General features: G+C 46.6%; 37 protein-coding genes and 1 pseudogene (1 of these 38 running past the window's edge). 21 read left to right on the top strand and 17 right to left on the bottom strand.

Annotated elements, in window-relative coordinates:
• On the bottom strand, positions 1–1357 hold the 5' portion of the coding sequence (locus tag K941_RS0105660; protein WP_029102849.1) for a phosphoenolpyruvate carboxykinase (GTP). It extends 482 nt beyond the left edge of the window; 1357 of the gene's 1839 nt are visible here — the first part of the coding sequence; its start codon is at positions 1355–1357; the stop codon falls past the left edge of the window.
• A 179-nt stretch (positions 1358–1536) separates the two neighbouring features.
• Positions 1537–2991, bottom strand: a complete 1455-nt coding sequence (locus K941_RS0105655; protein WP_051225908.1) for an SLC13 family permease — start codon at positions 2989–2991, stop codon at positions 1537–1539.
• A gap of 414 nt (positions 2992–3405) precedes the next feature.
• Here K941_RS0105655 and xseB point away from each other — a divergent pair, with 414 nt between their 5' ends.
• Positions 3406–3633 (top strand): exodeoxyribonuclease VII small subunit, encoded by a 228-nt coding sequence (gene xseB, locus K941_RS0105650; RefSeq protein ID WP_036387624.1) that lies wholly within the window; start codon positions 3406–3408, stop codon positions 3631–3633.
• Positions 3634–3649: 16 nt separating this feature from the next.
• On the top strand, positions 3650–4327 hold the full coding sequence (locus tag K941_RS14865; protein ID WP_051225907.1) for a TerD family protein: 678 nt from the start codon (positions 3650–3652) through the stop codon (positions 4325–4327).
• A gap of 403 nt (positions 4328–4730) precedes the next feature.
• Here the strand turns inward: K941_RS14865 and K941_RS0105640 are convergent, their stop codons facing one another.
• From K941_RS0105640 to K941_RS0105615, 6 genes are all read right to left on the bottom strand, one after another.
• The gene (locus K941_RS0105640; RefSeq protein WP_029102846.1) at positions 4731–5378 is read right to left on the bottom strand and encodes an ATP-binding cassette domain-containing protein; all 648 of its coding nucleotides are present in this window, start codon (positions 5376–5378) and stop codon (positions 4731–4733) included.
• Between the two features lie 2 nt (positions 5379–5380).
• Complete coding sequence (gene modB, locus K941_RS0105635) at positions 5381–6067, bottom strand: molybdate ABC transporter permease subunit (RefSeq protein WP_029102845.1); 687 nt, start codon at positions 6065–6067, stop codon at positions 5381–5383.
• Positions 6068–6156: 89 nt separating this feature from the next.
• Positions 6157–6906, bottom strand: a complete 750-nt coding sequence (gene modA, locus K941_RS0105630; protein WP_084137686.1) for a molybdate ABC transporter substrate-binding protein — start codon at positions 6904–6906, stop codon at positions 6157–6159.
• A gap of 118 nt (positions 6907–7024) precedes the next feature.
• A complete protein-coding gene (locus K941_RS0105625; protein WP_036387623.1) occupies positions 7025–7825 on the bottom strand; it encodes an RNA methyltransferase in 801 nt (266 codons plus the stop codon).
• A gap of 22 nt (positions 7826–7847) precedes the next feature.
• Positions 7848–11642, bottom strand: coding sequence for a DNA polymerase III subunit alpha (gene dnaE, locus K941_RS0105620; RefSeq protein ID WP_029102842.1), 3795 nt, complete (start codon positions 11640–11642; stop codon positions 7848–7850).
• 287 nt (positions 11643–11929) lie between these two features.
• On the bottom strand, positions 11930–12094 hold the full coding sequence (locus K941_RS0105615) for a hypothetical protein (RefSeq protein WP_156892302.1): 165 nt from the start codon (positions 12092–12094) through the stop codon (positions 11930–11932).
• Positions 12095–12325: 231 nt separating this feature from the next.
• Between K941_RS0105615 and K941_RS0105610 the strand changes: the two genes are divergently transcribed.
• The 3 genes from K941_RS0105610 (at position 12326) to recD (ending at position 22710) form a co-directional block, all read left to right on the top strand.
• The gene (locus K941_RS0105610) at positions 12326–16600 is read left to right on the top strand and encodes an exodeoxyribonuclease V subunit gamma (protein ID WP_029102840.1); all 4275 of its coding nucleotides are present in this window, start codon (positions 12326–12328) and stop codon (positions 16598–16600) included.
• Positions 16597–20478 (top strand): UvrD-helicase domain-containing protein, encoded by a 3882-nt coding sequence (locus K941_RS14860; RefSeq protein ID WP_051225906.1) that lies wholly within the window; start codon positions 16597–16599, stop codon positions 20476–20478. Before K941_RS0105610 ends, K941_RS14860 begins: the two co-directional genes overlap by 4 nt.
• A 117-nt stretch (positions 20479–20595) precedes the next feature.
• Positions 20596–22710 (top strand): exodeoxyribonuclease V subunit alpha, encoded by a 2115-nt coding sequence (gene recD, locus K941_RS0105600; RefSeq protein WP_029102839.1) that lies wholly within the window; start codon positions 20596–20598, stop codon positions 22708–22710.
• A 134-nt stretch (positions 22711–22844) separates the two neighbouring features.
• Here recD and K941_RS0105595 read toward each other — a convergent pair whose 3' ends face one another.
• Complete coding sequence (locus tag K941_RS0105595) at positions 22845–23210, bottom strand: hypothetical protein (protein WP_029102838.1); 366 nt, start codon at positions 23208–23210, stop codon at positions 22845–22847.
• 419 nt (positions 23211–23629) lie between these two features.
• Here K941_RS0105595 and argJ point away from each other — a divergent pair, with 419 nt between their 5' ends.
• The 4 genes and pseudogenes from argJ to K941_RS0105570 all read left to right on the top strand — a co-directional run bounded on the left by argJ (position 23630) and on the right by K941_RS0105570 (position 28079).
• Positions 23630–24844 carry a bifunctional glutamate N-acetyltransferase/amino-acid acetyltransferase ArgJ gene (gene argJ / locus K941_RS0105590; protein ID WP_029102837.1) on the top strand — a complete coding sequence of 405 codons (1215 nt, stop codon included), beginning with the start codon at positions 23630–23632 and terminating at the stop codon, positions 24842–24844.
• A gap of 343 nt (positions 24845–25187) precedes the next feature.
• A complete protein-coding gene (locus tag K941_RS0105580; RefSeq protein WP_029102835.1) occupies positions 25188–25379 on the top strand; it encodes an NF038104 family lipoprotein in 192 nt (63 codons plus the stop codon).
• Positions 25380–25817: 438 nt separating this feature from the next.
• Positions 25818–27431: pseudogene (gene mqo / locus K941_RS14855) on the top strand (malate dehydrogenase (quinone)); the annotation flags it as partial.
• Between the two features lie 360 nt (positions 27432–27791).
• Positions 27792–28079: a hypothetical protein gene (locus K941_RS0105570; protein ID WP_029102834.1), complete on the top strand. Its 288-nt coding sequence runs from the start codon at positions 27792–27794 to the stop codon at positions 28077–28079.
• A 3-nt stretch (positions 28080–28082) separates the two neighbouring features.
• Here K941_RS0105570 and K941_RS0105565 read toward each other — a convergent pair whose 3' ends face one another.
• From K941_RS0105565 to K941_RS0105540, 5 genes are all read right to left on the bottom strand, one after another.
• Positions 28083–29534 (bottom strand): ABC transporter ATP-binding protein, encoded by a 1452-nt coding sequence (locus K941_RS0105565; RefSeq protein ID WP_029102833.1) that lies wholly within the window; start codon positions 29532–29534, stop codon positions 28083–28085.
• Positions 29535–29536: 2 nt separating this feature from the next.
• The gene (locus K941_RS0105560; RefSeq protein ID WP_036387619.1) at positions 29537–30337 is read right to left on the bottom strand and encodes an ABC transporter permease; all 801 of its coding nucleotides are present in this window, start codon (positions 30335–30337) and stop codon (positions 29537–29539) included.
• 45 nt (positions 30338–30382) lie between these two features.
• Positions 30383–31318: an ABC transporter permease gene (locus K941_RS0105555; protein ID WP_029102831.1), complete on the bottom strand. Its 936-nt coding sequence runs from the start codon at positions 31316–31318 to the stop codon at positions 30383–30385.
• Between the two features lie 102 nt (positions 31319–31420).
• Positions 31421–32983: an ABC transporter substrate-binding protein gene (locus tag K941_RS14850; RefSeq protein ID WP_051225905.1), complete on the bottom strand. Its 1563-nt coding sequence runs from the start codon at positions 32981–32983 to the stop codon at positions 31421–31423.
• A gap of 536 nt (positions 32984–33519) precedes the next feature.
• The gene (locus tag K941_RS0105540; RefSeq protein WP_029102830.1) at positions 33520–34803 is read right to left on the bottom strand and encodes an acetyl-CoA C-acetyltransferase; all 1284 of its coding nucleotides are present in this window, start codon (positions 34801–34803) and stop codon (positions 33520–33522) included.
• 334 nt (positions 34804–35137) lie between these two features.
• Between K941_RS0105540 and K941_RS0105535 the strand changes: the two genes are divergently transcribed.
• The 7 genes from K941_RS0105535 (at position 35138) to bfr (K941_RS0105505) (ending at position 42270) form a co-directional block, all read left to right on the top strand.
• On the top strand, positions 35138–36496 hold the full coding sequence (locus tag K941_RS0105535) for a 3-oxoacyl-ACP reductase (protein ID WP_029102829.1): 1359 nt from the start codon (positions 35138–35140) through the stop codon (positions 36494–36496).
• A gap of 121 nt (positions 36497–36617) precedes the next feature.
• Positions 36618–37493 carry a MaoC/PaaZ C-terminal domain-containing protein gene (locus K941_RS0105530; RefSeq protein ID WP_029102828.1) on the top strand — a complete coding sequence of 292 codons (876 nt, stop codon included), beginning with the start codon at positions 36618–36620 and terminating at the stop codon, positions 37491–37493.
• Between the two features lie 504 nt (positions 37494–37997).
• Entirely contained in the window at positions 37998–39245 is a 1248-nt protein-coding gene (locus K941_RS0105525) for an EstA family serine hydrolase (RefSeq protein ID WP_029102827.1), read from the top strand.
• A gap of 116 nt (positions 39246–39361) precedes the next feature.
• A complete protein-coding gene (locus tag K941_RS0105520; RefSeq protein ID WP_029102826.1) occupies positions 39362–40294 on the top strand; it encodes a branched-chain amino acid transaminase in 933 nt (310 codons plus the stop codon).
• 310 nt (positions 40295–40604) lie between these two features.
• A complete protein-coding gene (locus K941_RS0105515) occupies positions 40605–40799 on the top strand; it encodes a (2Fe-2S)-binding protein (RefSeq protein WP_029102825.1) in 195 nt (64 codons plus the stop codon).
• 417 nt (positions 40800–41216) lie between these two features.
• A complete protein-coding gene (gene bfr, locus K941_RS0105510) occupies positions 41217–41711 on the top strand; it encodes a bacterioferritin (protein WP_029102824.1) in 495 nt (164 codons plus the stop codon).
• An 85-nt stretch (positions 41712–41796) separates the two neighbouring features.
• Positions 41797–42270 carry a bacterioferritin gene (gene bfr, locus K941_RS0105505; RefSeq protein WP_029102823.1) on the top strand — a complete coding sequence of 158 codons (474 nt, stop codon included), beginning with the start codon at positions 41797–41799 and terminating at the stop codon, positions 42268–42270.
• 126 nt (positions 42271–42396) lie between these two features.
• Here the strand turns inward: bfr (K941_RS0105505) and K941_RS0105500 are convergent, their stop codons facing one another.
• Together K941_RS0105500 and betT are read right to left on the bottom strand one after the other, a co-directional pair.
• Positions 42397–43152: a MipA/OmpV family protein gene (locus tag K941_RS0105500; RefSeq protein WP_029102822.1), complete on the bottom strand. Its 756-nt coding sequence runs from the start codon at positions 43150–43152 to the stop codon at positions 42397–42399.
• A gap of 217 nt (positions 43153–43369) precedes the next feature.
• Positions 43370–45397 (bottom strand): choline BCCT transporter BetT, encoded by a 2028-nt coding sequence (gene betT, locus K941_RS0105490; RefSeq protein WP_029102821.1) that lies wholly within the window; start codon positions 45395–45397, stop codon positions 43370–43372.
• Positions 45398–45717: 320 nt separating this feature from the next.
• Here betT and betB point away from each other — a divergent pair, with 320 nt between their 5' ends.
• The 3 genes from betB (at position 45718) to K941_RS0105475 (ending at position 54149) form a co-directional block, all read left to right on the top strand.
• Positions 45718–47235 carry a betaine-aldehyde dehydrogenase gene (betB, locus tag K941_RS0105485; RefSeq protein WP_036387616.1) on the top strand — a complete coding sequence of 506 codons (1518 nt, stop codon included), beginning with the start codon at positions 45718–45720 and terminating at the stop codon, positions 47233–47235.
• 42 nt (positions 47236–47277) lie between these two features.
• Entirely contained in the window at positions 47278–48990 is a 1713-nt protein-coding gene (gene betA / locus K941_RS0105480; protein ID WP_029102819.1) for a choline dehydrogenase, read from the top strand.
• A 350-nt stretch (positions 48991–49340) separates the two neighbouring features.
• A complete protein-coding gene (locus K941_RS0105475; protein WP_029102818.1) occupies positions 49341–54149 on the top strand; it encodes an NAD-glutamate dehydrogenase in 4809 nt (1602 codons plus the stop codon).
• Positions 54150–54292: 143 nt separating this feature from the next.
• Here K941_RS0105475 and K941_RS0105470 read toward each other — a convergent pair whose 3' ends face one another.
• Complete coding sequence (locus tag K941_RS0105470) at positions 54293–54997, bottom strand: GntR family transcriptional regulator (RefSeq protein ID WP_029102817.1); 705 nt, start codon at positions 54995–54997, stop codon at positions 54293–54295.
• A 195-nt stretch (positions 54998–55192) separates the two neighbouring features.
• Between K941_RS0105470 and hutU the strand changes: the two genes are divergently transcribed.
• Together hutU and K941_RS14845 are read left to right on the top strand one after the other, a co-directional pair.
• Positions 55193–56899: a urocanate hydratase gene (gene hutU / locus K941_RS0105465; protein WP_029102816.1), complete on the top strand. Its 1707-nt coding sequence runs from the start codon at positions 55193–55195 to the stop codon at positions 56897–56899.
• Positions 56900–56967: 68 nt separating this feature from the next.
• The gene (locus K941_RS14845; RefSeq protein WP_051225904.1) at positions 56968–57573 is read left to right on the top strand and encodes a hypothetical protein; all 606 of its coding nucleotides are present in this window, start codon (positions 56968–56970) and stop codon (positions 57571–57573) included.
• Positions 57574–57671: the final 98 nt, after the last annotated feature.

Raw genomic sequence — 57671 nt, 5'->3', positions numbered from 1 at the left:
GCTGACCGACCGCAGCAGCGGTGGTTTCGCTGCCCATGGTGGCAGCTTTGTACACGCCATCAATCCAATCGGGGGATTCGGAGATAAGTGGCACGGTGTCGGCACGGCGACCGCCAAAGATAAAGGCAGAGATTGGCACGCCTTCGGGATTTTCCCAGTTGGGGTCAATTGATGGACATTGGCTTGCCGATACGGTAAAGCGGGCATTGGGGTGTGAAGCTTTCTCAGTGCCGTCATGCTTTTTGCCTTTCCAGTTGATGAGATTGTCAGGCACTTCTTTGGTTTTGCCTTCCCACCATACTTCGCCGTCTTCGGTCATGGCAACGTTGGTGTAGATGACATCACGAGACAAGGACGCCATGCAGTTGGAGTTGGTTTTGGTGTTGGTGCCAGGGGCAACGCCAAAGAAACCTGCTTCGGGGTTGATGGCGTACAGTTTGCCGTCTTTTGATGGTTTAATCCAAGCAATGTCATCGCCCACGGTTTCTACTTTCCAGCCTTCATAGCCTGCTGGTGGGATAAGCATGGCAAAGTTGGTTTTGCCACAGGCTGATGGGAAGGCGGCTGCCACATAGTGTTTTTTGCCTTCGGGGTTGGTTACGCCTAGGATAAGCATATGTTCGGCAAGCCAGCCTTGCTCACGACCCATGACGGAGGCAATGCGTAGGGCTAGGCATTTTTTGCCAAGTAGGGCGTTACCGCCATAGCCTGAACCAAATGACCAGATTTCACGGGTTTTTGGGTAGTGAACGATGTATTTGTCATCGTTGCAAGGCCATGCCACGTCTTTTTCGTCATCTGCCAAAGGCTTGCCAACAGAGTGTACACATGGCACAAATTCGCCGTCTGTACCTAGCACGTCATAGACGGCCTTGCCCATGCGAGCCATTTTACGCATACTTACGACCACATAAGGACTGTCGGTCAGCTCTACGCCAATGTGGGCGATATGGCTACCGAGTGGTCCCATGCTAAATGGCACAACGTACATGGTGCGACCTGCCATACAGCCGTCAAATTTGTCGTTCAAGATGGCACGCATCTCATTTGGGTCTTTCCAGTTGTTGGTTGCCCCTGCATCAATCTCTTTTTCACTACAAATAAACGTGCGGTCTTCGACACGAGCCACATCAGACGGGTCAGAAAAAGCCAAATAAGAATCAGGGTGTTTTTCTTGGTTTAGCTTGACCATGGTACCATTGTCAATCATCAGATTGATAAGGCGGTCGTATTCTTCTTGTGAGCCGTCGCACCACTCAATACGAGCAGGTTTGGTGAGTTTGGCGATGTCGGCAACCCAATCAATGATGGCTTGATGGCGGACAAAATCAGGGGTGTTTAGGGCGATTGCGGTCATGGGAATCTCGCTTAAAAATGGATCTGTGATAAAGCTATTTATCAGCAGAATTAAAAAATTGCGGTATTAAACCATATTTTGCCATAAATTGTAAGTTTTATTTTTTTTAAAAATGAATTTATTTTTAAAAAAAATGAACATGTCATCACGACATGTTCATTTTACGAGTTAATATGGGATTATCTTAGGAAGAAGAAGGCCCATATTGTGACGATGGCGATGGATACCAAGTTTAGAATAAATCCAACACTCATCATCTCTTTTTGCTTGATGTAGCCTGTCCCCATGACGATGGCATTGGGTGGGGTGGCAACAGGTAGCATAAAGGCACAAGAAGCACCGATACCGATGACCATGATTAAGGCTTCGGGGGGCAGTCCAAGCTGTACACCAATCGGAGCAAATAGTGGCACAAGCAGGGCAGCAGAGGCGGTGTTTGAGGTAAATTCGGTCAAGAAAATGATGAATGCTGTGATGACCAAGATAACCACAAATATCGGGGCAACCGACAAGGCACCAGCGATTTGTTCGCCAAGCAAGGCAGAGGCACCCGATTCTTTCATGATATTGGATAGGGCAATACCGCCACCAAAGAGCATGAGTACGCCCCAGTCGGTATTATCAGACACTTGTTTCCAGCTAACCAAGCCGCAGGCAAGCACCGCAACTGCCGCTGATAGAGCGATGACGGTGTCGGGGGATTTAAAGGCGAACATCTCGCCAAGCTGTTTGCCAAAAATCCATGAAATGGCAGTGACCACAAATATGATAACAGTCAAAATGCGTGATATTGTCCATGGAATGACTTCATCGGTCATGACCACGGTTTGTTTGAGATTGGGTTTTAAAAAGATGTACATTGCCCCGAGCAAGGCAGGGAGCATGACAAGCATCATGGGTACGCCAAATTTCATCCATTCAACAAAGCTTAAATCCAGTGCTTTGGCGGCAATCCCGTTGGGTGGGGAGCCGATCATTGTCCCTAGACCGCCGATGCTGGCACAGTAAGCAATCCCCAGCAGGACGAATAAAAAGGTAGAGCGGTCTTTTTCTTTGTCAATCTGCCCCAACAGTCCCAATGCCAAGGGCAACATCATGGCGGCGGTGGCGGTATTGCTAATCCACATGGATAACATGGCGGTGGCAAAGAAGATGTAAAACACTGCTAAGCCCAGCTTGCCCCCTGCCAGTTTGACCAAGCCAAAAGCGATTTTTCGGTCAAGTTTTTGTACGTGCAACGTGGCTGCAAGGGCAAAACCGCCAAAGAACACAAAGATGATGGGGTCGGCAAAACTTGCCAAAGCTTTTTTGGTGTCAAATTCAGGCACGCCAATCAACACCGCAAGAATCGGCACTAAGATGGCGGTGGCGGTGACGTGGATGGCTTCGGTCAGCCATAAAGTGCCGATAAAGACAAGTATCGCTAAGCCTTTATTGACGTCAGTGCCAAACGGCATGACGTGATATAATATGATGGAGACGATGGCGGCGACGGCAAAAATAATCATGCCTTTGATGGCGTCTTTGGTAATGACACCCGATGGTGTTTCTTGATTGTCGCCAGCTGTAAAATCAGTATCTAAGGTCAGCTCTGGAACGTGTTCATGGGAGCTTGGTTTGTTTGGGTCAGTCATGATTTTCCTTTTTCATAAATACAATATCATTATTTGAAAACTCAATCATTGAAAATATCAAGCAATGAATATCATGCATAAAAATACCAAAATCAACTCTGTGTGTCTATATAAAATGCTTTGATTCATTCAAGGCAAGCGACCAAGCTGACATTGGCAGTAGTGACCGATGATGTGACTCACACATACATGCAAATTCTATTGTATAATAACAGAATTGTAACTATTTGAAAATAGTTTGTTGATTTGTTTTTAAAAAGCAGTGTACCCAACTTGCCTACTTGACCTGCTTGACAAATGTATTTTGTAACAAAAATACTTACAATAAAGGCAGAGAGCTTGATAAAATCCACTTGCTTGATAAGAAATGATTGGGTAAAATGGGACTTTTATTTAAAATTAACTGAGAGTAATATGTCCCAGAAGAGCAGTGATACCGCATCTTTGACAACTTTTAAAGAAGCCTACGAAATTTTAAAGCATAATGCTGACTCATTAGAACAAAGTCAGGCGTTAGACATTGACAACCTAGTGAGCGTGGTAGAGCAATCCATTGATGCTTATAAAGTCTGTCAAGAACGCATTAATGCTGTAGAACTGGCATTAAAACATGCCTTTGATGAGACTGCCTTAAAAAACTAACCCATTGACCAAATTTATGACTGATTTTAACCAACACAAAGATATGGGCAATTTGTCCTTAAAAACCTTTTTTGAATCCAAGACTCTGACTGAGCTTGGTGTGTATGGACAGACTTTGACGGTGTCCGTCAATTATGAAGCCTGCCAATTTGACAAAACGGGCATATTTGCTTTTGTCAGAAAAATACCCTTATTAAAGGGGCTGACCCCGTTTCGCTCGCCCACGCTTGACATGGACATAGACCTGTCCTGTGTGGTGCTAGATGGCTCACATCAAGTGCTAGATAAGATTTGGTATGCTAAGGTGCGGGGACTTGATGAGAGTGTGCGTCACGTTGGGTCACTGGTGGGAGCAAATAATTTTGAAGAAACGCTCATGCCCCAAGAGTTGATTCACGTCAAACTAAGCGAGTTGCCCAAGATGGCACAAAAGCTTGTGTTTGTCATGTCAAGTTATCATAAACATCCGCTTTGTCATGCCAAAAAAGGCATTACAAAAATCAGTGATGACGACAGCATCATTCATGACTATGAGTTGTCAACAATCACCGCAGGCGAGCATGCCGTTGTGGCGTGGGTGATGGAGCGTAATGGTGATGATTTTAGGATATCTGCCCCACAAAAAGGTCTTGGCAACTCATTTGACCCTGCCAAGCTAAACGATGAGTTGGATAGATTGGCAGGTGGTTTTTAACGGACTTTTGCAAGAACCCAATCACAATCAAAAGATGCTACAATAAACCAAACCGCCACCAACCAAATCATTCAACAGGACAAAAGCCCATCCAAGTGACGTCATGCGAGAACAATTTAAACACATACGTCCATTACTAGGGTGTGCCTACCATTGATAACATTTTTATAAAATACGATAAAATTTAAAGCTTTTATCAATTTTTGCATGAAAAATAGCTATCTGACCACTTAAATTTAAAAAGTTAAGTTAAAATCTTAAAATTTATCCAGTTAAGTGGTCGGATTGTTTTTCATAATAAAAACTTGTCTGATAGAAAACCCACAGCCTTTATTTTTTCCTTGAAAAACGTGCGATTCCCCTGCTTTTTTAAACAGGTATTTTTCATGACAAATGCCAAAGTTCAACACGCCCTACTCACCCGATACACACTCGATGTCAAAAATTCAATCTCTTGTATGTCATGACTGACGTACAGCATGGGAATGCTCATCGCTTTGATGTCTTGAAAAAACGGCAGAATTTCTTGTTTGTGTTCGCTATCTAGGGCGGACAGCGGTTCGTCCATGAGTAGTAGGTTGGGAGAGTATAGCAACGCTCGCCCGAGTGCCACTCGCTGTTTTTCCCCGCCTGAGAGTTTGGCGGGCAGACGTTTGGTTAGATGCCCCAGTTTTAATAGACTGATGATGTCATCAGGATGGAAACGACGGGCTGACTTATCACGGTGCCGATAGCCGAACAGCAGGTTGTCCATCACGCTCTTATGGGGGAGTAGTTGCCCATCTTGGAATACCAAACCGACCAGTCGGTCTTGTATGGATAAATTGATGTTGGCTTGTTTGTCGAACCATGTTACGCCATTGACTCTGATGTGTCCTGATGTGGGCGTGAAAATCCCTGCAAAGGCATGTAGAATACTGGTCTTGCCAGTACCGCTCGCCCCAAACAGCCCGACGATGTTGTCATCAAAACAAAACTTTGGCGATAGGGTGATTTTGCCTAGTTTTAGAATGACATCACAATCAAAGGTGGATTTGTCATGCGTATTCATTGCTACACCTTTTGTTTTTGCTGACGATGATACCACTGCGAGAAAAACAACGCCACAAATGCCACGCCGAACGAGAACGCCATCAGTCGCATGATGGCAACATCGCTGTCAGCCTGTTGTAGTAAGCTATACATGGCAAGGGGCAGGGTGCGTGTCTCGCCTGCGACGTTGCCCACGAACGTGATGGTCGCCCCAAACTCGCCCAAACTGCGACAAAATCCCAAAATCGCTCCAACGACGATACCGCTTGCCGACAAAGGCAGGGTCACTTTAAAAAACGTACCAATCCTGCTAGCCCCCAGACTTTTGGCGACCCATTCTAGGCGTGCATCAACCATCTCAAAGGCAAGGCGTGACGACTGCACCATCAAAGGAAAACCCATCACCGCACTGGCAAGCACCGCCCCTTTCCAGTTAAAGGCAAATTCTAGCCCCAAACTGCTCAAATGCTTGCCAATCATACCTTGATTACCAAATAGAACAAGCAGTACATAACCAGGGACGACAGGTGGTAGGACAAGGGGGAGATATACCAAGGTCTCAACAAGCGATTTGCCCCAAAACTGTGAGCGTGCCAAAAAATAACCCATCGTGATGGCAGGGATGAGATTGATGAGCAGGCAGGATAGAGCGATTTTAACCGATAAGCTGATGACTTCAAGCTCGTCGGGGCTGAGTGAAAATAGCATGGCAAATGATGATGGCAATGATGGCGACATTATAAAGCAAAATGGGCAATCTGGCTAATGCCCATTTGTAAGTGGTGTTCAATTATGATTTATTTTAACGGGGTAAATCCATGCTTTTTAAAAACTGCTTTGGCGTCGTTGGATTGTAAAAACTGATAAAATCGCTTGGCATTGTTGTTATTAGGACGGACAAGCCCTGCAGGGTAAATGATGGGCGTGTGACTGTTAGTGGGAAAAGTCGCCACGGTTTTTACCGCTTGGGTACTGATGGCATCAGTGGCATACACGATACCAAGTGGACACTCGCCACGGGCGACGAAATTTAAGGCGACTCGCACGTCTTCGGTCTCGACCAGTCTTGGTCTGATACTCTGCCACCACGTCATGTGCGTGAGTGCTTCTTTGGTGTATTTGCCTACGGGGACGCTGGTGGTATTGCCTGTGCAGAGTTTGCCTGTAAAACTACCACTAAGATTAAAATTTTGGCTCATCGTAACTTTGATAGGGTTTTTGGCAGGGCTGATTATTACCAAGCGATTGCCCAGCAAATGCGTGGTGTTGGCAGGGCTGATGAGATTTTTTCTATTAAGATAAGTCATCCATGCTACGTCTGCTGAGATAAATACGTCCGCCTTGCCACCTTGTTCTATCTGCTTGGCGAGCGTGCCTGATGATGCATAAGAAGTCTTTACTTTGGTACGGTATTTTTTCTCATACATTTTGTTAATCTCGCCCATGACATCGGTCAGGCTGGCTGCTGCATAGACGGTCACGTCAGCATGGGCGACAGGTAAGTTTAGCATGAGTGTGGACAATAGGGGCAGAGTCAAAGATTTCATAAAGGACACCAAAACAACCATTAAAAATTGACATAAGTTAAGAAAAAGCAAGATGACATGATTGTATAACAAAATCACACCCTAGCCCATTGCCCAAAAGTGGTAAGTTAGCCAATATTTAGCCAATCTTCTTATCAATCTTTGTCAATAATGCTCGCAGTAGGGCGTATTCTTTTTGGTCAAGTTGCAGGCGAGAAGATAGGCGTGATAAGCGTTTGGGCAGGTCTTTTAGTTCATCATCTCGGGCGAGATTGAGCTTGATGAGCAGGCTTGTGATGGCGTCATCAAGCCCCATCTTTTGGGCGTGGGTGATGGCAGGCTCATCCCATTCGGTGCGATGATGGATGTCAAGATGGTGTTTGAGATTGTGCTGATTATAATGGGTGTTATCTTTGGTTTTATCGCTGTTTTGCTCATCAAAATAAGCATAAAGCGTGCTTGTGATGACTTGTACGGCACTTGCCACGTTAAGCACAGGATAGGCAGGGTTGGCAGGGATTTGTACATGATAATCCGCCAGTGCCAGCTCGTCATTGGTCAGCCCTCTGTCTTCACGCCCAAAGACCAAGGCGATGGTTGCATTGGGGTTTTTAGCCAAAAAATCATGGCATAGCACTGCACACTTGTTTGGTGTGATGACAGGCTTGGGCAGATGGCGAGTGCGTGCCGATGCCATGACAATCAAGGCATGTGGCGATAGGGCGGTCTCGATGGTGTCAGCGATGATGGCGTCGTCTAGGACGGACGTGCCACCGGCGGCATTGGCGTGACTGGTCTCATCAATGGGCAGGCGGGGGGCGACCACGGTCAAATGGGACAGTCCCATGGTGTGCATGGCACGAGCTGCTGAGCCGATATTGGCAGGCAGGGTTGTATTAACCATGATGGTATGAATGCGGTTTAGGGGGGTGTTTGGCATGTCAATTCAACTAAATCAGGGCTTATTTCACCACCAAATCCGACCCAAAGGTATGTCTTAGGCGGTTTAGGTTGTTATCAGATGGATACAGGCGAAAGCGGTCATTCGTCAGCACTTTGCAAATACTGCATTCATCGTACAGATACAGCGACACAGGCAGACAGCCGTCGGGGGTGTTGCCATTTGCGTCAATGATGGCTCCCCCGTCTTCGGTCGTTGTCTCGGACTTGATGAATCTGGCAATCTCATCAGGGTTAGGCGGGACGTTCTCTTTTAGCAGATTGGTCAGTACCGACAGTCGCTCGGTGTCGTGGCTGTGTAGTTTGACGTGCAAGCCGTCCAACGATTTTAGGCGAGACTCGATGATGTTCTTACCCCCTTGCAGGCGAGCGAACAACCGTCCGTCATTTTCGCTGACACTAATGCGAGCGATGAGAATCACGCCGTTTAGGTTGTTTAGCTGTTCCCAGTCTTTTTTGTCAATCTTTGCCAATGTCTGCATGTTTAGGCGTTTGGGGTTGAAGTTTTTGTCTTCTTTGGTAAGATGGGCGTATTTTTGGCTTAGGACGGCATTTAGGCTGATGTTGCTTTCAAGCAGGGGTGAGATACGTTGGTATTTGTCCATATAACAGCTAAGCTCCAAGCGACAACTGCCGTCATCTAAGGTGATGGCGACACGGTTGCCAAAGTTTGCCACGTCTATCACTAGTCCTGCGACCAAGGCAAATTTGCCATAGCCCGTCTCGGATACTTCGCTTAGGTTTTTGACGTTGGTATAACGGGGCAACTCATCACGATAAGCGTCCATGGGGTGACCTGTCAGATACAGTCCCAACGTGTCTTTCTCGCCACGCAGGCGAGTTTGGTCGCCCCAGATGATGTCAGGCAAGGGCGGAGCGACAGACAGACCTTCGTCCACTTCGGCAAATAAGTCAAACGTACCTGCTTCGCTGTTTAGTCGGTTTTGGTGAGCCACTTCCATGGCTTGGGGCAGTTGCTCCCAAAGTCCGCCACGGATTTGGTAGGATAAGTTTTTGCCATGAATGTCAAGCAGTTCGGGGCGTAGCACGCCTGCTAGGTCATCAAAACAGCCGGCATTGATGAGAGCTTCTAAGGCACGTTTGCCGACTTTTTTGGTGTCCACACGGTTACAAAAATCGTATAAATCCTTAAAAGCCCCTTCGCTTCTTGCCTTGACGATACTGGCAACCGCGTCTTCGCCCACGCCTTTGACCGCTCCTAGCCCATAGATGATGGTTTTGGGGTCACGAGCGACGAAGTGAAATTGGCTGTGATTGACCGATGGCGGCAGCACTTCTAGGTCAAAGTTGTCCTTGCAGTCGCCGATTAAAAAGACCACGGTATCGGTGTCATCCATCTCCGATGTCAGTACCGCCGCCATGAACTCAGCAGGGTAGTAATGTTTTAGATAAGCGGTTTGGTAGGCAAGCACGCCATAGGCTGCCGAGTGCGATTTGTTAAAGCCATAGCCTGCAAATTTCTCCACAAGCTCAAAAATCTTAATGGCAAGCTTGCCATCCACGCCAAGCCCGATAGCTCCTTCTTCAAATACCGACCGCTGAGCTGCCATCTCTTCGGGCTTTTTCTTGCCCATGGCGCGCCTTAGCATGTCCGCTCCGCCTAGGGTGTAGCCTGCTAGGGTCTGGGCGATTTGCATGACCTGCTCTTGATAGACAATGACCCCATAAGTCGGCTCTAAGGCAGATTTTAGCCAGTCGTGCTGATATTGGGGGTCAGGGTAGGCGACTTCTTGTATGCCGTGCTTGCGGTCGATAAAGTCCGACACCATCCCCGTCTCCAAAGGACCGGGGCGGTACAAGGCACACATGGCGATGACGTCTTCGATGTTGGATGGTTTTAACTGTTTTAGGTATTTTTTCATGCCCGAGCTTTCAAGTTGGAACACTGCCGTGGTGTTGCCATTTTGTAGGACATGCTCATACACCGCCGTGTCATCTAGGGGCAGTTCATCTAGGTCAATGGGGTCTTTGCCTTCTCTGGCAAGGCGTTCATCGATGTTGTTAATGGCGGATTTGATGACGGTCAGGTTTCTAAGTCCCAAAAAGTCAAACTTTACCAGTCCGACCGCTTCGACATCATCTTTATCATACTGACTGACAAAATGCCCTTCATCATCGGCATAAATGGCACTAAAATCACTGATACGATTCGGGGCGATGAGTACGCCCCCTGCGTGCTTACCGACGTTACGGGTCATGCCTTCGAGTTTTTGTGCCATCTCCCAAATCTCAACCGCCTGTTCGTGGTCTTGGGTATCGGCATTGGTGAGCAAATCTTTTAATAAAGGCTCTTCTTTGACCGCGTCTTCAAGCGAGATACCGGGGGTTTTGGGGATGAGTTTGGAGATTTTATCGGCAAGACCGTATGATTTGCCCTGCACCCGTGCCACGTCTCGCACCACAGCCCTTGCCGCCATCGTACCGAAGGTGATGATTTGTGAGACCGCCATTCGCCCATAAGTATCGGCAACATAAGCGATGACACGGTCTCGCCCTTCGATACAAAAGTCCACGTCAAAGTCAGGCATGCTGACACGCTCAGGGTTTAGAAATCTCTCAAAGAGCAAATCATACCGCAAGGGGTCTAAGTCGGTGATGTTTAGGCTATACGCCACCAGCGAGCCTGCCCCCGAACCACGCCCCGGCCCGACAGGCACGCCATTTTCTTTTGCCCAGCGGATGAAATCCATCACGATGAGAAAGTAGCCGGGGAAGCCCATTTTTAAGATGATGTCCACTTCAAATGCAAGGCGTTCATCATAAGGCTTTCGCACGTCCGCCCAGCTCTCATCTCGACTCTCGGGCGGATAGAGTTTGTCTAATCGTCTGTTTAGTCCATCTTCGGATGTTTTGCGGAAAAACTCTTCTTCGGTCATGCCTTTGGGTATGGGAAAGGCGGGCAAAAAGTTTTTGCCAAGGGTGAGCGTGACGTTGCAGCGAGAGGCGAGCAGGGCGGTGTTTTCAATGACTTGGGGGATGTCAGCAAACAAAGCATTCATCTCGCTTTGGGTTTTAAAATACTGTAACTCACTATAAGTGCGGGGGCGTGTGGTGTCCGCCAGCACATAGCCACTGGCGATACACACACGCGCTTCGTGAGCGTCAAAGTCAGTGCTGGCGGTGTCTTCTTTGCCTTGACTTCGGACACTGGCGTTCATAAAACGCACGTCATTATGAGCGATGATAGGCACGCCAAATCTCGCCCCTGCCATGATGATGTCACGGTTTAGGTCGTCATCGTGGACGTGGGTGCGTTTGACCGCCAGATACAGACGGTCGCCAAAGGCTTGTTGCCATGTGCTTATCGCATTCATTCCCCCACGCAAGGCGGACGTTATCTCTGAGCGGTGCGTGAGTATGGCGATAATCCCTGCGTTTTTGGCAGGGTCGAACAAATCTTGCTTTAACACAATGGGCGTGCTGACCGTCACTTTGCCGTTTTCGCTCATGGGTCGGTTGGTGTAGCCGTCTGAGACTAGACGTAGGATGTTTTGGTAGCCGTCGTTGTTCATGGCGTAGAGTATGACGCTAAAACTCTCATGCTCGGCGGTCGCACTAAAATCATCGCCCGTGATGACTTCCGTGCCAAGCAAGGGCTTGACACCAGCGCCAATGCAGGCTTTATAAAACTTGACTAGGGCAAAGGTGTTTTTAAAATCGGCAATGCCCAAGGCGGTCTGTCCGTCATCCACGGCACGTTTGACCAACTCTTTGATTTTGACGATAGAATCAACAATGGCGTATTCGGTACGCACACCCAAATGCACAAATGACATAAATTCGCTCTGTTTTAATTTTTAAATGGGTTTGGGAAAATAATTGGCAAAATAAAAGGTTATTGACTATATAGATGATTTTTAAAATTTAAATGGTTTTTAAAATTTTCATGTTTAAAATGAGTCGTGTTTATTCATGGTATTTTGGTAAATTTGCTAGGAAAAATATATTTACAAAAATGACTGATTGATTTTAAAAAAATTGTCATAAAGCAAACCGCCATTTTTCCCGACAAATCCATTTAATTTAACTTAACATATCATTCATTTAAAACGCCAACACGCCATCACAATGCCACGGGTATGGGGTTAATCTCTTGGCTGTTTTGATAAAATCCCACGCCTAGCGACATCACAAACAGCAACACAAACACCGCCAAGACACCCAGCACGGCTTTTTTAAGATAAGGATAGCATTTGGAGCAGGCGTGTTTGAGGTCGGATTTTTTCATCATATTAATCAATGGGTTGGGGTTTGTTTTAATATACCCAAAAAACTTCAAAATTAACACAAACGCAATAAACCCGTGGTAAACATCAGGCTTGTTAGGTATAAACTTATCAATGATTGCTAAATGGGGTTATTATAACATGGAAAATTTACCAAAATCACGGTAAAATTAAGGAAATTTTCGGGGTCATCCCAGTCATCATCTTATCATCAATACCGAGCCGATTTGTCCATGTTTCATATCATCCAGTCCAATAACACCGACCGTCTTGTGGGTCATCTGATTGATTTTTATCAAAAAAATAACGCAGAGGATGACCTTGCCCATCTGATTTTTACCCCGTTCACCGTCATCGTGCCGTCCATGGTGTTGGGCGACTGGCTGACCAAGACCGTGGCGAGCCGTATGGGCATCAGCACGCTGTTTACCGCCCAGTTTTGGGGCAAATACCAGTGGGGCATAATGAAAACGGTGTTGGAGCTAGATACGCAGGCATACCCCCATGACGCTCTGTCCGTGCCAGAAGTGGCGGTTTTGTCGGCGTCCATCATGCGTTGGCGAATTTTTGGCTTTGTGATGAGTGAGTTTGAAAAAAATAACCGACTGCTTGACGATACGGCTCATCCACTGTATTTTTTGATAAAACCTTTGTATGATGACGATACAGACACTCTGCCCGAGACTCGGCTGTGGCAGGCGTGCGATGAGTTATCACGCCTATATGTGCGGTATCTGACCCATCGCCCCGAGTGGCTCCGTGACTGGGCAAATGGCGTGTCGCTTAACGATACCGTCAAGCAGATGATGAGCGAGAAAGAACGACTGGACAAAGCCTTTGGAGTGATACAGTCGAGCGATGATAATGATAATGACAAATCTGATAAAACCAATGCCAGCGACATGCCTGAGTGGCTCGTAGAACATTATCTGGATTTGGAGCGACTGCTTGGCTATCTGTGGCAACAGCTTTTTGGCGAGACGTATCGTTATCGCTTGGCATTAGAAGAGCGTTTTTGGCAGGTGCTGTCAGGCAAGCGAGACGGCACGGCTAACAATACCAATCATGCCGACCATACCAGTGGCGAATCATTGTCCATGCGTGCCATACAGGCTTTGCCCAAAGCCCTGTATCTATTTACCGTGCAACAAATCCCCAAAGTGGAGCTTGATTTTTTAAAACAGCTGTCTTTGTATTTGGATGTGGTACTACTGCACTTTAATCCATCGATGATGTTTTGGGCGGACATCGTGGACAGACAATGGCTAAAAACCCAGCAAATCATCCGTCCGCACATGGTCTATCTCAAAGACTACGGGCATGGGCTGTTATCACGACTGGGCAAAGAGTCCCGAGACACCTTTGCCATGCTTGCCGACTTATCGGGGGGCGACAGCCACGCCACATGGCAGGTGCATTGGCAGGATGATTTTGATGAATCCGTGCCTGAGAGTGGCACACTGCCGAACCTACTACAAAGCTTAAAGGCAGACATTCTCATGCTAAACCATGACAAGGACGTCCATGAGCAGGCAGGCGGACAAGTCGTGGCAACCTTGCTTGATGATAAGCTGTTTGCCCATGCTGATGATGTGGCAGATGATACGCTCATGCAAAAAGTCCGCCCCAAGACACCGCTTGGGCTAGACATCGGGGCGGACATGGGCAGTCTGTCCATACACGCCTGCCATAGCCTAAAACGCCAGTTGGAGCTGTCTCGGCTCATGATAGCCAAATATCTTAACGACAACCCAGAGCGACGCCTTGCCGATGTGGTCGTGCTACTGCCTGACATTATCAGTAGCGAAGACATCATTCGCTCGGTGTTCCCTGACGGACGGGGGGCGGACGGGCTGACCTTGCCCATCAAAATCACAGGCACGCCCGATAAGAGCATCGATGAGCTGACGGGGGCTATCATGGGCTTTTACACTCTGCTTGGCGAACCGACCAGTCGGTTTTATGCTGACGAAGTCTATGAATGGCTACTGACCCCTGCGTTATATGAGAGCTTTGGGCTGTCGTTTGATGAGATGAGACGGGGTGTGGAGCTACTAAGGCAGGCAGGGTTTAGACGGGGTTTTGATGAAAGGCACTTATCGGCGACGTTGCACGCTGATGACAGCGATTATCGCTATACGTTTAGCCATGCCTTAGACCGTTTGGTGTTGGGGTTATTGACTCCAACCAAAACCCCAAGCCGTGCCTTACATTCCTTTGTGTGGCGTGCAGGGGTGTTTGGTGAAGCAAGCCTACCGCTCATGGGCGTAAGTCTGGGCGACGAGCCTGTGATTCATGTCTTGACCGCCATCCATGCGGGGCTATCTGCCAACCGCCAACAGCTCACCGCCGTGGACAGCGTGGAGCGACTTTTGAACCACATCGAGCATGATGTCATCAACCGCTACTTTGGGCATTGGCATGACAGCGTTGCCATGCGGGCGATTTTTAACACCAAAAACGCCATGATGAGTAGCCTGCGAGCGAACCGCTATTATCATCGACATCTGACCGTGGGACAGGAGCAGGTCGGCAGTGTAGCAAGTACTGATGAGATTCGCCTGTCGATGAAGTTCGTGTTGGAGAGCCTATCCGAGACGGTCAAGGCACAGGCGATTAGTGCCGAGCCATCAGAAGTCATTACCTTTGCCCGCTTTGGGGCGGTGCGGAGTATTCCTTTTGGCATGACGGTCATGCTGGATATGAATTTGGCGTCCTTTCCACGCCAAGACAGGGCGGTGCGACTCGATTTGATGCGTGCCGGGGTGCGACGACTGGGCGACCGCTATAACGAAGATGATGATAATGGGGCGTTTTTGGATGCCTTGTTATGCACCAAAGATGCGTGTGTGATTTTTTATCAAGGGCTAAGCAGTGATGGCAAAACCAAGCTGTTACCTGCGTCTGTTGTCGGCGAGCTGATAGAGTTTTTAAAAACCGAAGCCCAGTGGCGGGCTGACGGCATGGATGATTGGCAAACAGGTGCAGGGATAGAGACAGACGGCATGGATGATGACATTACCACGCTCATCAATCAGCTCATGCCTGTCCTAGTCGAAGATTATCTCATCACTTACCATAGCCCGACATTCTTTGACAAGGCGGTGTATTATCATGATGACCATCAGATGACCCCTACTGATGATGTGGCAGGACAGCTCAAAGCACACCTAACAGCGAGACTGACCGCCCTAAAACACCGCCAAAAACAAGCCCTGCCCCCGCCACAGCTGTGGCAGGACATCCGCCACACCCTAGACAGCCCAGTCGCCACGCCACCGCCATCATCACTCATCATGGATGATATGGCAGTGCAAAAGTTGGCAGACTGGCTTGGGCAGTCCTTGGCTTGCCCAGATGATAAGACACTTGCCCGTCATATCAAGGCGATGTGCGAGCATTATGAGCTGACTTTGCCGACACACATGCAGGCAGGCGAGCTTATCGGTCGTTTTAAAAACCTAAGCAAAACCTACTTACATGACAAAGTCAAGATTGACAAAGAACGCACCCCCGATGAGCAAAACGAGCCGTTGAGCCTAGATTCATTGGCCAATTATCACATGAATGAACTGTTCATCCGTGGGGCACAGTTTGGGCTGTTTGACACGCAGACGGGCGATGAGTCATTTCGGCAGGTGCTAGACACCATGAGCAGGGCAAGCGACCATCGCCATAATGACGCCATCTTTGCCATGCAGTCGCTGTATTATGGCGACCGACTGCCAGCAGGGCAGTTACGCTTATCCACGCCTGATGAGTACTTTACCGAGCTCAAAGACGACCTTGTCGAGTTTGGCAATACCCTAGATACGCTCAGACAGGATGAGCGTTATGCCATGACATTAGGTGCGATGGGCGGTCTGCTAAGCATCACTTCTGAGCAAAGTGTCCCGCTCATCTGTGATGACATCCACATTGACATCACCGTCAGTCTGCCGACCGATGACCCATCTGGCACACCTGACCTATCGTGGCGAACCATCTTGCCAAACTCTGCCCGAGCTGAGCATTTATTCCGTTTTTTTGTTCATCATCTGTTGTGGCAGATGACGGGCGATGATGATAAATTTAGCCTGTGGCAATACCGCAAGGCAGGTGGGGACACTCATCTGGCAGGGCGGACATTTGCCATCGGGGGCATTGACACACGCACCGCCAAAGCTCATATCCTAAACCTAATCGTATTGGCACAGCTTGCCAAACGTGAGCTGATTGTCATGACGCACCGAGACGCCTTGGCATACATCGCCCACAGTCAGACAGATGATGCAAAAATCACGCCTAAGCTGTTTGAAAAATGGATAGGAAAACCCAGCAATAATGATGATAGGATTTACGAAACCGACAGTCGCCATGAGGCATGGCAGTTGGCATTACAAGGGGCTGACCCCTACAAAGCCTTGACGACGTATCTGCCCTTAGCGTTGCCACTGTATCAGCTGATGTTTGGCTCGCTGATTGCCATTGATAAGTTAAATGAAAAAAGTGATAAGGATAATAAATGACAAATCTGACCGACATCCCTGCCATTGCTTGCACGCTCAGTAAAGGCTATTTGATAGAAGCGTCCGCAGGCACGGGCAAGACATGGACATTGACCGGCATTATTTTACGGCTATTGATAGAGAAAAAATACGCCCCCGAGCGTATCATCGCCACGACCTTCACACGAGCATCCGCCAGAGAAATGCAAGAGCGGATACAGGCTCGTATCAGTAGTTTTTATCGCTATGTCTCTTGGCTAAACGGGCAAAAGGCAACTCATGCCCACTGGTTTTATCACGCCCAAGATACGGACAGCGATACCGTCAGAGACATCAATGAGACATGGGGGCAGATAGTAGAGCAGGCAGGTGTGGCAGGCATTGCCGACCATGATGACCCGATTAATGAGCATTTGATAAAACAGCTTATCACAGACAGCGACCCTAACGCCTTGACGTTGGCGATTCGGCGGTGTTCACTCCTACTTGCGACCTTGGATAAGCTGTTTGTGGGGACACTAGACAGTCTTGCCCAAAAGTGGCTCAAAGAATTTGCCGACCAAATCGGCTATCAGATGAACACCGAGCTTAGCACGAGCAGCAATGAGCTAACCTGTGCTCTCATTCATGACGCCCTACGCCGTGAGCATGTGCGAGTGGCTCAGTTGCCACTGTATGCACTCATTGATAAGGCGGTGTTTAGCGATGTCGGTTCGGCAAATCAAGCGGTTACCGTGGCACTTAATTTCTATGACGCTCCCATCGATACCATGGCAAGTGTGGATGACTATTTGGCGATGTTGGATAAACGGCTGATGTCTGTCTTTGAGATTATATCGGTCTTTGAGCCGTTTTATGAGCTTGATTATATGTTGGCATTCGGGTTTATAAATCGTGGAAAAGCTGTCAAAGAATTTGGACGTTTAAAAAATATCATGGAAATGATAAAAATCCATCGATTGGATTTTGTGAATCATATCAGTGATGAAGATAAAAGTTTTTTGGATAAGTTAGAAGATATTAAAAAAGAAACAAATTTTAAAAAAGGTTTTGAAAATAACAAACAAGCCTTTCTTGCTTTGCCGTTGGATAAATTATTAATCATCCGTGAAACAGTAACTGCCATCAAGGAAATTGCTGATTATTATAAATCCCATCTGTATCAAACCATCGCCAAGGACGTGCGGGTATTATTAAAAAGCACCTTAGAACGTCAGCACAAAAGCACCTTTACTTTTCAAATGGTGCGACTCATCGAAGCCTTAGAGCATAGCCCTGAGCTGGCAAGACACATTCGCCATCATTATCCTGTGGCACTCATTGATGAATCCCAAGATATTAATGGACTGCAAAAACGCTTAATAGAGCTTGTTTATTTGGATTATTTTAAAGAAAGGCGAGGCAAAGGCAAATCTAGCACGGGATTTTTATTATTGGTTGGCGACCCCAAGCAGGCGATTTATCGTTTTCGGGGTGGGGATGTTGCCAATTATAACAGTATTAAACATTATGGGCAGACTGATATATTACCGCCTTTATTAAACAGCGAGCTGAAACTCACGACCAACCGCCGTTCTAATAGCGAGTTAATCGACAGTTTAAATCACTGGTTTGCCCATCAAGATAACGCCCATAATCCTGCTTATCTGGGCGACGGCATTTATTATCAGTCCATCACCGCCCACAAAGAGCAGAGTTTATTATCATGGCAATATTTAAATAAGCCAGAATTGCCTGATTATTTGGGGTATAAGCCATTAACATTATTGCATTTGCCTTATAAAAAAGATGATGACAATAAAAAGCTGGATAAATACCAATACATCGCTCATCATATTAATAGCTTATTGCAAGGCGGACATACCCTTGATGATAAAAAAATCAAACCTGATGACATTGCGGTATTGGCACGCACCAAAAAAGATTTAGCACAACTAAAAAAACAGTTGGATAAATTGGGCATTCCATCGATTTCGCCCAATGACATCAATGTTTTTACCACAGAGTCGGCAAAAGATTTATATGCCCTACTCACTGCCATGATAAGTCAAGAGCGAGAGATTTTAGGGCGACTTTTTATTACCCAATTATTTGGTTATGAGTTAAGAGAAGTTACTGATTTATTAAATGATGAACAAATCATCCAGTCCGTTGTTTTTTATTTAAAAGAATGCCATCAGCGATTTTTAAAATATGGCATTGCCAGTGCTTTGACTTATGCTTTATTACACCATCCGTTATCCGATGATAATCTGTGGCAAACATCTGCTAAGGCAGGCGAGCGATATTTGGCGGATTTGTGGCAACTGACCGAACTGATAGGGCGAGAATACACGCATCAGGATAATAATGAGATAAAACTCATGAATTGGCTCGCCGATAAAATGACAGGACAAGATGATAATGAAGACTATCAGCAGATGATATTACCAAGCGAGTCGGGCGTGAATCTCATGACCATTCACAAGTCAAAGGGTTTGGAATTTCCCATTGTCTATGTCATGAATTTAGATGACCCTGCCACAAGTAAGAACCACAAAGACATGTTTTATGCTTATAGTGATGAGCGATACAACCGCCGTATCTCCCCCATCAAAGATAAAGTGGCTGATAATGAGATAATAAGCGATTATTATAAAATCAAACAAAACCAAGAATTACTTGATGAGCGTTTGCGAGTAGGTTATGTGGCATTGACCCGAGCATCAGAGCAGACTTTTGTGGTCGGTCAGGATTTATATAATGCTGGTCAAATAGATGAGCGACCATTGTTTTTATGGTTCGATTGTAAACAGAAAGATATCATATTGCCCGAGCGACTGACAGATAAAGTAGATGTCATTGATTTGGCAAAATCAGAACAGCTGATAACCGATAACTATCAAGGCGATGATGTGGTATTGACCCCGATACATTATCAGCCATGGCAGGCGGTATTTGCCAAAGCGTATTTTTATGGGGCGTCCAAGACCAGTGCCACGGCATTGATGAGTGTGTTTGATAAACCATCAGTGATGGATGATGATAATGCCATCGATGATGAGATAACCATCATTCCACAAATGGCGACAATCACAGATGATATTATCCCTTATCCTGAGAATGACATTCGACCATTATTTGAAAAAGGCGTGAATGCAGGAACGTTTTTACATCATTTATTACAATTTATCGACACCAATGATAAAAATAACATCAGCAGTCGCATTGATGATGAGATTCGCCAATTAAACTTTGCTCATGCTTATCACAGCACTCATGGCGACATATCGCATGAATCAAATGATGAATTAGTTAATGAATTGGTTAATCAGGCTGTATTAAACCATCATCAAGCATTGGTAGAATGGATGTATGACATTAGCCATACACCATTTTTATCATCAAAGATAAGTTTGAGTGCATTAGCTCCTAATCACCTTGTCAAAGAAATGTCTTTTACCATAAGATTGACCGAGTCATTTAATATTAATGAGCTAAATGAGATATTTAAAGCACACAGTGATAAAGAGATAATACTTACCGAGCAAAACCCATCTGCTTATTATAAATATCTCAATGGCGAGATGGATTTGGTTTATGAACATCAAGGCAAGTTTTATGTTGTGGATTATAAATCCAACTTTATCGGCGAGAGTCTGTCGCATTATCGCCATGACTCATTAGAATCCGCCATGAACAAAGCAGGCTATTGGCTCCAAGCATGCGTGTATCAAGTGGCATTGCACCGTTTATTAAAATTACGCATAAAAGATTATGTCGGGCGTGAAGAGCAGTATTTGGGAGCGGTGGAATTTGTCTTTTTGCGGGGCGTGGATAAGCATGACCCAACTTTGGGGCATATCGCTTGGCAAGTGCCATTACCACTTATTTATGCGTTAGATAAATTGTTTGGATGAATTGTTTGACTAAATGATTTGATTAAGTTTTTAAATGATTTAATTGCATAATTCGACTAAGACCGATTAACAAGCGTTATTTATTTTAAAACAAACCGCCAAGATAAAAGGAAATCCATGAATACCCCTTATCAAAACAACATCGCCCAATATCTCACCAGACGCATGCAGGATAATGCTAACTGGTATCATGAGACAGGGCGTATTGATGACTTTGTATTTAATACGGCTGATGAGACGATATTTTGTTTGATTCATTTTGTCATCAGTCAGTTATTGCATGACGGGCATACGGTGTTAGTATTAAATAGGCATGATGATATTAATAATACCCAAAATACCGCCCATGACAAATTAAGCCCGTGGCAGTTGTCAGTATTACATCCTATCATCTCGCTTATTAGCGATAAAGTGGGTGATGAGTTCGATTTTAATGCTATTTTTGGGCGTATTGATGAATTGTCAAATGATAAAACGGCTTTGGTTCATTATATTCATCACACCCAACATGACCTAAAAGAGCGATATTATCAGCACAGTATTATCACCAAAAGCCACAGCCATCAGTCAGATGAGCAGGTGGTGACACAGCTTGGCGAGCTGATGATTTGTGCATTGCGTTTTTATTATGTGACGAGTATCACGCTGGGTCGGGATTTTGATGAGTTTATCAAGCGACTATACGCCAACCCTTTCTTTGTTCATGGCAATGATGAAAAGCCAGATAGGGCGGTGGTGTTTTATCATGATGATAATACGCTGTATCTGTGGCTCGGTCGCAGTTATCAAGCGGAGCGTGAGCTATTGTCTGCCATCCATGAGATTCGCCACAGTCCCATCCACGCCCTAGATTTGCCCATCAATCCATCGCTAAATCCCGAGCAACAGCAAGCCATCAGACAGGTGGCGAGCGAGCCGTTTAGTATCATCACGGGTGGACCGGGAACGGGCAAGACTTTTACGGTCGCACAGATTGTACTGGCGTTGCACCATGCCATATCAGATATGGGCGGAGAGCTAAGTCTGGCACTGGTCGCCCCCACGGGCAAGGCATCACAGCGGATGGCGGAGTCGCTTCAACACGCACTCTCGGGCAGTCAGACCAACATCAATCTGCCTGAGCCGATGACCATTCATCGCCTGCTTGGCATTGGCATGAGTGGCACGCCCCGCTATCATGCATCAAACCCACTGCCGTATGAGCTGATTATCGTGGATGAAGCGTCCATGCTTGGCACCGAGCTGGCACGCCATCTGCTCTGTGCCGTCAAGCGTGGGGCTAGGATTATCCTACTTGGCGACGCTCATCAGCTCTCGGCGGTGGATGCAGGAGCGGTGCTGGCGGATTTGTGTCGCATACCGAGCTTGATGACGGCACGCACGCATTTGGTCTTATCCAACCGTTTTTCTAAGGATTCGGGCATTGGGCGTTTGGCACAGCTTATCAATCAACCAGAAAACATCGCCTTTGACAAGCTCATCGCACTCATTCATCAAGAGAGCTATTTGTCATGGATGGACATTGCCTTTTTGACAGCACAGCCGTCATTGTTGCGACAGCAGTTTTATAAAAACATCGCTGATGAATATATGACTCCTGATGGCTTTTTTGCCTTAACCAAAACATTAAAAAAACAGTTTGCCACATATGGCGATGATGAAAAACAAACACAGCTACAAGCATTAAATGAGCGGTTTAATCAATATCGCATTTTGACCGCATCACATATCGGCAGTTGTGGCGATGAGCTGATTAATGGCTTTATTGAATCATTGCATCGTGAATATCTAAAACTGCCGACGGTAAAATCGCCTTGGTATCATGGTCGTCCTGTGATGATATTAAAAAATCGCTATGATTTGGGATTGTTTAATGGCGATATTGGCATTTGTTTACAAAGTGGCAAACGAGGTCATGAATTATCGGTGTATTTTGGCGATTCGGTTAAAGGCTTGCCGATTAATATGCTAGACGGCGATATTGCCACAACCGCCTATGCGATGACCGTGCATAAATCACAGGGGTCAGAATTTGAAAAAGTCGCTGTGGTCTTTAATGATGATAACGAGCGTTTATTATCCAAAGAACTCATTTATACCGCCATTACCCGTGCCAAAACCAAAGTGGCAATATACAGCACCGAGCAGGCATTATTAAAAGCGGTTAATACCCCGACAATCCGCCAAACAGGACTATTGGTGCATGATGACATAAAAAGTGGGGTGAATTGAAAATGGGTTTTTAAAAATGCTAAATATAAAATTTAAGTTAAAGTCAAATTTGTTAAATTTAAATGATTGATTTGAAAAATAAAAACATTGGGATAAATATTTACCCCAATGTTTTTATAAAAAAGATGAATATTTTATTGACATTGAAATTTAATAAAATATTCATAATCATCATCACGGCTTAGCTCAGGCGAGCCTGTACCGAGTATCGTGCCGACCACTTTTGCCCCTTGTTCCATGACTCGCCCCATACGTTCGTCCATCATGCCATTGTAGGTGGTGGTGTCATTGATGATGACAGGGGTTTTGTAACCGCATTGGGCTTTGGCGGACGCTAGGGCGTTGTTTTGGGCGGTGGCTTTGGTCTTGCCCAGTCCTGTGGTCTCAAACGTGTTATCCGCCCGAGCGATGACAGGGCTAGTCGGCGTGCTTTGGCAAGCGGTCAAGCCCATGGCAACTAGGGCGATGGCACCGACAGAGCGTAGGGTGGTGATGTTCATAAGGTATTCCTGATAATAAAATAAAAGTATATCGTAACAACGTGGCAATATATGACAAGTCATTAACATAACCATGCTTAGCCATTTTAACAAAACTTATTTTCTCATTATTATCACAATGGTAATGTTTTGTCTTTATACTTATTTAACATAATCTTTTTTTAAAAATGCAATCATAAACCTCTAAAATCAATACAAGTCTAGTAATATGTGGGTGTAGGGACGTGCTGGGCACGTCCTTTGGCGGTATCAATTTTTATGGGCGTGCAAAAACAGCCCTGCAAAGCCTGTGGAGAATATTTGATTTGTTAAGCGTAATAAAACAAAACCATCCGCATGATTTTATCCCATAAATTTTTACAAAAATACACAAATTTTTGGTACAATGGTTTTATTTTAAATTAAATAAGGAAAAACCCATGCCAGTCGGTGATGTCAGTCTTGTGCCATTATTGCCCGTTGATGGTGTAAAAATCGGCATTTGTGAAGCAGGTGTCCGCTATGCAAACCGCCGTGATTTGACGGTGTTTGAGATAGAGGACGGGGCGAGCGTGGCGGTCGTTACTACCCAAAACTACTTTGTGGCAGCCCCTGTGCAAGTGGTGCGTAAACATATCCAAACGCACACGCCACGCTATTTACTTATCAATACAGGCAACGCCAATGCAGGCACAGGGCAGGACGGCATAGATAGGGCGTTGGCGACTTGTCAGGCGTTGGCGGATAAAACAGGCGTGAATGCGTGCGAAGCGTTGCCGTATTCTACGGGCGTGATAGGCGAGACTTTGCCGAGCGAGCGGATTATTGCAGGGCTGGATAAGGCGTTGGCGGATTTGACAGCCGATAACTGGCTAAACTCTGCCCACAGTATCATGACGACCGACACCACCCCCAAAGGACATAGCGTGCAGACCACGATAGACGGCATGACTTACACGGTAACGGGTATCAGCAAAGGGGCGGGTATGATACGCCCAAACATGGCGACCATGCTTGGCTTTGTGGCGACAGACGCTCATATCAGCCCAGAGCTGTTACAGAAAATCTTGGTGGATTTGACTAATCAATCCTTCAATCGCATTACCATTGACGGCGATACGTCCACCAATGACTGTTGTACACTCATCGCCACAGGCAAGGTGGGGGGCTTGATAGACAGCGAAAACCATGTCCATTATCAAGCCATTTACCAAGCCATTAAAGATGTGATGTTAAAAATCGCCCAGCTCATCGTACGAGATGGTGAAGGGGCGACCAAGTTTATCACGGTCAAGGTAACAGGCGGTAAGACCACGGACGACTGTGCCAAAGTCGCTTATGCGGTGGCTCACTCACCCCTTGTCAAGACGGCATTTTTCGCGTCCGACCCGAACTGGGGGCGGATTTTGGCGGCGGTGGGTTATGCAGGCGTGCCATTTGACCAAAGCCGTGTAAGCGTGTCGCTAGACGAGATTGCCATTTGTCAGCGTGGCGGACTGGCGGACGGTTATACCGAAGAGCAGGGGCAAGTGGTCATGAGTCGCCCTGAGATAACCGTCAGCATTGATTTGGGGCAGGGTGATTGTACCGATACGGTTTATACCTGTGATTTGTCGCATGAGTATGTCAGTATCAATGCCGATTATCGTTCATAATTCACACAAGGCAAATCATTGCATTTGCCTTACTTTTTCCTAAACACAAAATTTACCCCATTTTCAACTTTATATACACCCAATCAACTTGATATTTACCACGGGTTTGTAGAGGTTGGCTCCGCACACCCTTTTGATGACATTACCGTGCAAGACGTACACAGCACGACCCTACATCCACAAATCATTGTGTTTGTAGTAATTTTAAAGTTTATTGGGTATAAGTGATTGATTTAAAGGGCGAATATGATTTGCCCCTACAACCCAAAAATAATTATGGGTAATCAAAACTTACCATTTTAGTTGAGATTGAAGTAGAATTTACTCAATAAAAGGCAAACCCGTGAAAAAATTATCCATCATCTTAACTTTAACCTTATCCACCCTAATCTTGCAAGGCTGTGTACACAAAGTTGTCACCGTGCCTGTCAAAGTCGCCTACAAGACCACCAAAGGCGTGGTTAAAGGTACGGCAAAAGTGGTCGGAGCGGTCATTCCTGACGGCGATAAAAAAGACAGTAAAGTTGATGATTAAACATTAAAAAATAGTTACAATTTAGCAAAATTATAAACACAACATTGGGACAAAAAACCGTTCTAATGTTGTGTTTTTGTAGTTATCAGGGCGGATAATATGACAAAACCAACCCTTTTAAGATTTTTTCTTTATAATAGCCCGTTTTGAAACGGACTTAGGTTGAGATTTTTTAATCATATATTGTTTGATAATTTATAAAAATAAATAAAATATTAAACAATTTCAATGATTAAGCAATTTTAAATTAGACTTCCTGCAAAACTAGGTTTTCCGTTCGTCCTGAGCTTGTTGATGGGTGGCGGAAAACCGTTATGGTTCGACAAGCTCACCACGAACGGTTTTCCTCATTTTTGGGTTTTGCAGGAAGTCTATTAAGTCCGTTTTTGTTTGCAAATGCATTGTAAATTTAGGTGTTTTATGACAAAAACAAATAAAATGAAAAAAATCTTGATGATTGTCGGGGTTTTGTTAATTGTGGTTTTGGTGGCGGTGCTACTGTTCTTGTTCCGCCCTGTGGCGACCAAACCGGTCAAATTGGCAGGCGATGAAACTGTGGTGGACATGGTGCTGGTGGGCGGTGGTATCATGTCGGCAACGCTTGGTACGTATCTGTCGGAGCTTGAACCGACGTGGAAAATCCAAATGTACGAACGCCTTGACAAAGTCGCCCAAGAAAGCTCAAACGGTTTCCATAACGCAGGCACGGGGCATTCAGGCTTTATGGAGATGAACTATACCGCCGAAGCCGAAGACGGCAGTATCTCGATCGAGCGTGCCGAAAAAACTGCCGTACAGTTTGAGATTTCCAAGCAGTTTTGGACGCACCAAGTCAAAAACGGAGTATTGGGCGACCCCAAAACATTCATCAATCCTGTGCCACACATTGCCTTTGTGTGGGGTGACAGTGTTGATTTCCTAAAACGCCGCCACGAAGCCATGATAAAATCCCCTTTGTTTAGCGACATGATTTATAGCGAAGACAAGTCAGAGATAGGGCAATGGGCACCGCTCATTACCAAAGGGCGAGATGACAGCCAGCCAATTGCCGCCACCCGCATGGACATCGGTACTGATGTAAACTATGGGGCAATTACCACACAGCTCATCAATCATCTCGGCAAAAATAGCAATTTTAACCTAAAAGTGAGCACCGAAGTGACAGGCATTAGCCGTAACGATGACGGCACATGGACGGTGAGTGTCAAAAACCTTGTCGATAATAGTGTCTCACACACCAAGACTCGCCGTGTCTTTATCGGGGCAGGTGGTGCGGCGATAAAAATGCTACAAATGACAGGACTGCCTGAGAGTAAATATTATGCAGGCTTCCCTGTGGGTGGTCTATTCTTGATGACCGATAACCCTGATGTGGTCAATGCTCACACTGCCAAAGTCTATGGACGTGCCGAACTTGGAGCACCGCCCATGAGCGTGCCACACATCGATACTCGTTATATTGGCGGCAAAAAATACGTGCTGTTTGGACCTTTTGCTACGTATTCAAATAAATTTTTGAAAAATGGCTCGCAAACTGACTTATTGGCATCAGCGACCAAAGATAACGCTTTGCCTATGGTGGCGGTGGGGCTTGATAATTTGGATTTGGTAAAATATCTGGTCAGTCAAGTATCACTCTCGCCTGAACAAAAAATGGCGGAACTGCGTAAATATTATCCAGAAGCCAAGCAAGCCGACTGGATAGAAAATCAAGGCGGTCAGCGTGTGCAAATCATCAAAAAACTGCCAAATGAGCCTGCCAAATTGCAGTTTGGTACAGAGATTTTTGCATCCCAAGACGGCACGCTTAGTGCCTTGCTCGGTGCCTCACCAGGGGCATCCACATCGCCAAACATGATGCTTGATTTGTTGGCAAAATCTTTCCCTGATGAAGTGCAGGGCAAATGGAATGCCAAACTTTTGGAAATTATCCCGTCTTATGGGCAGGATTTGGCAAAAAATCCAGAACTGCTTGATAAAGTGCGTACCGACACAAGTCGCACATTGGGTCTGGTCTATACATCAAAAACCCAAAGCACTCCTGTGCCACAGGATAGTGCAGACGTGCCAGAGCCGACTAAGTTTGTGCCGTCTCCTGACACCAAAGAGCCAGTGGTAGAAGTGGGCGAAGAGAGCCAAACCGAGCCTGCAGCGTAAGCATGACATAAACAAAAAATAAAGGGTAAGTAGTTGCCCTTTATTTTTTGTTAAGCAGTTGTAGATTAAACTTCCTGCAAAACCAGTTTTCCGTTCGCCCTGAGCCTGCCTGCGGGTCGGAAAACCTTCATGGTTCGACTTGATTCACCACGAACAGTTTTTTAATTCGGGGTTTTGCAGGAAATCTATTTTAATATTTGGACGTGTGGGTAAATCACATTTACCTAATGGCTTTAATTTAAACAAACCAAAAACATGACAAAATTTTTACGTTTTCTGCAAGGCGTTAGTTGGGTGGTACTCATCATGCTTGGGGTGTATCTGTGGATATTTGATTGGGGTGTGGGTTATGTGATACTTACCGTCATCATCGCAGGCGTGCTCACATATCTGCAAAGCAAAAACATCATCAAAGGGCAAGGTATTGCATGGATAGCGATAATAGTGCTGTTTGGCGTAAATATCTGGGCCTGTTACGAGCTACACGCCCACAAAGCACGCCATGAAACAGGCGAGCGGTGGTCGCAGTATGGGGCGTTGTAGAATTTAGACCGTCCGATAGCCCGTCAAATCCACCACCGTATCACAGTAATGCCGTGTCAAATCGTGGTCGTGACTGACCATAACCAGTGTGCAGTTTTGGGTGCGACAAGCATGCGTGAGTAGGTCTAGCGTGGTTTTTTGGGTAATGGGATCTAGGCGGTTGGTAACTTCATCGGCAAACAGTAGCACAGGTTTCATCATCAAAGCTCGCATGATGGCAATGCGTTGAAGCTCGCCCCCAGAGACGCTCTCGCTTGTACGGTGTAGTAGGTCAGGGTGGAGCTGTAAGGCTTCCATGAGTGGGGCGATTTGGCTTTTATCAAGATGATGACGTTTGACCACGTCATCGATGAGCGTGCCGAGCGTGATGTTTTGGGCGAAAGCGGACGGTGGGTCTTGGTAGAGTTTTAGCACTTGGTGGCGTTTGGGTTTGGTGTGCCATGTCATCACCCCTTTGGACGGGTTGATAAGCCCGCAAATGGCGTCCCCCAGCGAGCTTTTGCCGATACCGCTATCGCCGATGAGTCCCACCGCTTGCCCTGCATGGAGCGTGATGTTTAGCCCACTAAACAGCTCTTTGTTGCCACGACTGATGGCCACGTCTTTTAAGGTCAAAAGGGGTGTCTCAGCAGGCGTGATGTCCGCCTTTGTCCATGTGGCAGGGTTGGCACTCATCAGCTCTTTGGCGTAGTCGGATTTGGGATTTTGTAGGACATCGGTGGCTTGCCCTTGCTCTAAGAGCTTACCTTTTTTCATGACCATGAGCAGGTCGTTATCAGTGCTTAGACGGTTGGCGACTTCGATGTCATGCGTGATGGTCAAAAGGCAACCGCCTTGTTTGGCGACTTGGGCGAGCATGTCCACGACAGCGATTTTATTGGTGTGGTCAAGCCCTTTGGTGGGTTCATCGGCGATAACCATGTACGCCCCACTCACGGTGGCAGGCGCAAAGGATGCACGTTGTGCCATGCCCCCTGACAGCTCATGCGGATAGTAGTCTTTGGCGTGGGCTAGGGAGAGTTGCTCTAAGGTACGTAAGGTGGTGTCTTTGGCAGCAGAGTTATCAACTCGTTTGACAAAATGCAGACTCTCCCAAATCTGGCGAAATACCGTCATGGTAGGGTCAAGCGAACGCACTGGCTCTTGGGGGAGCATGGTCAAATCACGCCCCCACAGCTTGGCAAATTGATGTTCATCAAGCTCGCCTTGTCCGTCATGGAGCGTTTTGCCGTTGATGAGAATTTGTCCTTTGACCGTCAAGCCCTTGGGTAATGCCCCCATGACCGCTTGGGCAAGCAGGCTTTTGCCTGAGCCTGTCTCGCCTAAGATGGTCAAATTTTGCCCCTTTTTTATGCTAAGGCTAATGGGCTCAACTAAGGTAGCACCGTCTGTGGTGTGGACGGATAAGTTATTGATTTGAATTAAGATATCTTGTGATGGTTGGGTGTTTTGCATGACTAGCCGTCCTGTTTGCCTGATAATAATTGGAATGAAAGCACGAGTAAAAACACGGTGATAATCGGCAAAAAGAACACCAAAGGCGCTTCATAATAATAAGGAAACAGTTCGGTCATCATCAGACCCAGCTCGGCGGTCGGCGGTTTAAGACCGACATTGACAAAGCCAAGCGTGGCAAGGGCTAGCACCGCATTACCCGCCCCAAATGCCGAGAGTGTCCACATGACAGGGGCGAGCCGTGGCAGATAGTGGCGTTTGATGATGTACCACAGCCCCATGTCCATGAGTGTACTGGCTTGTACTTCGCTTGATTTGCGTAAGGTTAGGCTCATCGCACGGGTCATCTTAAAAAACTCCACCCACATGACAAGTGATACGCCCAGATACAGCGACCAAAAACTGTTGGGGGCGATAGACGCAAACAGTAGGATAAACAATAAACCGGGCAATGCCATGATACAATCGCAGATAAAGTTAAAAAACTTATCCAAAATTCCCCCAAAAATCCCCGCCAGCAAGCCAAACAGTAGCCCAAAGATGAGCGACACCCCCACCGAGCCGACAATGAGCGAAAAAGACAAGCGAATGGCGGACGCAAGGCGAGCCATCATATCACGCCCTAGATGGTCAGTACCAAAGGGGTGTTCGCCACTGGGGGCAGATAGGATAACATCTAGGTTTTGCAGTGCCATGTCATGGGGGCGTATGAGTGGACTACCATAGGCAAAGATGAGGAGTGCCGCCAAGATGATAAGTCCGATAAGCTGAGTGGGGGTTAGGTTTTTTAAGTATTTAATCATAATATTGGCAAATTGATAACGGAGTTTGGCAAATGCTGATAAGACTTAGTGAGCTTCATAACGGGGGTCGATGTAGCGGTTGATGACATCCAAGACGGCGTTTAACACCACGAACAGCCCGCCCATGACCAAAGCCGAGCCTTGTATCATTGGAATGTCTCGGGCGATGATGGCGTGAACTAGGGCGTGACCGATACCCGGCCATGCAAACAGGCTCTCTACGATGACCACGCCTTCGATGAGATAGATGAGCTGTACCCCATGATAGGCGACAATGGGAATGGCAATGTTACGCACGCCATGTCGTCTAAATGCCTGCCAAGGGCTTAACCCCTTTAATTTGGCAAATTCATAAAATGTAGAGTCAAGCACTGCCACTGCTGTATTACGACTGACCCGAATGGAGACCGCCGACAGACCTAAGGCGAGTGTGAGAGCAGGCAGGATGTAGTTAATCGGCTTGCCGTAGCCGATGGCAGGTAGCCATTTTAAATGCACCGCAAAAATGGTGATGAATAGCACGCCAATGATAAAGGCGGGGGCGGAGCGGAGCAAGGTGGCGATAAATAAGGTAAAACGGTCAAAGACCCCATTAGGTCGCAGGGCAGAGAGTATGCCAATGGGCGGTGCGATGATGAGTGAGATAATCAAAGCGACAAACGCCAGCGACAGCGTGTGCCCAAACTGGTGGGCTATCTCGTCCCACACGCTTGCCCCACTGACGAGCGAGTCTCCCAAATCCAAGCGGAGCAGGTCGCTAAACCATGCTATATACTGCTCATACCACGGCAAATCAAGCCCCAGTTCGGTTCGCACTTGGTCGGCAGAGCTTGCGGTGACTTGGTCGTAGCCATAGCGAGACGCAGCGATACGATACGCCATGTCGCCGGGCAGGCTTCGCATAAGAACAAAGGTCAAAGTGCCGACTGACCAGACGACCAAGAGCAGTTGGATAAGCCGTGATGTGAGTAGTTTTAGCATAATGACATGGTTACCATAAACTTAGGTATGAAGCAAATAAGAGAGTTAAAAACAAGTCAAAGAGCGATGGTGTGTCGCTCTTTGGGTTATCATGGCGTAGTATTACCATTTAAGCTGATTTAGGTTGTATTTACGCTCAAAGGGGTCAAGGGTCAAGCCTTGTAGCGACTTGTGAGCGGACGCACTTTGTTGGTAGTACACGACAGGGATAAGCGGACGCTCATCTGCCAAAATGGTGGCGACTTGTTTTTTGAGTTCATCTCGCTTGACATCATCGGCTGTGGTGGCGATGTCATGCAAAGCTTGGGTAAGTGTGGGGTTTTGGTAATTCATCACGCCCCAGTCACTGCCTTGTGGGCTTAGGTCGGATTGTAGTGAAGCCAGTGGGTCTGGTGTGTTGCCGTAGTTACGAGCGTACAGAGCCATTTGCAGTGAGCCGTCTTGATGAGCCTTCGGAATCTCTGATGAGTTGGTGATATTAACTTGTAAATCCACACCGATTTTACGCCATTGGTCTTGTAAGGCGGTGGCGATAAGCGGTAACTCTGGGCGGTCGGAGAACGTGATGAGCGATATGGTAAAGGGCTTGCCGTCTTTTTGTAGCACGCCATTTGCCCCTTCGGTAAAGCCATTGGCGAGCAGTTTGGCTTTAATGGCAGGATAATCAGGGGTGGATTTTGCCACGCCTGCCTGCCAACCGCCAAACATGGGTGGTAGTAGCTCATACGCTCCCGCATCGCCAATGCGTAGCACCGATTTGGCAATGGCTTCACGGTCTATGGCATCAGATAGGGCTTGACGAGTGGTCTTATCGGCAAAGAGCGGATTGGCGATGTTCATCTTAATGGCAATGGTGCGAGCGAGCGTTTGGGTTGCCACTTGTAGGTCGCTGTTGTTTTGTAGGCGTTTTAGGCTGGCACTGTCTAGGGTGTACACCAAATGGTCATCGCCACTCTCGACAAGCAGGGTGCGGGTCTCACTGCGAGAGTTGGCAAGGTAGTTAATGCGATTGATGTGGGCTTTTTGTCCCCAATAGTCGGCATAAGCGGACTGCTCAATCTTTTGTGGTGGCTCAACTTTATCCGCCCGATACGCCCCTGTGCCGATGATTTTGGTGGCTTGCCCTTTGTCATCAAAGGAAGCTGGGGCTAGGATAATGGCGGTGGCGTGTGTCAAATAAGACGGTAGGGTGGTCAAAGGCTCAGCAAGAGTGAATTCTACCGTTTTATCATCAACTGCCTTGATAAGCTCGATATTAGCACTTTCTAGGGCGGTGGGCTTGTTTAGGGCGAGCGTTAGGCTGTTTACCACTTCTTTGGCGGTCATGGGTGTGCCGTCATGGAATTTGACATCATCACGCAACGTAAACACCCATGTTTTGCCGTTGTCGGCTGTCTCCCATTTTTCGGCTAGGGCAGGGATAATCGCCCCTGCCTCGTCCACGTCTACCAAGGTTTCGCCAATACCCATACGCTGATAGACAAAGCCTGACGTGCTAGGGTCAGCATTGGTAATCTCCCAAGGGGTAACGACCGTGAGTGTCTTATCGCTCGTGGCAGGCGTGGCATTGTCTGTGGCGGTAGTTGTCTTGTCGTCATTACCGCAGGCGGTCAGGGCTAGAGTAGTGGCAAGTGAGCAGGCGAGGGCGGTGTATTTAAAAGTCATGATAAAATCCTAAGGTCAGCCGATTGGCAAAAAGTAAGCTATGTTATTATATAACTTACAAAAATACAAGGCACTGACAAATAAAAAATTAACGAGTGTTATTGATAAAGGGTATTTTGGGTCAAATGCGTGGGGAATTGGCTTAAAATTTAAAAAATTATTTAACATAATCCGTTTTTTTCAGTAAATTATTTGGCTCTGGTTCAAAAAGTATGCTACAAAGAAAACCGTTCGTGGTGAGCTTGGGAAACCTAACGGTTTTCCTACCCGCAGGCAGACTCAGGGCGAACGGAAAACCTAGTTCAGCATACTTTTTAGACCACTACCAATTATTTTAAATAATAGGGAATTGGATTTGTTAAAAATTTTGAATGTAGGGGAAAAATTGCAATTCGCCCTTTAATGCAGAAATGTATTTTAAAACTGATAAGTCATTGAAAATTGTAAAAAAGTGAAGTGCATACCATTTAAATCCAAACCAAAAACCCTAATCTGTCATGGATTAGGGTTTTTGGTTTGGGGTAATTTTTGTATGATTAGCGTTCTAAAATACAAGTAACACCTTGACCGCCGGCGGCACAGATAGAAATCAAAGCACGCCCTGAGCCTTTTTGGGCGAGCAGTTTGGCTGCGGTTGCTAAGATACGTCCACCTGTGGCAGCAAAGGGGTGTCCTGCAGCAAGGCTTGACCCATTGACATTGAGCTTACTGCGGTCAATGCTACCTAATGGCTTATCTAATCCCAAGCGGTTTTTGCAGAAGTTTTCATCCTCCCAAGCGGCGAGAGTAGAGAGTACCTGACTGGCAAAGGCTTCATGAATCTCATAAAAATCAAAGTCTTGTAAGGTCAGACCAGCACGAGCGAGCATTTTTGGTACGGCATAGGCAGGTGCCATAAGCAGTCCTTCGGTCAGCCCGTTTTTACCCACAAAGTCCACAGCCGCCGTTTGTTGATGAGTGATGTAGGCAAGCGGTTCAAAACCGTGCTCACTTGCCCAGTCATCACTGGCAAGTAGCACACAAGACGCACCGTCGGTCAGTGGCGTGGAGTTACCTGCGGTCATGGTTGGGTTGGCGTTACGCTTACCAAAGGCAGGTTTTAGCGTGGCAAGTTTATCAAGCGTGGTGTCTGCACGCAAGTTATTATCACGGTTTAGCCCTTTATAGGGAGTCATCAAATCATCAAAAAATCCTGAGTCATACGCACGAGCCAAATTTTGATGGCTGTTAAATGCCAACTCATCTTGGTCGGCACGGCTGATGTTCCATTCTAGGGCGGTGATGGCTTGGTGTTCGCCCATGGATAGGCGAGTGCGTGGCTCACCATTGGCAGGGAATGATAGTAGGTCTTTGGGGTTGATGTGGGTTAGGGCGGTCAGTCGAGCTTTGGCGGTTTTGGCGTTATTGATGGCAAGCAAGGGTTTACGAATGCCGTCCCCGAGTGCAATCGGTGCGTCCGATGTCGTGTCCGTCCCGCCTGCGATACCACTGTCGATGATGCCCAGTGCGATTTTGTTGGCGACGGCAAACGTGGCTTGCAGACCTGTGCCACACGCCTGCGAGATGTCATAGGCAGGGGTTGTGGGCGATAGGGCGGTGTTTAGCAGGGCTTCACGGGTTAGGTTCAAATCACGGCTGTGTTTTAAGACCGTGCCGGCAACCACTTCGCCAATCTCTTTGTCCGCCAAATTAAAGCGAGCAACCAAACCGTCCAACGCCGATGAGAGCATATCAATATTACTGGCGTCTGCGTATGCACCGTTTGAGCGAGCAAAGGGAATGCGGTTTCCGCCAAGAATGGCAACTTTTTTGATGGTCATGACTTATCCTTAATGAAATGAATTGATAAAGGTAACAGGGTTTTGGCAGATGGTTTTTAAGATAAGTTAAGATAAAAATCTAATAAATTTGCACGAAATTATCCTAAAATCAATCTTATCAAAACCCAAAAAATGACATCGTATCTATCATTTTAGCTTATCCTAGCTTATCATCATTTGACTCAAAAAGGAAAATTTTTTTGCTTTCTTAACTAATTTTTTGTTATTTATTTAAAATTTATAACTTATTTTTATAATAGAGAAAATTTTGTGCCAACATTTATTTTTATGCTAGAATGGGGCTTATCGTATTTACAAACAAAAGGATACTCCTATGAGCGACCGTTATGGTGAATTGGTGCAATCAGGTCTGGGCAGAACTGTTGCAAAAAATCTGGGTTTGCCCACACCCATTAAACTTGACCGCTTTGAAGTAGGTCAGCCTGTGGTGCGTGGCGAAGTGGCATTTGGGGCGATAGGCGACAGTGATGTGAGCCGTTGCGTGAATAATATTTTGACCGCATTGGACGCCAAAATCACCACTAATGATAAGCTCGATGACCGTCTAACGGACGAGAACGTGCGTTTTAAAGTGGCGATTTTTGATGTTACCAATATCAAAGACACGGACGGCTTAAAGTCGGTGTATGAATTTTTCCATAAAATCGCCCGTCGCATCAAACCGTCTGGTCGGATTGTGCTGATTGCTCGTCCGTCTTGCTGTACAGGCACAGACATTGATTTTACCTTGGCACAGCGGGCGGTGTTGGGATTTGTCAAGTCAGTCGCCAAAGAGTTCAAAAAAGGCATTACCGCCAATGTCCTATACACCCAAGTCGGTGCCGAAAAACACCTAGACCATGCCTTACGCTTTTTTATGTCGGCAAAATCGGCATATGTGTCAGGGCAAGCGGTCTATATCAAGGATAATGGCGATGAGCTGTCGTTGGTCGATTTTGACGAAACCAAACCCCTAAAAGGCAAAAAAATTCTAGTTACAGGGGCAAGTCGTGGCATTGGCGAGTCAGTTGCCAAAGTGTTGGCACGAGACGGGGCACAGCTGTACTGCTTGGATGTGCCTGCGTCTTTGGCAGATTTACAAAAAGTCGCTGGCAATCTGGGCGGTCATGCCTTGCCACTGGACATCACTCAAACGGACGCTGGCGAGCAGATTTTAAAAGCGTGTGGCGTGTTGGATGGTGTGGTGCATAACGCTGGTGTTACTCGTGATAAGACCCTAGCCAATATGAGTGCTGACAAATGGGATTTGGTGCTAAACATCAATCTAAAAGCCATTAGCACCATTAATAACTACCTACTTGCCAACAATGGCTTGTCCGAGTCGGCTCGTATCGTCTGTGTGTCTAGTATCTCAGGCATTGCCGGCAATCTGGGGCAAACCAACTATGCCATGAGTAAAGCGGGGGTTATCGGTCTGGTAGAAGCGACCGCCAAGAGTCTAGACGGTTCGGCACGCCGTATCAATGCGGTCGCCCCTGGATTTATTGAAACTAAGATGACCGGTGCCATTCCCTTTGCCATTCGTGAAGCTGGTCGCCGTATGAACTCAATGAGTCAAGGCGGTGAGCCTGTGGACGTGGCAGAGACGATTTCGTGGCTACTGTCGCCAAAAGCGTCAGGAATCAATGGTAACGTGGTGCGTGTGTGCGGTCAAAGCGTGCTTGGGGAGTGATTTTATTCATTGGTAAATTTTGATGGGAAATATATCAGCTGTACACTTGTACATTTTTGATTTACATTCCCCCAAAAATCCATTAAAATTTACCAAAATTATTCTATATTAAAGGTATGATATGGCAGAACAAAATTTTAAAGAATTGCCAAAAATGCACACCACTTATGCCAACGTTATCAAAAGTTTGATTCCGCATGGCGACAACCGAGCAGGGGCATTGCCTGATTCGGTGTATGCAGTGGACAAACTCGCCATTGACCAGAGCAATTTGCGAGACTATCGGCGAATTTGTGGGTTTATTGATGATGGGCGTGTACCGCCAACGTATTTTGCGGTGTTGTCGCAGACGTTGCAGATGAACATGATGGCAAAGCCTGATTTTCCTTTTGCCATGCTTGGGCTGGTGCATTTAGAAAACAGCGTTACGCAGTATCGTCCGATTTTTGATACCGAAACGGTCAAGATGAGTGTGCGACTTGACAACCTAACCCCCCATGACAAGGGGCAGACCTTTGATTTTATCACCGAAGTGTATATCGATGATGAGCTGGTATGGCAAGGGACATCAACTTATCTGTCTCGCCAAAAAAAGCCTGTCGATGAACGCACGGTCAAGTCTGTGTCTGAGAGCGTGGCACGCTTAGAGCCTGATGAGAATGGTTGGGCGGAGCTGATTAATATCCCAGAAGACATCGGACGGCGGTATGCGTTCGTGTCGGGCGATTTTAACCTAATTCATTTGCACCCCTTATCGGCTCGGGCGTTTGGCTTTCCTAAGGCAATCGCTCATGGCATGTGGTCAAAGGCGGCGAGCATTGCTCAATTTTATGATTTGCCGAAGGCGTACCGAGTGGACGTGTCATTTAAAACGCCCATTTTCTTGCCGTCCAAGATTGACTTTGTGGCACGCCAAGAGAGCGATGGGCGAGCCTTTGCCCTGTATGCGGCAGGGACGGAAAAACCGCATTTACTCGGCAAAATTACGTTTTTATGATGAGTGAAAAAGAGCAGGGCAGATGATGATTTGCCCTGTCTTTTTGGTTTTTGGAATTAAAATTTTTGGTAGTGGTCTAAAAAGTATGCCAAACTAGGTTTTCCGTTCGCCCTGAGCCTGCCTGCGGGTAGGAAAACCGTTAGGTTTCAAGCTCGCCACGAACTGTTTTCTCTGTAGCATACTTTTTGAACCAGAGCCAAATTTTTTAAATTTGCAAATTTTAAAAATTTGGTCGGGTGCATAATACACACCTTTTAAATGAACTAACCTATCAAGAACGAATGTAATTCGCTCCTACAACCCAAAAAATAACTATAAGATAATCAATAAATTATCATTTTAATTTCAAAATGAAGTATGATTTTATAAATTTTTAAATGATTTTTTAAATAACTTGGTGCGTGGCATACAATCTGCCTGCCAACGACAATAATCAATTTCCACACTTTGAATTTTCCCCCAAATTCTTATACAATAAGCCATTTTTATCATTAGGTACAGACCATGTGGCAAGATTTTCCCAAACTGCTTTCTAAATTACAATTTGACGACTCGCCTGCCGGTGGTTCACTTGTCATCACTCACAAAGGCGAGACGGTGGTAAACACCGCCATAGGGCAAGCCCTGCCACACCAAGACTGGCACGCCCACACGCTATCGGTAAATTTCTCTATCGGTAAAGGCGTAATAGCGACCCTTGTGGCGGTGTTGGTCTCAAAGGGACTGTTGGACTATGATACGCCCATTAGTTCATATTGGGTGGAGTTTGGGGTAGGGGGTAAAGAGCATATCACGCTACGCCACATCTTGACTCACACCGCAGGGCTGTTTAACATTACCACGCTCACCCATGACACCGATGAGCTGACCGACTGGCAAATGATGACCGCCAAAGTCGCCCAAATGTCGCCTGACACCCCCAAAGGACAGGACGAGCAGGGCTATGGCAGTGCGTATAGTGCGTTGGTCTCGGGGTGGATTTTGGGTGGATTGGTGGAACGTGTAACAGGACTGCCCTTGCAACACGCCCTGGATGAATACCTTGCTACGCCCTTAGGCATACAGGGCGAGCTGTATTATGGAGTGCCTGCTGATAAATTGGGGCAAGTTGCCAAACCTGTGCGGTATTTTAATGGTACACCCACAACCAAACGCAAACCAACCCTAAAACCTGACACCCCAGAGATGTTGGCGGTATATGCAGGGCTTGACATCACGCCATTGTGGGCGGATAAGGTGGAGACACTTGGCACATCTGGCATTAATAAGCTGTATTTTGACACCGCCAAGATGAACCTTGTCAATTATAAAAATGCACTCATGCCAAACGGACGTGATGGCGTGGAATATCATCATGATAAGGTGTTGCAAGCGGTCATTCCTGCCGCTAATGGGGTCTCTACCGCCCACGCCCTAGCCACTATTTACGCCATGCACGCCAATGGTGGCGTATGGCAAGGGCAAACGCTCATCACGCCTGCGGTACTTGCCGACATGCGTGCGGTGCGTGTGGACGGTTTTGATGCGGTCATGCCTGCCAATATGCGGTGGCGGTCGGGTTTTCATCGCTTATTTAGCTTGCAACACACGCCAAACGCCTACGGACACATGGGTTATAACGGCTCGGTGGCGTTCTGCGACCCTGATAGGCAGTTGTCGTTTGCCTTTATTCATAATTTTGACACAACCATGCTAAATGACGTACGCCAGTTTGTGCTGGCAGAGAGGGCAATCGCTCGTGCCACACCTTAAAAAACTATTGCAAAACGCCCAAACGGTGTTATAATCATGCGATTACTTTTATTTTATGAACGCTCTAAGTTTATAAAATAATTTTATTAAAAGCTCTTTTTATCAAGGAAAAACTTATGAGTTTAGCAACCCAAGACGGCAAAATGTGGCTAGATGGCGAACTAATCAACCAACCTGATGCCAAAGTCCATGTACTCACGCACAGCTTGCATTATGGTTTGGCGGTGTTTGAAGGCGTGCGTGCCTATCAAACCCCTGACGGACGTACCGCCATTTTCCGTCTACATGAACACACCGAACGCCTACTTAATTCTGCCAAAATTTTTCAGCTAGACGTGCGTTATAGCCATGATGAGCTGGTCAAAGCCCAAAAAGACGTGGTGCGTGAAAATGGTTTGGCTTCTGCCTATATTCGTCCGCTCATCTGGGTCGGTTCAGAAAAGCTTGGTATTGCCGCCAAAGATAATACCATTCATTCAGCCGTTGCTGCATGGCATTGGGGGGCGTATCTGGGCGAAGATGGTATCAAAAACGGTATCCGTGCCAAAACATCAAGCTACACACATCATCACCCCAACGTAACCATGTGTAAGGCAAAAGCCGCCGCCAACTATCCAGTATCTATCCTAGCCAACCAAGAAGCGACCAAAGCAGGCTATGACGAAGCCATTCTTATGGACCCACTCGGCTATGTATGTCAAGGCTCGGGCGAGAACTTATTTTTGGTAAAAAATGGCGAACTGCATACCCCAGACCTAGCAGGCGGAGCGTTGGACGGTATTACTCGCCGTACCATTATTGAGTTCGCTCATGATTTGGGTATCAAAGTCGTAGAACGCCGTATCACTCGTGATGAGTTCTACCTTGCCGATGAGATTTTTATGACGGGTACGGCTGCCGAAGTTACCCCAATCCGTGAATATGATGACCGTGTGATTGGCAAGGGCGGACGTGGCGAGCTGACCGAAAAACTACAAACCTTGTATTTTGATGTGGTGCAAGGGCGTAATGACAAATACAAGCACTGGCTGTCTTTTGTTGATGAATAATCAAATTTGATTAAATTTTTAACAATCCCCAAAATATGATGTTTTGGGGATTGTTATTTATCAAAATGTTAAGCAGATTTGTAGGAATAAGCCATTGATTTTCAGACAAATTCATATTTTAAAAAGCATTATCAGCAAATAATCCCTGCATTCATCAAAATTTTTAAACTTTTTTATAAAAATTATCAATTTTTGCTTGCAAATAATAACAATTATTGCTAATATAACCCCATGAGTTAATAAGAATAACCGTTCTTATTTTCGTTTAAAAAATAGCCAATCCACAACAGTATTTGCCAAGGATTTCGCCATGTATGTTTGTATTTGCCATGACATCAAAGACACCCAAATCAAAACCGCCATGCTGCAAGGGGTTGATAGCGTGGAAGTGTTGCAAAGTGAGCTACTGGTCGGTACTTGCTGTGGCTGTTGTATGCCTATGGTGCAGGATTTGGTTGATGAACATCATGCCAAATATGTGGCGGTGGACGCTATGGCGGTGTGATAGAATTTTTGTAAATATTTGGTAAATTTATTACTGTAATATTTCTAAATATAAGTGTCTTTGAACAATCTTAGCTAGATTAAAATTATCAATCAATAGTCATTTTCAAGTTGATAAAATTAACTAATAAGCCTTATTATTTGCAAATTATTAAAATGGTAAAAGGAATTGTCATCAATAATAAAAATAACAACATAATCAATAACTTAGCCTATTTGCCAAAACCATTTTCTCCAATTCACCTAAGATGATTTCTTAGGTGAAAATTTTTGTTATTACAATAGCCATTCTCACAGCGTAAGTCGTTCGCAGTTCCTTTGTCATACAAATACCCCCTTGTCAAGCCTTATCTTTGTGCTATGATATGTCCCATACAGCATTGGCTGATTTTTCTTTATCTAACACAGGATTTTTATCATGAAATCATCTCAAAAAGTCATTGATTATCTAAATTTCTTATTGGCGGGCGAGTTGGGTGCCAGAGACCAGTATTTTATCCATTCACAAATGTATGCTGAATGGGAATTGGGTAAATTGCACGACCGCATTTATCACGAAATGGAAGATGAAACCCTACACGCACGCCTGATTATCAACCGTATCATCATGCTGGGCGGTACGCCAAATATGCAAGTGGGCAAGATTAACATCGGTGCCGATGTGCCTGCCATGCTAAAAAGCGATTTGGAACTAGAATGCACCGTACAAGAACACCTAAAAGAAGGCATTGTCATCTGTGAAGCCGAGCGTGATTATGTAACTCGTGATATGCTCGTGCGTCAGTTAGAAGACACCGAACAAGACCACGCCCACTGGCTAGAAAAACAACTACGTTTGATTGAGCTTATGGGACTACAAAACTACCTACAAAGCCAAAGTGGAGAGCCTAACATGGTGGGTGCCACGCACTAAGTGAGCGACAAGCAAAGGGGTGTTGTGCATACACCCTTTTTTAAGAAGTTAAATGTTTAAAATTTAAAAATAAAAAGGTAAGAATATGAAAGGCGATAAAGACGTTATCCGTCAGTTAAATTTGGTATTGGGTCAGTCCCTGATTGCCATTAACCAGTATTTTTTACACGCTCGTATCGTTAAAAACTGGGGCGTAGAAGAACTAAACGACTCATTTTTTAAACAGTCCATTCGTGAGATGAAATGGTCAGATGAGCTGATTGAGCGAGTTTTGCTACTTGAAGGCTTGCCAAACTTGCAAGATTTGGGTAAGCTCATGATTGGCGAGACCGTAGAAGAGATTTTGGCGTGTGATTTGCGTTTGGAAAAGCGTAAGCATGACGTGCTGGTAGAAGCCATTGAAGTGTGTACCGCCAAGCGTGATTTTGTCTCTCGTGAGCTACTCATCAAGCTAAAAGACGGCAATGAAGAGTACGAAGACTGGCTAGAAACCCAGCAAGAGAAGATTGAAGATATCGGCATTCAAAACTACATCCAATTACAATCAAGCGATGATTGATAAGCAGATAAACGATAAAAAGGTCGAACGTGGGTTTGCCCTTTTTATTATTTGCTAATTATTTTGGGTGATAGGGGCGAATCACATTCGCCCTTGATAAATCAAGCACTTATATAAATTTAACCATTAAAACGTATAAGTCAAACCCACATTTGCCCCAATATCCACTTTATCATCGGTTAGGGGGCTGTCTTTTTGGGTTGATGAGAGCCACTCGGCTTTAGTGTTGGCAAAGGCACCGATGTGGTCGGTAAATTGGTATTTGCCAGAGACCGAGACAAAGGGCGAGTAGCTGGATTTGGCGGTGTAGGTGTCTATGCCTGTTTTGGTGCTTTCTTGCTCGGATACGCCAAAGTAGTATTGGTTATAATCATCGCTGTACCAGTTTATGCCAAATTTGGGATAGACGGTGAGTTTGTTATCAGAGAATTTAAATAGACTGCGATGAGCCAGTGAGACGGTTTGACCGCCACTTCTATCCATCATGTCCGTGCCTGCCTTAATCTCAAAACCGCCCACCGGCGTGATACGCATATAACTTAGCACGATATTGGCACTGGATTTACGGCTGTTTAGGCCTTTTAGGGCGGTTATGGTTGCGTCATCTGGCTCAAAGTGGCGAGACTCATAGCCTGCCCCGACACGAAACCAGTTTTCGCTGTCTTTGTGAGCATAAAAACCCAGCTCCGAGCCTTCGGCATAAAAATAGTTGTTATCGTATAGCACGAGTGGCACTACCCCCACTTTGTCATCGGTGGCATAGGCGTGCGAGCCAAAACTGGCTAAGGCACCAATGGTCAAGCCGTCAAGGGTGGACGTGTCCTGAGCGGTGGCAGATAAGCTAAGGCTAAGTAAGGTTAGGCTAAGTAAGGATTTTTTCATGATGAATGTTCACGGATAAAAATAGAGTTATTATAATGCAAAAATGGCAGTTTGGGAATGATGGTTTGGGGGGATTTTTAATAGACTTCTTTCCAAACCCGGATTTTTATAGATTTTTAAAAACTTCAACCCCAGTGTTTATAGGGGTTTATTTTTAGTTTGGAAAGAGATTTAATAAAAAAGCGTGCCTTTTGACACGCTTTTATTTTGGGATAAGTCACTTAGGAAACACAGGGCGGCTGCCGGGGGTTTCACGATTTAAGTGCAAAAACGCCCGATGACGCTCGTATTTGTCAAGCACATCATTGATGACTTGCTCGCTGTTAAAGCCTGACAAATCATTGCCTTGCAAACCTTCAAACAAATACGTCTCCAAGCGATAATAAAACTCTTGCCCATCATCAACCGTTGGACGCTCTGGCACAGGGTATTTAACGGGGACGATGCCATACACGAAGTTATACTCGTCCTTATAATCCACCGTCAGCATATGTTGCACAAGGCTTGGCTCATCGTCTAAGGCGACCGATTCCACACGCACCGACAGTCCCTTTTGGCGTAGAGCGTCTGCTACGTCAGTTAGGGCAGGCAGGCAGACATTTGTCATCATCGCTTTTGTCTCTGGGGTGTCAGGATAGGCGGTAATGCGGTGCAGACGAGTTTGCCAGTCGCTCACGTCCACGCCCCCTGCCACAGGCACGGCATTGATTTTGGTAATCTCTTCTCTAAAATCTTCAAGGCGTAACGACTTAAACAGTCCCACCATGACAAAAAACATGACAAAGCTAAATGGCAAGCCCATGACAATAGTCGCCTTTTGTAGGGCGGTGATGCCGTCCGTCATCAGCATGGCAGCGGTCAGCATGCCGATTGCCACCGCCCAAAACAGGCGTATCCAAATGGGGGGCGTGTCGGTGTTTTTTTGGCTTTTGAAGCTAAAATTACTAAGCACGATCGCCCCAGAATCTGCCGATGTTACATAAAACAAAAGTCCTGAGACAAAGGCGATGATTGCCGTTACCGAGAACCAAGGATAAGTGGATAACAGCTCATAAAAACCAATCTCAGGGCGTGCGATGATTTTTTCGGCAAAGGCAAGATTGCCTCCTAAGACTTCATTTAAGGCACTGTTGCCCATGACTGACAGCCAAGCAAGCGTAAACACAAAGGGAATGGACAAGGTGCCGATGACAAATTCACGAATGGTACGACCCTTTGAGATTTGAGCCAAAAACAGCCCCACAAAAGGCGACCACGCAATCCACCACGCCCAAAAGAACAGCGTCCAGTCTTGAATCCATTGTTTTTGTTCGGGCGTTTGGTTGTAAGCAAAGGTGTCTAGTGTCAAAGTTGGAAAACGGCTAAGATAGTCGCCCACGTTCATGACAATGGCGTTTAGCAAAAATTCGGTATTGCCCAAAAACAGCACAAACAGGATAAGTCCCAAGGCAAAATAAATGTTAAGCTCCGATAGGATTTTGATGCCCTTGGATGCCCCTGTGGTTGCCGACACAATGGTAATGGCGACCGCTAGGGCGATAAGCCCAATTTGCCAAAGTAAGTTTTCAGGCAAATCAAAAATAACGTGCAGACCGTAGTTTAATTGCACAACCCCGATACCGCAAGTGGTGGCAATACCAAAAATCGTCCCCAAAATCGCCGCCACGTCCACAGCATGACCGGCAGGTCCATCAATCTTTTTGCCAATCATGGGGTACAACGCCGAGCGAATGGTTAGGGGTAGATTGTAGCGGTAGGCAAAATAGCCAAGGGCAATGCCCACCAACGCATACATACACCAACCTGTCAGTCCGTAGTGAAAAATCGTCCACATCAAGGCTTCACGAGCCGCCTGTGTGGTCTGACCGCCACCAACAGGCGGATTCATGTACTGCATGATAGGCTCTGCCACCGAAAAAAACATGATGTCAATGCCAATCCCTGCGGCAAACAGCATGGATGACCACGTCAAAAGACTGTACTTGGGTTGGGAGTGCTTGGGACCTAGCTTGATGTTGCCATAGCGAGAGCAGGCGATAAACAGCACAAAAATGATATACACCGATGCGGCAAAAAAGTAATACCAACCAAAAGTGGTACTTACCCATGCCAGCACACCGTCCAAAATGGCGGACGCACTGTCATTAAACAGCATGGTATATAAGCTAAAAAAGACGATAATCACCGCCGAACAGATAAACACCGTTCGGTTTAGGCGACCGTCTTTGGATTTGGTATCTTCCATAGTGTTACCTTCCAAGTTCGTTAATGATATAAAATTGCTAGGGCGTGCTAAATTTTCATCTTATTTTATGGGAATGTTATCAAGGTTTAACACACCCTAAATGGTTTTCAAAAAACCTAATAAATTTACAAAACGTTTACAAAAATCAATTTGAAATATACAATCATTTTACACAAATTAAATAAGAAAGTCATTAAAAATCAATTATTTGCGTTATAGATGATTTTTTGTTATCATAACCTATCTTTTTGGTTTCATCAACCTTTGAATAAAATTTATAAGTTTTGATGATAAATTTTTAAAAATACAGGAGTCTTGTTATGGCATTGTCATCACTACCAAACGTAGAACAAACATCGCTATACATCGGCGGAAAGTATGCATCCGCCAGTAGCGGGGAGTTTTTTGAGACAGTCAATCCTGCTACAGCAGACACGCTTGCCAAACTGCAAAGTGCTTCAAAAGCGGACGTGGATAAAGCGGTACAAAGTGCCAAAGAAGGACAAAAAATCTGGGCAAGCATGACAGCGGTGGAGCGTTCTCGGATACTGCTAAAAGCGGTGGCAATTTTGCGTGAACAAAATGATAAGCTGGCACGCCTTGAGACGGCGGACACAGGCAAGGCAATCAGCGAGACCGCTTATGTGGATATTGTTACAGGGGCGGACGTCTTGGAGTATTATGCAGGGCTTGCCACCGCCGTTGAAGGAGTGCAAGTGCCACTTCGCACGGGCAAAGAAGGGAGCTTTTTTTATACTCAAAGAGAACCGCTTGGCGTGGTGGCAGGGATCGGGGCGTGGAATTATCCCATTCAAATCGCCCTATGGAAATCCGCCCCTGCCTTGGCATCTGGTAATGCCATGATTTTTAAGCCGAGTGAAGTTACGCCTTTGACCGCTCTAAAACTTGCCGAGATTTATACCCAAGCTGGCGTGCCTGACGGGGTGTTTAATGTCGTGCAAGGTGGTGGTGATGTGGGGGCGTATCTGACCGAACACCCTGACATTGCCAAAATCTCATTTACAGGCTCGGTGGCAACAGGCAAAAAAGTGATGAGCCTTGCAGGAGCATCATCACTAAAAGACGTAACCATGGAGCTTGGCGGTAAGTCGCCTTTGATTGTTTGTGATGATGCCGACATTGAGCTGGCGGCGGACGTGGCGATGATGGCAAACTTTTATAGCACAGGACAAGTGTGTACCAATGGCACACGAGTTTTTGTACCAAGTGCCAAAAAACACGCCTTTGAACAAGCCATTTTGGCACGCCTGCCCAAGGTTCGCTTGGGCGACCCAACTGATGAGACAACCAACATGGGTCCTTTGGTGAGCTTTGCCCACATGGAGCGAGTGCTTGATTATATGGAGCAGGGCAAAAAAGCAGGGGCAACGGTGCTGTTTGGTGGACGGCGTGCGGTGGCGGATGATTTTGCCGAGCATAGCGAGTCGCTGTCCAAGGGGGCGTTTGTGCTACCGACCGTCTTTACTGATTGCACCGATGAGATGAGTATTGTTACCGATGAGATTTTTGGGCCCGTCATGAGTATTTTGACTTATGATGATGAAGATGAAGCAATAGAGCGTGCCAATGACACGATTTTTGGCTTGGCAGGGGGCGTGGTTACCTCTGATTTAAATAAAGCTCATCGCATTACCCACGCCTTGCAAGCGGGCATTTGCTGGGTCAATACATGGGGCGAGTCGGACGCCAAAATGCCTGTGGGTGGCTATAAGCAATCAGGCGTTGGGCGTGAAAACGGCATGATGACACTGGATCATTACACCCAAGTTAAATCCATTCAAATAGAAATGGGTAAATTTGAGTCTATTTTTAAATAACTGGTATATTATCAAATTTGTTAACTTATTTACGGAAAACTTATGACAGAATATGACTATATCATCATCGGAGCAGGTTCGGCAGGTAATGTGCTTGCCACGCGTCTGACAGAAGACAGCGATGTGAGCGTGCTACTTTTGGAAGCAGGTGGTCCTGATTATCGCTTGGATTTTCGTACGCAAATGCCTGCGGCACTGGCGTACCCCTTGCAAGGCAAACGCTACAATTGGGCATATCTGACCGACCCTGAGCCTTATATGAACAACCGCCGTATGGAGTGCGGACGTGGTAAGGGGCTTGGCGGTTCATCGCTCATCAATGGTATGTGCTATATTCGTGGTAATGCCATGGATTTGGACAATTGGGCAAAAATGGACGGGCTAGAAGATTGGAGCTATGCCGACTGTTTGCCCTATTATAAAAAGAGCGAGACCCGTGATGTGGGCGAAAACGACTATCACGGTGGCACAGGTCCTGTGAGTGTAACAACTTCACAGCGTGGCACGGCAATTGGTAGTAGCGTGCTGTTTAATGCCATGGTAGAAGCAGGCGTGCAAGCAGGATATCCACGCACCGATGATTTGAACGGCTATCAGCAAGAAGGCTTTGGACCTATGGACAGAACGGTTACACCAAAAGGACGCCGTTCTAGCACGGCTCGGGGCTATCTAGACATGGCAAAATCACGCCCCAATCTTACCATAAAAACCCATGCCGTAACCGACAAAATCCTATTTTCAGGTAAGCGTGCCATTGGCGTGCAGTATCTACAAGGCAATGACACAAATCCCACAACCGTTCACGCCAAGCGAGAAGTGATACTTTCGGCAGGGGCGATTGCCTCTCCACAGATTTTACAGCGTTCGGGCGTTGGGGCAAAAAATTTGCTTGATGAATTTAAAATCCCTGTTGTGCATGACTTACCAGGGGTGGGCGAGAACTTGCAAGATCATTTGGAGATGTATCTACAATACGAATGCAAAAAACCCGTATCGCTGTATCCTGCCCTAAAATGGTACAATCAACCTGCCATTGGGGCGGAGTGGCTGTTCTTGGGAACAGGCATTGGAGCAAGCAATCAGTTTGAGGCAGGGGGCTTTATCCGAACTCGTCCTGAATTTGAATGGCCAAATATCCAGTATCACTTTTTGCCAGTTGCCATTAACTACAACGGCTCAAATGCCGTAGAAGAGCATGGTTTTCAAGCACACGTTGGCTCCATGCGTTCGCCGTCTCGTGGGCGTATCCGCCTAAAATCGCTAAATCCCCACGACCACCCCAGCATTTTGTTTAATTATATGTCGCACGAGCAAGACTGGCAAGAGTTTAGAGACGGCATTCGTATCACTCGTGAGATTATGCACCAGCCTGCTTTGGATGAGTACCGTGGGCGTGAGATTAGCCCAAGCCGTCATGCCCAAACCGATGCCGAGCTTGATGAATTTGTGCGTAATCATGCCGAGACCGCTTATCATCCGTCTTGTAGTTGTAAAATGGGCATGGACGATATGGCGGTGGTGGACAGCCAAGGGCGTGTGCATGGCTTAGAAGGCTTGCGTGTCGTTGATGCGTCTATCATGCCCCTTATCATCACAGGTAACCTAAATGCCACTACCATTATGATGGCGGAAAAAATCGCCGATGTCATGCGTGGGCAAAAATTGCCAAAATCAACGGCAGGTTACTACAAAGCCGACCCCAATGTGCTAAGACAAGAGCCTGTTCGAGCGTTTGACCCGAGTATGATGCTTTAGGGGTTTATAAAGGGCGGATTTATTCGCCCTTTTTTATTTTCATTGCAAAATATAGTCAAACAAATTTGAAATAAGACAAGGAAAACGAGCGAAGTTGTACAAGTAGTACTACGAGCGAGTTTGACACAGTATTATTTCAAAGTTGGCAGACTATACAAATTACAAAGACGGATGTTAGTACATCTCAGACCCAGCCAAAACACTTATCAGAAATATATCTAAAAAATTTTATATTTATCATAAAAACTAATAATAATACAAAGATTTTCCATTTGCTATTTTGTCAGCTTTGGTTTAGTTTATGCACGTTTATTTTAAACATTTACGGTTAAAACCAATAGGAAAAAAACATGACAAGCAACCATCTAACCATCAGCCCAAAACGTGTCAGCAACATCGCCCGTCACGCCACAAGCCATCATCATGACAACCATGCCAATTATCAAGAGATGCTAGCGAAGTTTATCCCCATCTATTATCAGCACTTGCCCATAGAGATGGCAGACAGATTCTCCGATGAGACGTTGTCGGGCATGGCATTACACCATTTTAGCTTACTAAAAACGCATAACAGCAAAAGCCCCAACATCAGCGTCATCAACCCTTTGGGTGAGTCGCACCTGTTTAACAGTGAGCGTACCATCATTGCTTTGGTCGCCATTGACCGCCCCTTTTTGACCGACACACTACTCATGAGCTTGGAGCGTCAGGGCATTGGCGTTCATCGCATTTATAATAACATCATCAAGGTAGAACGCACGGACGGACACATCAGCGACATTCAAGCGGTTGATGAGAGCAGTGGTCGTGCGGACAGCTGTTTTGCGTTGGTGCATGTTGAGATTGACCGCCAAAGCGAGGATAAGTTGGCGGATATCAAAGAGATGCTATTAAAGAAAGTCCACACCATTGATGTCATTGTTGGCGACTTTGGGGCGATGGCAGATAAGCTAGACGAGATTAAAGAAGAGCTAAAAAGCCTGCCCATTCCCACGGAGCATTATACCAAAGAAGCGGTGACAGGCTTTTTGGAATGGGTGGGGCGTGATAATTTTATCTTTATGGGATATCGTGAGTACCGTTTTGAAAATGACCATGGTGTGCCTGAGCTGTACTCGGTGGGTGGTAGCGGACTGGGCGTGCTACAAGGCAAGGAGACCGATGAGTTGTCCAAGAGTTTTCACGGTCTGCCCACGCACCTAAAACACCTGATAGCCGAGCCACGTGTATTACTACTATCTAAATCGGCACGGCTGTCGCCCATCCATCGCCCCGCTTATCTGGACTTTTTAGGCATTCAAAAATACAACGACCAAGGCGAGCTGATTGGCGAATATCGTTTTGTTGGACTTTTGACATCACGGGCGTATCAGACCAGCGTGGCGAACATTCCGCTACTCAACGAGAAAGCAGGTAAAATCCTTGCCATGTCACGCCTGCCCAAAAACAGCCATGCTTATCTTAAACTTACCCACATCGTCAATACCTTGCCCCGTGATGACCTATTCCAAGCCAGTACCGATGAGCTCTACCCGATGGTGGCGAGCATTGCCAGCTTGCAGGACAAAAACCGCCTACGTCTGCTCGTGCGTACCGACCATTATCAAAGATTTGTATCGTGTCTGGTCTATGTACCGTTGTCTAAGTTTAACAGTGACTTACGTCAAAAAATCCAAGACATTCTAACCCAAGCCTTTGGCGGTGTGTCATCGAGCTTTACGACCGAATTTAACGAGCTTCATCACGCCCGTGTGCATATCCATGTACGCACCGAGACAGGCAAGGTCAAGGATTATGGCCTAGCCAAGTTGGAGCGTGAACTGTCGACACTCATGCACGACTGGACAGATGAATACGCCAAAGCCCTAACCGCCCAGACAGGCGAGAGCCGTGCCAAAGAGATACTGGCGACATTGGGGGCGAGCATTCCTTTGACGTATCGTGAACGGTTTGATGTGCATACGGCGGTGGCAGATACTACTAAACTGCTGTCACTTGATGATGATAAGCCTAAGATTTGGCATTTGTATCAGTCGGCAGGCGAGCGTGCGGACAGCCTAACCCTAAAACTCTACGGCAGGGGCGAGATTTTGACGTTGTCGCACGTCTTGCCGATATTGGAGCATTTTGGGGTGGCGGTCATCTCAGCGTCCACTTATGACTTTGGTGGGCAAGACACCCCTGATGTTAGCGATGATTTGTGGTTACAAGAGTATAAACTCACCTTAAAAGCAGGATTGACGGTGGATTTGACCGCAGTCAAAACGCAGGTGGAGCATGCCTTAGATGAAATTTGGCAAGGGCGTGTTGAGTCCGACCGCCTAAATCAGCTGATTTTGACCACGGACATTGACACCTATGATGTGGTGGTATTGCGTGCCTTGTCTCGCTATATCGTCCAAGCCCGAGCCCCGTTTTCGACCGAGTACATTCACAGCACGTTGGTGGGCAATCCCGCCATTGCCAGTTTGCTTGTCAAGCTGTTCCATGCCAAGATGTCGCCCACCGAGCAGACGGACACCGCCCCGATTTTGGCACAGATTGACAGTGAGCTTAGCTTGGTAACAAGCCTTGATGAAGACCGCATTGTGCGTTGGTTCTTGGATTTGTTAAACGCCATGCTCCGCACCAACTTTTATCAAGTGGACAAAGATGGAGCAAGAAAAGACCGCTTGTCTTTTAAATTCAAAGCAAGTGATATTCCCAATTTGCCAAAGCCCAAGCCCATGTTTGAGATTTATGTGTACTCGCCAAGGGTTGAAGGGGTGCATTTGCGTGGTGGTAAGGTGGCTCGTGGCGGACTTAGATGGTCTGACCGCATGGAAGACTACCGCACCGAAGTGTTGGGACTTGTCAAAGCCCAAATGGTCAAAAACTCAGTCATCGTGCCTGTCGGCTCAAAAGGCGGTTTTGTCTGCAAAGACAAATCCAAGCAGGCAAGCCGTGAGACGTGGCAAGCCGAAGGCGTGGCGTGCTATCAGACCTACATCCGTGGCTTGTTGGACTTAACGGATAATTTGGTTGATGGCAATGTTGTCCCGCCTGCCGATACCGTCCGCCATGACGAGGACGACCCCTATTTGGTGGTGGCAGCCGACAAAGGCACAGCGACTTTCTCAGACATTGCCAACGCTTTGTCCGCCGAATACAACTTTTGGCTACAAGATGCCTTTGCCTCGGGTGGCTCGGCAGGCTACGACCACAAAGGCATGGGCATTACCGCTCGTGGGGCGTGGGAGAGCGTCAAACGCCATTTTCGCTTGATGGGCAAAGACATTCAAGCCCGTGATGAATTCACCGTGGTGGGCATTGGCGACATGAGCGGAGATGTGTTTGGTAATGGCGTGCTACTGTCCAAAAATATCCGCCTTGTGGCAGCCTTTAACCACTTGCACATCTTTATTGACCCAAATCCTGATGCCAAGGCAAGCTTTGAAGAGCGTGAGCGTCTGTTTAATTTGCCACGTTCGGCATGGACGGATTATAAGGCAGAGCTTATCAGCGAAGGCGGTGGGATATTTAATCGCACCGACAAAGCCATCGCCATCAGCCCACAGATGAAAGAGCGTTTTGACATCGCTGAGGACAGCTTAACGCCCAATGAGCTACTAAACAAACTTCTAAAAGCCCCTGTGGACTTGATTTGGAATGGCGGTATCGGCACTTACATCAAGTCATCTGATGAAGACCACAGCGATGTGGGCGACCGTGCCAACGATGCCATTCGTGTGGACGGACGTGAAGTGCGTGCCAAAGTTGTGGGCGAGGGTGGTAACCTAGGCTGTACTCAGCGTGGACGTATTGAGTATGCCCTACATGGCGGACGTATCTACACCGATGCCATTGACAATTCAGGCGGTGTGAACTGCTCAGACCATGAAGTGAACATCAAAATCCTATTAGGCTCAGTTACTGAGCGTGGAGATATGACCATCAAACAGCGTAATGACTTGCTGGCGAGCATGACCAATACGGTGGCAAATTTGGTACTACGCCAAAACTACTTACAGCCACAGACCATTGAGCTGTCCGTTTATCAAGCATATGAGCGTACAGGCGAGCATATTCGCTTTATGAATTTCTTAGAAAAAGCGGGTCGCCTTGACCGTGCCATCGAATACCTGCCAAGCGATGACACCCTAACCAAACGCAAGGCAAAAGATGGACATGGGCTGACCAACCCTGAGCTGGCGGTACTGTTGTCTTATGGCAAAATGTGGGTGTATGATGAACTGCTTGGCAGTGGTCTGACCGAAGATGCCTACTTCTTGCATGAGCTTAAAAAGTACTTCCCAGATACGTTGGGCGAGCAGTTCTTTGATGAGATGACTCGCCATCGCCTGCACCGTGAGATTATCTGTACTTATCTGACTAATGGACTGGTGAACCGCTTGGGCATAGAAAATGTGTTTGCCATGAGTGATGAGACAGGTCACAGCGTGGCGGATATCACCCGAAGCTATGCCATCGTGCGTGATGTCTTTGATGTACAAGCGATGTGGGACAGACTGTCAAGCCTTGACAATGTCGTCGCTGGCAACACCCAAATCGAGCTTGAACTTACCATTCAAGACGTGCTAAAACAAGGCATGACATGGTTCCTAAACCGTCAGCTGACAGGCGAGAGTGTGGCACAGACGGCACTGACCTTTAAAAACTTGGTGGCGAACTTGTTCTCTTATGATGTCATTGATGAGCATTTTGGGGCGTATATCGCCAAAGATGTCGCTGATTTGACCGCCCAAGGACTTAGCGATGATGATGCCCGTGCCTTTGCCCGCTTGCCCATCTATGTGCATGCCCTAGATGTCGTGGCACTTGCCGACCAAAAAGGCGTGGCAGTGACCGATGTGGCACAAGCGTATTTTGGCGTGTTCTCACAGCTACACATGGATAAGCTAACATCAGCGGTGGCGGAGTTGCCTGCCGAGAGTTATTGGGACAGAAAAGTGTCTTATGCACTCACCGGTGAGTTTAACCGCACGCTCATGGCACTCATCACCGATGTGTTGGCGGTAGGTGGTCTGTCAGCATGGCAGGATAAGCACCGTGAGCGACTGGCGGTACTCTCAGAGCAGATAAATGGCTTATCGGACAAAGTGGGACTGGCGGAACTGTCGGTACTACTGAGTGAAGTCAATGGCTTAAAAGCGGTTTAAAACAGCTTTGAATTTATAACTATTTTTAAAAATTTTAAGCCATCAAAAACCCCAATTTAGCCTTAGATTGGGGTTTTGTCTATAAAACTTATTTTTAAAAAGCATGTATCACACCATGCGACAAATCTATGACAAACCCAGCCTTAGCCCAATTCCCCATCAAAACGAAAAGTCGCCCCATCGTGCCACATCTGCACAAAGGTAACAACCTTATCGCCTGAATATGTGTAGCGAGACAAACGCAGGGCAGGCGAGTTTGGCTGACAGTCCAAAAAAGTCGCCACATCAGGCGGACAAGGCTTGGCTTCAATAAAATAGTGTCCACGCACAAGCGGTACTTGACTGATAAGGTAGTCGCTTGTGTTGATTTTATTAAAATCTTGATATTCAAAGGCAGGGATAATCGCCAAATCCACAAAACGCCGTTCAAATTGCAAAGGCTTATCATCGCCAAAATGCACAATCTCCACTTTGTACAGACGCTGAGTGTTATGAAATACCACCCGAGCTGATGGCGGTAAGTCGCTATGGGGCAAGGCAAGCTGGCTTACGACTTTGGCGTGATAGCGTTTGCCTGTGCTTTCTATGTCGTGGGCGATGTTGCGAACGGTGATAAAGGTTTGGTTGAATTGTTGCTGGGCGACAAACGTCCCCGACCCTTGACGGCGTTCTAGCACCTGCTCATCGGTCAGCTCTTTTAGGGCACGATTGACGGTCATGCGAGCCACGCCAAATTCACGAGACAACGCCATCTCGGTGGGAATGGCAGAGCCGACTGCCCATTGTCCTGCGTGGATTTTGGCTAAGATGGCGGATTTTATGCGTTGGTAGGCGGGTGTTTTTGGCATGGTCTTGGCTAAAAACTAATAGTATAGCGTATTTTAAGCCAAAATTAAAGATAATGATTTTTGGTAAAATAATCAAAAACCCCTTGCATTTCCCCAAATTTTTTGCTAAATTGGTCTTAAATTTGTATAGACAAATTTGAGTTTGATTAAGTCATTCACAAGACAACCCAAAACCCCCAAAAAAAGGAACGCATTATGGCAACTCGCACCGACCCCACTCGTATCATCAAAGCCCCCACAGGCACAACCTTGACCTGCAAAAGCTGGCTGACCGAAGCCCCGTATCGTATGATTCAAAACAACCTCCACCCCGATGTGGCGGAAAATCCGCAAAGCCTTGTGGTGTATGGCGGTATTGGACGGGCGGCGAGAAACTGGGAATGCTATGACCAGATTCTAGAAAGCCTTAAAACCCTTGAAACCAACCAAACGCTTTTAATCCAGTCAGGTAAGCCTGTGGGCGTGTTTAACACCCACGAAAACGCCCCAAGAGTTTTGATTGCCAACTCCAACCTTGTGCCAAAATGGGCAACTTGGGAGCATTTTAACGAGCTTGACAAAAAAGATTTGTTTATGTATGGGCAAATGACCGCAGGCAGCTGGATTTATATTGGCACGCAGGGCATTGTACAAGGCACTTATGAGACCTTTGCCGAAGCAGGGGCTCAGCACTATGGCAACGGCACGGACAAATCTACCGACAACTGGAGGGGGCGTTGGATTTTGACCGCAGGGCTTGGCGGAATGGGCGGGGCTCAGCCTTTGGCGGCGACTTTTGCAGGGGCGGTAAGCCTTAACATTGAATGTCAGCAGTCTAGCATTGATTTTCGTCTGCGGACAGGCTATGTGGATAAGCAAGCAGACGACCTAGACCACGCTTATGAACTGATTAAAGAGCACACAAGCCGTGGCGAAGCGGTGTCCATTGCCCTGCTTGGCAACGCAGCTGAGATTTTGCCCGAAATGGTCAAACGAGCCAAAAATGGGGAAATCAAACCCGACCTAGTAACCGATCAAACTTCCGCCCACGACCTTATCAATGGCTATTTGCCAATGGGCTGGACGGTCGATGAGTGGAAGTCCGCCCAAAACGACCCAAGTCGCTACAATGAACTAAAATCCGTTGCCGCCAAATCCTGTGCCGTCCACGTGCAGGCAATCCTTGACTTTGTGGCAATGGGCATTCCTGCGACCGACTATGGCAACAACATTCGCCAAGTTGCCTTTGATGAAGGGGTTAAAAACGCCTTTGATTTCCCCGGCTTTGTCCCCGCTTACATTCGTCCGCTATTTTGTCAAGGCAAAGGACCTTTTCGTTGGGTGGCGTTGTCGGGCGACCCAGAAGACATCAAAAAAACAGACGCTAAAATTAAAGAATTATTCCCCGACAACAAGCACGTCCATAACTGGCTGGATATGGCGACCGAACGCATTCATTTTCAAGGTTTGCCTGCTCGTATCTGCTGGCTTGGCTTGGGCGAGAGACATTTGGCGGGATTGGCGTTTAACGAAATGGTCAAAAGTGGCGAGCTAAAAGCCCCCATCGTCATCGGACGAGACCACTTAGACACAGGCTCTGTTGCCAGCCCCAACCGTGAAACCGAGTCTATGAAAGACGGCACGGATGCAGTATCCGACTGGGCACTCCTAAACGGTATGCTCAATGTCGCAGGCGGGGCAACTTGGGTATCGCTTCATCATGGCGGTGGTGTGGGAATGGGATACAGTCAGCATTCTGGAATGGTCATCGTGGCGGACGGCACCGATGAAGCCGCCAAACGCCTAGCCAATGTGCTTGTCAATGACTGCGGAGGTGGCGTAATGCGACACGCAGACGCAGGTTATGAGCTGGCGATTAAAACCGCCAAGGAATTTGGTTTGAATTTGCCGATGATAAAGTGATTTTAATTAACTAAATTAAAATTAAGTCATTGGCATTTGCTGATGACTTATTTTGTTTTTAAAATTGAATGCTCGTTAAGGATACGGCAATCACGGCACGCATTCCGCCCATTAGCCGATTTAGTGATGAAAAAACAATTCCTGATAATGATAAATTAAATGCACCCAGAATAAAAGTCGCCATAAATACAGGTATTAACACCGCTAAAAATACCCCGCCTTTATACAAACTTTTGTGGGATAATTTTATTGATGGCGTTAATATGGCAAGTGCGATTGTGCCGTCTATTATTGCCATTGGTTTGATTGGGCTGTTGTTAGAAAAACATACGCCTGTGTTTGATTTGCTTGGCATTATCTTATACCCATTTACCTTGATTGGCGGATTGTCTGAACCGATGACAGTTGCCAAAGGCTTGTCGTCAGGACTTGCTGAGATGTTTTTGCCTGCTCTGCTCCTTGCCAAAGCCGATTTATTAACCCGTTATGTGACGGCGGTCGTATCGGTGTCGGGCGTGGTTTTCTTTTCGGCAATGATACCGTGCGTGCTGGCAACCAAAATCCCATTAAGCGTGGGCAAAATGGTGCTGATTTGGTTTATCCGTGTGGCGTTGTCCATTGTTTTGGCAAGTTGGTTTGGGCATTTAGCGATGATGATGGGGTGGCTTGGCTAACCGTTTTGGTAATGGTTTTAAAATCAATCATTCATTAGACTTCCTGCAAAACTACCCAATCCACCCAAACACGAGCTTTACCCTAAGTTCAAATCTTG

It is taken from the genome of Moraxella caprae DSM 19149 (assembly GCF_000426885.1).
Lineage (GTDB): Bacteria > Pseudomonadota > Gammaproteobacteria > Pseudomonadales > Moraxellaceae > Moraxella > Moraxella caprae.
This window is presented reverse-complemented; position numbering and strand designations above follow the sequence as displayed.

Bases quoted from the DNA above. Each gene is read 5' to 3' on its own strand.
- K941_RS0105570 (WP_029102834.1), top strand. From the start codon at position 27,792: ATGACAAAATTTTTACGTTTTCTGCAAGGCGTTAGTTGGGTGGTACTC.
- K941_RS0105515 (WP_029102825.1), top strand. From the start codon at position 40,605: ATGTATGTTTGTATTTGCCATGACATCAAAGACACCCAAATCAAAACC.
- dnaE (WP_029102842.1), bottom strand. From the start codon at position 11,642: ATGTCATTTGTGCATTTGGGTGTGCGTACCGAATACGCCATTGTTGAT.
- betB (WP_036387616.1), top strand. From the start codon at position 45,718: ATGGCATTGTCATCACTACCAAACGTAGAACAAACATCGCTATACATC.
- argJ (WP_029102837.1), top strand. From the start codon at position 23,630: ATGCCAGTCGGTGATGTCAGTCTTGTGCCATTATTGCCCGTTGATGGT.
- K941_RS14860 (WP_051225906.1), top strand. From the start codon at position 16,597: ATGACAAATCTGACCGACATCCCTGCCATTGCTTGCACGCTCAGTAAA.
- K941_RS0105530 (WP_029102828.1), top strand. From the start codon at position 36,618: ATGGCAGAACAAAATTTTAAAGAATTGCCAAAAATGCACACCACTTAT.
- K941_RS0105540 (WP_029102830.1), bottom strand. From the start codon at position 34,803: ATGACCATCAAAAAAGTTGCCATTCTTGGCGGAAACCGCATTCCCTTT.
- K941_RS0105500 (WP_029102822.1), bottom strand. From the start codon at position 43,152: ATGAAAAAATCCTTACTTAGCCTAACCTTACTTAGCCTTAGCTTATCT.
- modB (WP_029102845.1), bottom strand. From the start codon at position 6,067: ATGCTATTTTCACTCAGCCCCGACGAGCTTGAAGTCATCAGCTTATCG.
- modA (WP_084137686.1), bottom strand. From the start codon at position 6,906: ATGAAATCTTTGACTCTGCCCCTATTGTCCACACTCATGCTAAACTTA.
- K941_RS0105595 (WP_029102838.1), bottom strand. From the start codon at position 23,210: ATGAACATCACCACCCTACGCTCTGTCGGTGCCATCGCCCTAGTTGCC.
- recD (WP_029102839.1), top strand. From the start codon at position 20,596: ATGAATACCCCTTATCAAAACAACATCGCCCAATATCTCACCAGACGC.
- K941_RS14845 (WP_051225904.1), top strand. From the start codon at position 56,968: ATGCTCGTTAAGGATACGGCAATCACGGCACGCATTCCGCCCATTAGC.
- hutU (WP_029102816.1), top strand. From the start codon at position 55,193: ATGGCAACTCGCACCGACCCCACTCGTATCATCAAAGCCCCCACAGGC.
- K941_RS14850 (WP_051225905.1), bottom strand. From the start codon at position 32,983: ATGACTTTTAAATACACCGCCCTCGCCTGCTCACTTGCCACTACTCTA.
- K941_RS0105535 (WP_029102829.1), top strand. From the start codon at position 35,138: ATGAGCGACCGTTATGGTGAATTGGTGCAATCAGGTCTGGGCAGAACT.
- bfr (WP_029102823.1), top strand. From the start codon at position 41,797: ATGAAAGGCGATAAAGACGTTATCCGTCAGTTAAATTTGGTATTGGGT.
- K941_RS0105560 (WP_036387619.1), bottom strand. From the start codon at position 30,337: ATGATTAAATACTTAAAAAACCTAACCCCCACTCAGCTTATCGGACTT.
- K941_RS0105655 (WP_051225908.1), bottom strand. From the start codon at position 2,991: ATGACTGACCCAAACAAACCAAGCTCCCATGAACACGTTCCAGAGCTG.
- K941_RS0105640 (WP_029102846.1), bottom strand. From the start codon at position 5,378: ATGAATACGCATGACAAATCCACCTTTGATTGTGATGTCATTCTAAAA.
- K941_RS14865 (WP_051225907.1), top strand. From the start codon at position 3,650: ATGACTGATTTTAACCAACACAAAGATATGGGCAATTTGTCCTTAAAA.
- betT (WP_029102821.1), bottom strand. From the start codon at position 45,397: ATGGAAGATACCAAATCCAAAGACGGTCGCCTAAACCGAACGGTGTTT.
- K941_RS0105470 (WP_029102817.1), bottom strand. From the start codon at position 54,997: ATGCCAAAAACACCCGCCTACCAACGCATAAAATCCGCCATCTTAGCC.
- K941_RS0105565 (WP_029102833.1), bottom strand. From the start codon at position 29,534: ATGCAAAACACCCAACCATCACAAGATATCTTAATTCAAATCAATAAC.
- K941_RS0105520 (WP_029102826.1), top strand. From the start codon at position 39,362: ATGAGTTTAGCAACCCAAGACGGCAAAATGTGGCTAGATGGCGAACTA.
- K941_RS0105610 (WP_029102840.1), top strand. From the start codon at position 12,326: ATGTTTCATATCATCCAGTCCAATAACACCGACCGTCTTGTGGGTCAT.
- K941_RS0105625 (WP_036387623.1), bottom strand. From the start codon at position 7,825: ATGCCAAACACCCCCCTAAACCGCATTCATACCATCATGGTTAATACA.
- K941_RS0105615 (WP_156892302.1), bottom strand. From the start codon at position 12,094: ATGAAAAAATCCGACCTCAAACACGCCTGCTCCAAATGCTATCCTTAT.
- K941_RS0105555 (WP_029102831.1), bottom strand. From the start codon at position 31,318: ATGCTAAAACTACTCACATCACGGCTTATCCAACTGCTCTTGGTCGTC.
- bfr (WP_029102824.1), top strand. From the start codon at position 41,217: ATGAAATCATCTCAAAAAGTCATTGATTATCTAAATTTCTTATTGGCG.
- K941_RS0105525 (WP_029102827.1), top strand. From the start codon at position 37,998: ATGTGGCAAGATTTTCCCAAACTGCTTTCTAAATTACAATTTGACGAC.
- K941_RS0105475 (WP_029102818.1), top strand. From the start codon at position 49,341: ATGACAAGCAACCATCTAACCATCAGCCCAAAACGTGTCAGCAACATC.
- xseB (WP_036387624.1), top strand. From the start codon at position 3,406: ATGTCCCAGAAGAGCAGTGATACCGCATCTTTGACAACTTTTAAAGAA.
- betA (WP_029102819.1), top strand. From the start codon at position 47,278: ATGACAGAATATGACTATATCATCATCGGAGCAGGTTCGGCAGGTAAT.